62 protein-coding genes (2 of these 62 cut by a window edge) are annotated in these 53487 nt (G+C 65.9%); 35 read left to right on the plus strand and 27 right to left on the minus strand.

The genetic code is table 11. From position 1 onward, the window contains the following. The 11 genes from ACO06X_RS15820 to pyrE form a co-directional block, all read right to left on the minus strand. On the minus strand, positions 1-105 hold the 5' portion of the coding sequence (locus ACO06X_RS15820) for a hypothetical protein (protein ID WP_298166081.1). The gene continues 99 nt to the left of window position 1, outside the view; 105 of the gene's 204 nt are visible here — the first part of the coding sequence; its start codon is at positions 103-105; its stop codon lies beyond the left edge, outside the window. An 82-nt stretch (positions 106-187) separates the two neighbouring features. Next, the gene (locus ACO06X_RS15825; RefSeq protein WP_067907594.1) at positions 188-397 is read right to left on the minus strand and encodes a cold-shock protein; all 210 of its coding nucleotides are present in this window, start codon (positions 395-397) and stop codon (positions 188-190) included. Between the two features lie 363 nt (positions 398-760). Next, positions 761-1165 (minus strand): PaaI family thioesterase, encoded by a 405-nt coding sequence (locus ACO06X_RS15830; protein WP_298166331.1) that lies wholly within the window; start codon positions 1163-1165, stop codon positions 761-763. Further along, positions 1162-1653, minus strand: coding sequence for a PaaI family thioesterase (locus tag ACO06X_RS15835; protein ID WP_421837174.1), 492 nt, complete (start codon positions 1651-1653; stop codon positions 1162-1164). The genes ACO06X_RS15830 and ACO06X_RS15835 overlap by 4 nt, the downstream gene beginning before the upstream one ends. 56 nt (positions 1654-1709) lie before the next feature. Next, positions 1710-2177, minus strand: coding sequence for a Holliday junction resolvase RuvX (gene ruvX, locus ACO06X_RS15840; protein ID WP_421837175.1), 468 nt, complete (start codon positions 2175-2177; stop codon positions 1710-1712). Continuing rightward, positions 2174-3298 (minus strand): DUF3089 domain-containing protein, encoded by a 1125-nt coding sequence (locus ACO06X_RS15845; RefSeq protein WP_421837176.1) that lies wholly within the window; start codon positions 3296-3298, stop codon positions 2174-2176. The genes ruvX and ACO06X_RS15845 overlap by 4 nt, the downstream gene beginning before the upstream one ends. Before the next feature lie 6 nt (positions 3299-3304). Beyond that, positions 3305-4387 carry an AI-2E family transporter gene (locus ACO06X_RS15850; protein ID WP_421837177.1) on the minus strand — a complete coding sequence of 361 codons (1083 nt, stop codon included), beginning with the start codon at positions 4385-4387 and terminating at the stop codon, positions 3305-3307. Next, a complete protein-coding gene (gene lepB, locus ACO06X_RS15855) occupies positions 4384-5295 on the minus strand; it encodes a signal peptidase I (protein ID WP_421837178.1) in 912 nt (303 codons plus the stop codon). The genes ACO06X_RS15850 and lepB overlap by 4 nt, the downstream gene beginning before the upstream one ends. Next, positions 5292-5708: a holo-ACP synthase gene (gene acpS / locus ACO06X_RS15860; protein WP_421837179.1), complete on the minus strand. Its 417-nt coding sequence runs from the start codon at positions 5706-5708 to the stop codon at positions 5292-5294. Before acpS ends, lepB begins: the two co-directional genes overlap by 4 nt. A 24-nt stretch (positions 5709-5732) precedes the next feature. Continuing rightward, on the minus strand, positions 5733-6473 hold the full coding sequence (locus ACO06X_RS15865) for a pyridoxine 5'-phosphate synthase (RefSeq protein WP_421837180.1): 741 nt from the start codon (positions 6471-6473) through the stop codon (positions 5733-5735). Further along, the gene (pyrE, locus tag ACO06X_RS15870; RefSeq protein WP_421837181.1) at positions 6473-7054 is read right to left on the minus strand and encodes an orotate phosphoribosyltransferase; all 582 of its coding nucleotides are present in this window, start codon (positions 7052-7054) and stop codon (positions 6473-6475) included. The genes ACO06X_RS15865 and pyrE overlap by 1 nt, the downstream gene beginning before the upstream one ends. A 281-nt stretch (positions 7055-7335) precedes the next feature. On the opposite strand from pyrE, the gene coxB reads away from it, so the two are divergent. The 15 genes from coxB (at position 7336) to ACO06X_RS15945 (ending at position 19287) form a co-directional block, all read left to right on the plus strand. Further along, positions 7336-8370: a cytochrome c oxidase subunit II gene (coxB, locus tag ACO06X_RS15875; protein WP_421837182.1), complete on the plus strand. Its 1035-nt coding sequence runs from the start codon at positions 7336-7338 to the stop codon at positions 8368-8370. A gap of 28 nt (positions 8371-8398) precedes the next feature. Continuing rightward, positions 8399-10081, plus strand: coding sequence for a cytochrome c oxidase subunit I (ctaD, locus tag ACO06X_RS15880; RefSeq protein WP_421837183.1), 1683 nt, complete (start codon positions 8399-8401; stop codon positions 10079-10081). Positions 10082-10240: 159 nt separating this feature from the next. Then, the gene (locus ACO06X_RS15885; RefSeq protein WP_421837184.1) at positions 10241-11164 is read left to right on the plus strand and encodes a heme o synthase; all 924 of its coding nucleotides are present in this window, start codon (positions 10241-10243) and stop codon (positions 11162-11164) included. Next, positions 11161-11361: a hypothetical protein gene (locus tag ACO06X_RS15890; protein ID WP_298169525.1), complete on the plus strand. Its 201-nt coding sequence runs from the start codon at positions 11161-11163 to the stop codon at positions 11359-11361. The genes ACO06X_RS15885 and ACO06X_RS15890 overlap by 4 nt, the downstream gene beginning before the upstream one ends. Continuing rightward, entirely contained in the window at positions 11361-11954 is a 594-nt protein-coding gene (locus ACO06X_RS15895; protein WP_421837185.1) for a cytochrome c oxidase assembly protein, read from the plus strand. Before ACO06X_RS15890 ends, ACO06X_RS15895 begins: the two co-directional genes overlap by 1 nt. A 116-nt stretch (positions 11955-12070) precedes the next feature. Further along, a complete protein-coding gene (locus ACO06X_RS15900) occupies positions 12071-12892 on the plus strand; it encodes a cytochrome c oxidase subunit 3 (protein ID WP_421839930.1) in 822 nt (273 codons plus the stop codon). Between the two features lie 103 nt (positions 12893-12995). After that, complete coding sequence (locus ACO06X_RS15905; protein ID WP_421837186.1) at positions 12996-13277, plus strand: DUF983 domain-containing protein; 282 nt, start codon at positions 12996-12998, stop codon at positions 13275-13277. Further along, positions 13274-13840: an SURF1 family cytochrome oxidase biogenesis protein gene (locus tag ACO06X_RS15910; RefSeq protein WP_421837187.1), complete on the plus strand. Its 567-nt coding sequence runs from the start codon at positions 13274-13276 to the stop codon at positions 13838-13840. The genes ACO06X_RS15905 and ACO06X_RS15910 overlap by 4 nt, the downstream gene beginning before the upstream one ends. 225 nt (positions 13841-14065) lie before the next feature. Beyond that, positions 14066-15472 (plus strand): threonine synthase, encoded by a 1407-nt coding sequence (gene thrC / locus ACO06X_RS15915; RefSeq protein ID WP_421837188.1) that lies wholly within the window; start codon positions 14066-14068, stop codon positions 15470-15472. Between the two features lie 30 nt (positions 15473-15502). Continuing rightward, positions 15503-16366: a class I SAM-dependent methyltransferase gene (locus ACO06X_RS15920; RefSeq protein ID WP_421839931.1), complete on the plus strand. Its 864-nt coding sequence runs from the start codon at positions 15503-15505 to the stop codon at positions 16364-16366. Between the two features lie 71 nt (positions 16367-16437). Next, entirely contained in the window at positions 16438-16812 is a 375-nt protein-coding gene (locus ACO06X_RS15925) for a dihydroneopterin aldolase (protein ID WP_421837189.1), read from the plus strand. Between the two features lie 2 nt (positions 16813-16814). After that, positions 16815-17576 (plus strand): SDR family oxidoreductase, encoded by a 762-nt coding sequence (locus tag ACO06X_RS15930; RefSeq protein WP_421837190.1) that lies wholly within the window; start codon positions 16815-16817, stop codon positions 17574-17576. Next, entirely contained in the window at positions 17573-18595 is a 1023-nt protein-coding gene (gene moaA / locus ACO06X_RS15935; protein ID WP_421837191.1) for a GTP 3',8-cyclase MoaA, read from the plus strand. Before ACO06X_RS15930 ends, moaA begins: the two co-directional genes overlap by 4 nt. 1 nt (position 18596) lies before the next feature. Then, a complete protein-coding gene (locus tag ACO06X_RS15940) occupies positions 18597-18836 on the plus strand; it encodes a MoaD/ThiS family protein (RefSeq protein WP_421837192.1) in 240 nt (79 codons plus the stop codon). Then, positions 18799-19287, plus strand: a complete 489-nt coding sequence (locus ACO06X_RS15945; RefSeq protein ID WP_421837193.1) for a molybdenum cofactor biosynthesis protein MoaE — start codon at positions 18799-18801, stop codon at positions 19285-19287. The genes ACO06X_RS15940 and ACO06X_RS15945 overlap by 38 nt, the downstream gene beginning before the upstream one ends. A 4-nt stretch (positions 19288-19291) precedes the next feature. Here ACO06X_RS15945 and ACO06X_RS15950 read toward each other — a convergent pair whose 3' ends face one another. Further along, entirely contained in the window at positions 19292-19831 is a 540-nt protein-coding gene (locus ACO06X_RS15950) for a hypothetical protein (RefSeq protein ID WP_421837194.1), read from the minus strand. Between the two features lie 223 nt (positions 19832-20054). Here ACO06X_RS15950 and rplU point away from each other — a divergent pair, with 223 nt between their 5' ends. From rplU to ACO06X_RS15970, 4 genes are all read left to right on the plus strand, one after another. Next, positions 20055-20351: a 50S ribosomal protein L21 gene (rplU, locus tag ACO06X_RS15955; protein ID WP_298164944.1), complete on the plus strand. Its 297-nt coding sequence runs from the start codon at positions 20055-20057 to the stop codon at positions 20349-20351. Between the two features lie 48 nt (positions 20352-20399). Further along, positions 20400-20669 carry a 50S ribosomal protein L27 gene (gene rpmA / locus ACO06X_RS15960; RefSeq protein WP_298164942.1) on the plus strand — a complete coding sequence of 90 codons (270 nt, stop codon included), beginning with the start codon at positions 20400-20402 and terminating at the stop codon, positions 20667-20669. A 224-nt stretch (positions 20670-20893) separates the two neighbouring features. Continuing rightward, the gene (locus tag ACO06X_RS15965; protein ID WP_298164941.1) at positions 20894-21463 is read left to right on the plus strand and encodes a GNAT family N-acetyltransferase; all 570 of its coding nucleotides are present in this window, start codon (positions 20894-20896) and stop codon (positions 21461-21463) included. A 111-nt stretch (positions 21464-21574) separates the two neighbouring features. Then, positions 21575-22165 carry a TetR family transcriptional regulator gene (locus ACO06X_RS15970; RefSeq protein ID WP_421837195.1) on the plus strand — a complete coding sequence of 197 codons (591 nt, stop codon included), beginning with the start codon at positions 21575-21577 and terminating at the stop codon, positions 22163-22165. On the opposite strand, the gene ACO06X_RS15975 is transcribed toward ACO06X_RS15970, so the two are convergent. Further along, complete coding sequence (locus ACO06X_RS15975) at positions 22149-22877, minus strand: folate-binding protein (protein WP_421837196.1); 729 nt, start codon at positions 22875-22877, stop codon at positions 22149-22151. The genes ACO06X_RS15970 and ACO06X_RS15975 overlap by 17 nt on opposite strands. 39 nt (positions 22878-22916) lie before the next feature. Here ACO06X_RS15975 and pyrC point away from each other — a divergent pair, with 39 nt between their 5' ends. Further along, complete coding sequence (gene pyrC / locus ACO06X_RS15980; protein WP_421837197.1) at positions 22917-23960, plus strand: dihydroorotase; 1044 nt, start codon at positions 22917-22919, stop codon at positions 23958-23960. On the opposite strand, the gene rarD is transcribed toward pyrC, so the two are convergent. Then, positions 23937-24869, minus strand: coding sequence for an EamA family transporter RarD (rarD, locus tag ACO06X_RS15985; RefSeq protein WP_421837198.1), 933 nt, complete (start codon positions 24867-24869; stop codon positions 23937-23939). The two genes, pyrC and rarD, sit on opposite strands and share 24 nt — an antisense overlap. A 73-nt stretch (positions 24870-24942) precedes the next feature. On the opposite strand from rarD, the gene ACO06X_RS15990 reads away from it, so the two are divergent. Both ACO06X_RS15990 and ACO06X_RS15995 read left to right on the plus strand, forming a co-directional pair. Further along, on the plus strand, positions 24943-25206 hold the full coding sequence (locus ACO06X_RS15990) for a hypothetical protein (RefSeq protein ID WP_421837199.1): 264 nt from the start codon (positions 24943-24945) through the stop codon (positions 25204-25206). A 150-nt stretch (positions 25207-25356) separates the two neighbouring features. Continuing rightward, positions 25357-25902: a hypothetical protein gene (locus tag ACO06X_RS15995; RefSeq protein WP_421837200.1), complete on the plus strand. Its 546-nt coding sequence runs from the start codon at positions 25357-25359 to the stop codon at positions 25900-25902. Between the two features lie 64 nt (positions 25903-25966). On the opposite strand, the gene ACO06X_RS16000 is transcribed toward ACO06X_RS15995, so the two are convergent. Both ACO06X_RS16000 and ACO06X_RS16005 read right to left on the minus strand, forming a co-directional pair. After that, on the minus strand, positions 25967-27382 hold the full coding sequence (locus ACO06X_RS16000; RefSeq protein ID WP_421837201.1) for a succinylglutamate-semialdehyde dehydrogenase: 1416 nt from the start codon (positions 27380-27382) through the stop codon (positions 25967-25969). Positions 27383-27493: 111 nt separating this feature from the next. Beyond that, a complete protein-coding gene (locus ACO06X_RS16005; protein ID WP_421837202.1) occupies positions 27494-28891 on the minus strand; it encodes a protein adenylyltransferase SelO family protein in 1398 nt (465 codons plus the stop codon). A 79-nt stretch (positions 28892-28970) separates the two neighbouring features. Here ACO06X_RS16005 and ACO06X_RS16010 point away from each other — a divergent pair, with 79 nt between their 5' ends. From ACO06X_RS16010 to ACO06X_RS16030, 5 genes are all read left to right on the plus strand, one after another. Further along, entirely contained in the window at positions 28971-29858 is an 888-nt protein-coding gene (locus ACO06X_RS16010) for an alpha/beta fold hydrolase (protein WP_421837203.1), read from the plus strand. A 22-nt stretch (positions 29859-29880) separates the two neighbouring features. Continuing rightward, entirely contained in the window at positions 29881-31047 is a 1167-nt protein-coding gene (locus ACO06X_RS16015) for a glycosyltransferase family 4 protein (RefSeq protein ID WP_421837204.1), read from the plus strand. A 112-nt stretch (positions 31048-31159) separates the two neighbouring features. Further along, complete coding sequence (locus ACO06X_RS16020) at positions 31160-31915, plus strand: tetratricopeptide repeat protein (RefSeq protein ID WP_298164921.1); 756 nt, start codon at positions 31160-31162, stop codon at positions 31913-31915. Between the two features lie 27 nt (positions 31916-31942). After that, on the plus strand, positions 31943-33295 hold the full coding sequence (locus ACO06X_RS16025) for a PQQ-binding-like beta-propeller repeat protein (protein ID WP_421837205.1): 1353 nt from the start codon (positions 31943-31945) through the stop codon (positions 33293-33295). A gap of 69 nt (positions 33296-33364) precedes the next feature. Further along, positions 33365-34723 carry a methyltransferase family protein gene (locus tag ACO06X_RS16030; protein WP_421837206.1) on the plus strand — a complete coding sequence of 453 codons (1359 nt, stop codon included), beginning with the start codon at positions 33365-33367 and terminating at the stop codon, positions 34721-34723. Between the two features lie 38 nt (positions 34724-34761). Here ACO06X_RS16030 and ACO06X_RS16035 read toward each other — a convergent pair whose 3' ends face one another. The 4 genes from ACO06X_RS16035 to ACO06X_RS16050 form a co-directional block, all read right to left on the minus strand. Beyond that, a complete protein-coding gene (locus ACO06X_RS16035; RefSeq protein WP_421837207.1) occupies positions 34762-35061 on the minus strand; it encodes a putative quinol monooxygenase in 300 nt (99 codons plus the stop codon). Between the two features lie 4 nt (positions 35062-35065). Then, positions 35066-35365 carry a putative quinol monooxygenase gene (locus tag ACO06X_RS16040; protein ID WP_421837208.1) on the minus strand — a complete coding sequence of 100 codons (300 nt, stop codon included), beginning with the start codon at positions 35363-35365 and terminating at the stop codon, positions 35066-35068. Positions 35366-35392: 27 nt separating this feature from the next. Continuing rightward, a complete protein-coding gene (locus ACO06X_RS16045; protein WP_421837209.1) occupies positions 35393-36778 on the minus strand; it encodes a glutamate--cysteine ligase in 1386 nt (461 codons plus the stop codon). A gap of 164 nt (positions 36779-36942) precedes the next feature. Beyond that, positions 36943-37707: a 16S rRNA (uracil(1498)-N(3))-methyltransferase gene (locus tag ACO06X_RS16050; RefSeq protein WP_421837210.1), complete on the minus strand. Its 765-nt coding sequence runs from the start codon at positions 37705-37707 to the stop codon at positions 36943-36945. 46 nt (positions 37708-37753) lie between these two features. Here ACO06X_RS16050 and ubiA point away from each other — a divergent pair, with 46 nt between their 5' ends. Beyond that, a complete protein-coding gene (gene ubiA, locus ACO06X_RS16055) occupies positions 37754-38674 on the plus strand; it encodes a 4-hydroxybenzoate octaprenyltransferase (RefSeq protein ID WP_421837211.1) in 921 nt (306 codons plus the stop codon). Here ubiA and ACO06X_RS16060 read toward each other — a convergent pair. Beyond that, positions 38665-39045, minus strand: a complete 381-nt coding sequence (locus ACO06X_RS16060; RefSeq protein WP_421837212.1) for a VOC family protein — start codon at positions 39043-39045, stop codon at positions 38665-38667. The genes ubiA and ACO06X_RS16060 overlap by 10 nt on opposite strands. Positions 39046-39134: 89 nt before the next feature. Between ACO06X_RS16060 and soxR the strand changes: the two genes are divergently transcribed. Continuing rightward, positions 39135-39593 carry a redox-sensitive transcriptional activator SoxR gene (soxR, locus tag ACO06X_RS16065; protein WP_421837213.1) on the plus strand — a complete coding sequence of 153 codons (459 nt, stop codon included), beginning with the start codon at positions 39135-39137 and terminating at the stop codon, positions 39591-39593. Here the strand turns inward: soxR and ACO06X_RS16070 are convergent. From ACO06X_RS16070 to ACO06X_RS16090, 5 genes are all read right to left on the minus strand, one after another. Next, positions 39590-40405 (minus strand): DNA polymerase beta superfamily protein, encoded by an 816-nt coding sequence (locus ACO06X_RS16070; protein WP_421837214.1) that lies wholly within the window; start codon positions 40403-40405, stop codon positions 39590-39592. The genes soxR and ACO06X_RS16070 overlap by 4 nt on opposite strands. A 30-nt stretch (positions 40406-40435) precedes the next feature. Next, on the minus strand, positions 40436-43915 hold the full coding sequence (locus ACO06X_RS16075; protein WP_421839932.1) for a chromosome segregation SMC family protein: 3480 nt from the start codon (positions 43913-43915) through the stop codon (positions 40436-40438). 80 nt (positions 43916-43995) lie between these two features. Beyond that, positions 43996-44757, minus strand: coding sequence for a thioredoxin domain-containing protein (locus ACO06X_RS16080; RefSeq protein ID WP_421837215.1), 762 nt, complete (start codon positions 44755-44757; stop codon positions 43996-43998). Between the two features lie 109 nt (positions 44758-44866). Next, positions 44867-45595: a thioredoxin domain-containing protein gene (locus ACO06X_RS16085; protein WP_421837216.1), complete on the minus strand. Its 729-nt coding sequence runs from the start codon at positions 45593-45595 to the stop codon at positions 44867-44869. A gap of 19 nt (positions 45596-45614) precedes the next feature. Beyond that, positions 45615-46184 carry a DUF721 domain-containing protein gene (locus tag ACO06X_RS16090; RefSeq protein ID WP_421837217.1) on the minus strand — a complete coding sequence of 190 codons (570 nt, stop codon included), beginning with the start codon at positions 46182-46184 and terminating at the stop codon, positions 45615-45617. A gap of 29 nt (positions 46185-46213) precedes the next feature. Between ACO06X_RS16090 and ACO06X_RS16095 the strand changes: the two genes are divergently transcribed. From ACO06X_RS16095 to ACO06X_RS16120, 6 genes are all read left to right on the plus strand, one after another. Beyond that, complete coding sequence (locus ACO06X_RS16095; RefSeq protein ID WP_421837218.1) at positions 46214-47275, plus strand: A/G-specific adenine glycosylase; 1062 nt, start codon at positions 46214-46216, stop codon at positions 47273-47275. 3 nt (positions 47276-47278) lie between these two features. Further along, positions 47279-48589 (plus strand): serine hydrolase domain-containing protein, encoded by a 1311-nt coding sequence (locus ACO06X_RS16100; RefSeq protein WP_421837219.1) that lies wholly within the window; start codon positions 47279-47281, stop codon positions 48587-48589. A 5-nt stretch (positions 48590-48594) separates the two neighbouring features. Beyond that, on the plus strand, positions 48595-49500 hold the full coding sequence (gene nudC / locus ACO06X_RS16105; protein WP_421837220.1) for an NAD(+) diphosphatase: 906 nt from the start codon (positions 48595-48597) through the stop codon (positions 49498-49500). After that, complete coding sequence (locus tag ACO06X_RS16110) at positions 49497-50195, plus strand: DsbA family oxidoreductase (protein WP_421837221.1); 699 nt, start codon at positions 49497-49499, stop codon at positions 50193-50195. The genes nudC and ACO06X_RS16110 overlap by 4 nt, the downstream gene beginning before the upstream one ends. 151 nt (positions 50196-50346) lie before the next feature. Continuing rightward, positions 50347-51114 carry a pentapeptide repeat-containing protein gene (locus ACO06X_RS16115; RefSeq protein ID WP_421837222.1) on the plus strand — a complete coding sequence of 256 codons (768 nt, stop codon included), beginning with the start codon at positions 50347-50349 and terminating at the stop codon, positions 51112-51114. Then, positions 51111-51656, plus strand: coding sequence for a biosynthetic peptidoglycan transglycosylase (locus ACO06X_RS16120; protein ID WP_421837223.1), 546 nt, complete (start codon positions 51111-51113; stop codon positions 51654-51656). The genes ACO06X_RS16115 and ACO06X_RS16120 overlap by 4 nt, the downstream gene beginning before the upstream one ends. Before the next feature lie 77 nt (positions 51657-51733). Here the strand turns inward: ACO06X_RS16120 and ACO06X_RS16125 are convergent, their stop codons facing one another. After that, positions 51734-53487, minus strand: partial view of a glycoside hydrolase family 35 protein gene (locus ACO06X_RS16125; protein ID WP_421837224.1) — the 3' portion only. The gene runs 106 nt beyond the window's last position; the window shows 1754 of its 1860 coding nt (coding positions 107-1860); the start codon falls outside the window, past its right edge; it ends in the stop codon at positions 51734-51736.

The following is a 53487-nucleotide window of genomic DNA, read 5'->3' on the forward strand; positions in this document are numbered from 1 at the left end:
CTCGGAACGCAGCGCACGATCACGCACGTTGTCGAGCTTGGCACCCGATGCTTCGGTTGCCGCCTGATCGGCGCGTTCGACGAGAAATTCATAGGACAACGCCATCTACGTCGACTCCGCAAAAGAGGCAGGCGGAAGGTAGGCGCCCGCAGCGACCAGCGAACTGGCTGCTGCGGGCTCGCCTCGATCAGTTCGCGCTGGCGAGATTGATCGCCGATTCCTTGCCATTGCGGCCGGTCTCGACGTCATAGCTGACGCGCTGGTCCTTGCTCAGCGTGGCGAGGCCGGCGGCCTGCACGGCGGAGATGTGGACGAAGCTGTCCTTGCCGCCGTCATCCGGCTGGATGAAGCCATAGCCCTTGTCTTCGTTGAAGAATTTTACGGTTCCGATAGTCATGGTCGCTTCCTTTCAAGAAACGGGAGTGACCGCCGGCGCGAATGCCGACGGGGTCGTGCGTCTGGTCGTCACTTGAAAGGAAATCGAGGGAGTCGGAGATGCGGGAACCGGGTTCCTGCAGCTCAAATCAAAACGTCGATGCCCGTCTCACTTCAACGAGAGCAGCATGGAAAAACCGGCGCTTGCCGGTTGAAAAAGCCAGGCATCATGAAAAGGAAAGGACGCTGACAAAGCAGCCGTCAAATTCCGTCGCAATCGACGTGAGGCGAGTTTTCTTTAGAAGCCTGTGTAAAAATTGCAAGACAATTCGGCCAGGAACGCGGCAGGGCGCATCCCAACGGGCCGCAATCATGCCATTTACGGTCAGCTTTCCTTGGGCGCAGCGAGCAGGAAATTCATCCAGCTGCTGGCGACCAGCTTGCTGCGGTCGCCCTGCCAGGCCTCGACCCGGACGTTCGCCACGCGGCGGCCGGCGCGGATGACCTCGCCGCGCGCGAAGGTGCGTTCCTGCACGCCGCCGCGCAGATATTCGATGCTGATGTTGACCGGCTTGATGCGGGATGCGCTGCCCTGCCGGTCGAGCTCTGCGCGGAGGGCAGCGTGGGCGGCCATCTCCAGCAGTCCGCCGATTGCGCCGCCGTGAAGGAAGCCCGGCCGGCCCTGCACACGCTCGGCAAAGTCCATCGCGATGACCGGCGCGCCGTCCTCGATGTGGTCGACTTCCATGCCCATGGTCCGGGCGTAGGGAGGCAGATTGTAACCGCTCATGGCTTCGACCACCCCTCGCTGCTCACCAGCATGAAGATGCCGGCGGTGTGCGCGACCGGATCGGTGATGTCGCCATCGTGGGCGATCCCGCGCACGAAGGCCATCGAGCGGCGCACCTGATAGCATTCGGCGCGCGCGATCACCGTCTTGCCCGGCGTGGCGGCGCGCACATAGTCGATGCGAAGATCGAGCGTGACTTGCGGGTTGAAAGTGCCCTGCCGCGTCCAGACCGACATGGAGGTGGCATTGTCGAGCAGGCTGATGATCGGCCCCGAGGCGAGCACGCCGGTTTCCTCTACGCCGACGAGATCCTCGCGCCAGGGCAGGGCGAGCTCGATCCAGTCCTCGCCGTGATCGTGGTACTCCATGCCGAGGAAGCCGGTGTGGCCAGCGCGGGTGAACCAGCGCGCGCCGCGTTCGGGATCGAACACGAACCCTTCCGGCATGATCGTCTTCATCAGGCCGGCGGCCTTCTCATCCTTGCTCATGGCTGACGTCCTGCCGGGGCGGGGGCGCGGTGACAACCATCAATTGTGGCGCGGAATCAGAACGCGCTCCCCACCATGGCATCGAGCGCGCCTTGCAGGATGAGCGCGGCGGCGTGCGAATCGATGCGTTCCGCCCGCTTTGCGCGGCTGAAATCCTGCTCGATCATCGCGCGTTCGGCGGCCTGCGTGGTCCAGCGTTCGTCCCACAGCAGGATGGGCAGGCCAAGATCGGCAAGGTTGCGCGCCATCGCACGGGCGGCCTGGCTGCGCGGACTTTCGCCGCCGTCCATGTGGAGCGGGAGGCCGATGACGAGGCCTTTCACGCTGCGCGCGGCAATCAGCGCTGCCAGTTCGGCCTTGTCGGCCGCGAACTTGCGGCGGCGGATCGTCTGGCCGGCGGTGGCGAAGCGCCAGTCGCGGTCGCACAGCGCGACACCGATGGTCTTGGTGCCGGGATCGAGGCCCATCAGTGCGCCGCCTTCGGGCAGCGCGCCGCGCAGTTCGGCCGCGCTGGTGGTGATCATCTGGGGGCCGGCTGCTTTGCCAGCCACGCTGCCGTGCGGCGCGCCACATCCGCGCGAACATTGGCCCAGAACAGCGGCACATCATATACGTGATAGTTATTGCCGGGCAGCACATAGGGGCCAAGATCGGGCCCTTCGCCGATCAGCAGGAGGCCGGATCTTGCATCGCAGCGCGCGGGCACGCCAAGCTTGGTGAGTTTGCCGGTGGTCAGATCGTTCGAGGGGACCATCGTGCCGAGATTCGCGGTGCCCGGCGCATCCGGCGCGGCGCCGCCATTCAACGGGTTCGTGCAAAGCACGGGCTCGGCCCCCTTGGCCTTGCCGTCGAGCCCGGGTTCGGCGCGGTAGGTATCGAGCATGAGGCTTGCTTCGGGCGGGTCGGCAAAGCTCATCCAGCTCAGGGCGCAGCCGGTCTGGTCTGCCGCGGAGCAGGCAGGCATGCCGGTCTGCGGCAGATCGTGCGCGGGGGAGACGGGCCAGCCGATCATGTAGGCTGCGGCGATCCGGCTGGCGATCGGAGTGCCCTTCACCTCGTCCTGCAGCAGGTGCATGAGGTGCAGCGCGCCCTGGCTGTGGCCCGCGAGCACGATCGGCGCATTGGCGGGCACGGCGGCGACAAACGCGCGGAAGGCGGCGCGCACATCGCCATAGGCAACCGCGCGGGCCTTCAGTGTCTCGGGCCGGTTGACGAGGAAGCTGCCAAAGGCCGCTTGCCGGTAGTAAGGTACGAAAACGGCCGCTTCGCCATTGAACGCACTCGCCATGCCGCGCACGAACAGGGCCGTGCGATAGCGCGCGTCCTCGTCCTCGATCGGGCCGTTCCAGTGATCGCGGGCGAGGTAGCTCGTCGGGTGGATGAAAAAGACAAAGGCCTTGCCCTGCGGCGCGGCGGGGGTGCCTTCGGGGTGATACTGCGCGGGATCATTAGCGGTGCCGGGGCGTGATACCCACATGGCGGGATCGTCGTAGGTGCCCGCGCGCAAGGGCGCCTGCGCTTCGAAGCTGCCGCGCGGCACGAAGGCGAACCGGGTCAGTTCGACCGACCAGATGCGCAGGGCCAGCAGCGCGGCGATGACCATGACGATCAGCAGCGCGATGAAATAGAGGAACTTGCGGGCCATCGGCGCCTATTCTGTCCGTTCTTCGCGGCGGGTGTTGTGCTCGGCCTGCCGTTCGAGCGCGATTTTCAGCATGACCACCAGCGGATCGGCGAGCGCAAGGCCGAGGATGCCGAACAGCACGCCGAAGATCAGCTGCGCGCCCAGCACCAGCGCCGGGGCCAGATCGGCGGTGCGCTTGGCGACCATCGGCACGATCACATTGCCGTCAACGGTCTGCACCACGACATAGACCACGATACAGTAGATCCCCATCGCCGTGCCGCCCGAGAAGCCGACGAGGATCATCAGAATGCCCGAAATCGGCGCGCCGATATTGGGCAGGAACACGAGTAGGCCCGTGAGCAGGCCAAGCAGCGCGGCCATCGGCACGCCGTAGACGGCGAGTGCAATCCAGGTGGCGACGCCTTCGATCACCATGCCGAGCATGCGCCCCGCAAGCAGCATGCGCAGCGTGCGGCCCATGCGGTGGGTTGTGCCATGGAAGTACTCGCGGCTTCCGGCCGGGAGCATCCACGCCAGGCCGCGCTGGTACAGATCGGGCTCGAGCACGAAATAGATGCCGAGGATGACGATGATCAGCAGCGTGGTGACGCCGCCGAACAAGCCGCCCAGGGCCTGAGTCACCTGACCTACCCCGCCGAGCAGTTGCTGGACCAGACTGCTGACATCGCTGCGACCCATGGTGAGGCCATGCATAGAGGCCCAATCGAGCGCGCGCTGGGCCTGCGCGGTGACCAGCGGCGGCATCTCGGCGGCCTGCGTCATGATCTGGCTGCCGGCAAATTCGACCACCCAGACAAGGAACGCAACCGTCAGCAGCAGGACCACCGCCACGCGCCATGAGCGTCCGATGGGCAGCACGCGGCCGAGCAGGCGCTGGCCGCCATCGATCAGCATGGCGAACACGAAACCGCCGAAGATCACCAGCAGCGGATGCGCCAGATAGACCGCCAACGCGGCCATCCCGGCCATGCCGATCCACACCGCCGCGCGCTTGATTTCCTGCCGTACGAGATCGTCGCGGATATCGGTGGGCCCGGCGCTGTGCTGCGGGGCGGTCTCGGGAACGGTGGTCGGTACGTCGCTCATCGCTTGGTCGGGGCCCTCTGCGGCAGGATCATCGGTCGCAGTTTGAGCGAAGCACGGTTCCCCCGCAAGGCACCGTACCATGTCAAAGGATTCCACGTCTCGGTGCCATTGAGCGAATAGGTGATGAATTCGGCACGCCCGCCGATATCAGCCAGCGGAACCGGCCCACCGAGGCCCTTTTCGATGATCGGCGCGCGGCTGTCGGCTGAATGATCGCGGTTGTCGCCCATCAGGAAGGCGTAGCCAGCCGGGATTTTTGTCTCGGGATAATTGTCGAGCGGCTGCTGGCGGTGATCGATGATCCGGTAGGTCGCGCCGTTGGGCAGGGTTTCGCGGAAGATCGGCAATTCGCAGACCTGTTTGCCGTCTGCCGCGCGGTAACGAAGTCCGGGGAAATCATCGGGATCGCAGGGCTGGTTGGCATCGACCGGCAGCTCGAGCGGCGCTTCGGCGATCTGCGGCACGGGCTTGCCGTTGAGGATGATCTGGCCGTTCACCACGGCAATGCGGTCGCCCGGCAGCGCGACGACGCGCTTGATATAGTCCTCATCGCGATCGGGCGGGACGACGATGACGATATCGCCATAGGCCGGGGTCGCGGGAAGAATGCGCGTCTTCGAGCGCGGCAGGAAGTGCATCGAGGCCGAAACCCACGACCAGCCGTAGGGATACTTCGAGACGACCAGCTGATCGCCGACGAGCAGGTTCGGCATCATTGAAATCGACGGGATGTAGAAGGGCTTGGCCACGAAGCTGTGGAAGCCGATCACCGCCAGCAGCATGAGCAGCAGGCCACGCATCTCGGCGAGCCAGTTGGTGCCCTCGGGTTCGCCAGTTCCACTTTCGGGTGCCGTGTTTTCCGGCTGCTCTGTTTCGGGGACCGGCGCGGTTTCGGTAACGTCGCTCAAGCAGCACCTTCAGAAAGGGGTCGCGCCTCGATCACGACGAAGGCCTGCGCCCATGGGTGATCGTCGGTGAGCGTCAGGTGAACCACCGCCTCATGCCCCGCCGGGGTGATCGCGGCAAGGCGCGCGGCGGCACCGCCCGTCAGCGCCAGTGTCGGCGCACCGGAGGGAGCGTTGACCACGCCGATGTCCTTCATGAACACCCCCGCCTTGAAGCCAGTGCCGACCGCCTTGGAGAACGCCTCCTTGGCAGCGAAGCGCTTCGCCAGCGTGCCCGCCTTGGTATAGGGCCGGCGCGCGGCTTTGGCCTGTTCGAGCGGGGTGAAGACGCGGCTCTCAAAGCGCGCGCCGAAGCGGTCGAGCGAGGCCTGGATGCGCTCTATGTTGCAGAGGTCGGAGCCCATGCCGATGATCACTGCCCGCTCCTCACCGCCCGCTCCTCACCGTGCCGCGTCCATCAGTTCGCGCATCCTGAGTACCGCGTTTTCGAGTCCGGTAAAGATCGCCTCGCCGATCAGGTAGTGGCCGATGTTAAGCTCGGCCAATTGGGGAATCGCGGCGATGGCGCTGACGTTGTCGTAAGTGAGGCCGTGGCCGGCGTGGGGCTCGATGCCGTTCTTGGCAGCGAGCGCGGCCATGTCGGCGATGCGGCGCAGTTCCACCGCGCGGGCCTCACCCTCAGCGTGCGCGTATTCGCCGGTGTGGAGTTCGACGACGGGCGCGCCGAGCTTCATCGCCGCTTCGATCTGGCGCGGATCGGGAGCGATGAACAGGCTGACGCGGATGCCGGCATCCGCGAGTCGGCTGACGATCGGGGCGAGGCGGTTGTGCTGGCCGGCGGCGTCCAGCCCGCCCTCGGTGGTGCGTTCCTCGCGCCGTTCGGGCACGATGCAGGCCGCGTGCGGCTTGTGGCGCAGCGCGATGGCAAGCATTTCCTCCGTCGCGGCCATTTCAAGGTTGAGCGGCAGGTTCGTCGCGGCCTGGATGCGCGCAAGGTCCTCGTCGCGGATGTGGCGGCGGTCTTCGCGCAGGTGCGCCGTAAGGCCATCGCCGCCGACTTCGGCGACGATCTGCGCTGCGCGGACCGGATCGGGATGTTCGCCGCCGCGCGCGTTGCGGATCGTGGCGACGTGGTCGATGTTCACGCCGAGGCGCAGGCGCGTGGGAGCATGAAGGCTCATCAGGCGGCGCGGCTGCCGGGCTTGATTGCCTGAGTCGCGGCGAGTTCCGGTGGAAGCTCGTCGGGCGCGTAAGTCGGGAAGCTGAGGCTGACGAGCGGGTAGAATGGCACGCCGAGGTCTGCCGTGCCGCCCGAGCGATCAACCAGCGCCGCGCCGGCCACCACGATGCCGCCTTCCGCCTCGATCGCGGCGATGGCTTCGCGGCTGGAAAGGCCGGTGGTCACGACGTCCTCGACCATCAGCACCTTCTCGCCGGCCTTGAGCGAAAAGCCGCGGCGCAGTTCAAACGTGCCGGTCGGGCGCTCGACGAACATCGCCTCGACGCCCAGCGCACGGCCCATTTCATGGCCGATGATCACCCCGCCCATCGCGGGCGAAATAACCTTGCCGATCTGCTGGCGCAGTTCGCGCGGCAGAGTCGCGGCGAGCGCGGCGGCAAGGCGAGAGGCTCGCATCGGGTCCATCAGCACGCGGGCGCATTGCAGATAGTGCGCGCTGTGGCGGCCCGAAGAAAGCAGGAAGTGCCCTTCAAGCAGAGCCTCGCTGGCGCGGAATTCGGAGAGGATCTCGTCTTCGAGCATGGTTGTCTCATCATGAGCGGGCGTCGGAGCCCGCAGGAGGTGCTTCAGGGGTGGGTCAATAGCGAAGGGAGGGGCGCGGCGCTATGCCGGACTGCTCGATTCCCGTTATTCGCTTGCGCCTTAGAGCTTTAGGGCAAACCCCATTGCCCCAAAAATATACGTTCAGGCGCTTGAGGCTTGCGGCGAGCGCGCGTATAGGCCCCCTTGAATTAAGGGATTTGGGGTGTGGAGTGTCGGGGCAAAGGCCCGGCGCAGAAGCAAAAAATCGAGAGTTGCACACGATGAGTCTTTCCCATGTTGCCCGCGCCGTGACGGGTGTGATCCGGACAGTCAGCCTGGCGGCCGCGCTCGCATTCGCGCCCCAGGCCATGGCGGCTGCTGCCGCTCCGGCACCCGCGGCTGCTGTGGCTCCAGCGCCCGCCGACCCGGTCGCGGTGACGCCGGCTCCCGCCGCCAGCGCCGCTTCGGCAGATGCTGCCGCGCCGGTGGACAAGGGTTCCTATACCCCGATGAAGCCGACCGATGGCAAGGGCCAGCCGGTCGCCAAGGCCTGGACCTTCCAGGACCAGTATTCGCCGATCGGGCAGGAGGCCCTGGCGATGCACGATTACCTGCTGATGCCGGTGATCGTCGTGATCACGCTCTTTGTCCTGCTGCTCCTGCTTCTGGTCATGGTCCGCTTCCGCCGCGCCGCCAACCCGGTCGCATCGAAGACCAGCCACAACACCACGATCGAGATCATCTGGACGGTTGTTCCGGTGTTGATCCTCGTCGTGATCGCGGTGCCCTCGATCCGCCTGCTGGCGCACCAATATGCGCCCGCGCCCAAGGGTGCGCTCACGGTCAAGGCCACCGGTTACCAGTGGTACTGGGGCTATACTTATCCGGACAACGGCGGCTTCGAGGTGATCTCGAACATCCTGCCCGATGCCGAAGCGCTGAAGCGCGGCGAGCAGCCGCAGCTCGCGGCCGACAACCGCATGGTCGTCCCCGCTGGTGAGCCTATCCGCCTGCAGACCACCGGTTCGGACGTGATCCACGCCTTCGCCGTACCCTCGCTGTGGTTCAAGCTCGACGCTGTGCCGGGCCGCATCAACGAGAAGGTGCTCTTCATCAAGGAGCCGGGCGTTTACTACGGCCAGTGCTCCGAGCTGTGCGGTGCCCGCCACGGCTACATGCCGATCGTGGTCGAGGCGCTGCCCCGGCCCAAGTTCGAAGAGTGGGTGAAAACCCAGGGCGGCACTGTCGGTGCTCCGGCGGCCGGCGCCACCACCACGGCGGCCGCAGCGCCCGCCAAGACCACGCCCGCAGCGTAACAGATTTCGAGGACAAGGTTAGACCACCATGGCCAGCATTCCAGCCCACGAAGGCTTCGACGCCCACCACGAGGCGCACGATCATGACCACAAGCCCGCGTTCTTCGCGCGCTGGTTCATGTCGACCAACCACAAGGACATCGGGACGCTCTACCTGATCTTCGCGATCATCGCGGGCATCATCGGTGGCGCCGTTTCGGGCATCATGCGCGCCGAACTCGCGCACCCGGGCATCCAGTACCTTGGCTGGTGGACGCATTTCCTCGGCGGCAACGACCAGGATTTCAACGCCACGCTCCACCTGTGGAACGTGCTGATCACCGCCCACGGCCTGATCATGGTGTTCTTCATGGTCATGCCCGCGCTGATCGGCGGCTTCGGCAACTGGTTCGTGCCGCTCATGATCGGCGCGCCGGACATGGCCTTCCCGCGGATGAACAACATCTCGTTCTGGCTGACCGTCTCGGGCTTCTGCTCGCTGATGATCTCGGCCTTCATGCCCGGCGGTACCGGAATGGGCGCGGGCACGGGCTGGACGGTCTATGCGCCGCTCTCAACCTCGGGCTCGGTCGGCCCTGCGGTCGACTTCGCGATCTTCTCGCTGCACCTTGCGGGTGCTGGCTCGATCCTCGGCGCGATCAACTTCATCACCACCATCTTCAACATGCGCGCACCGGGCATGACCCTGCACAAGATGCCGCTGTTCGTGTGGTCGATGCTCGTCACCGCGTTCCTGCTGCTGCTTTCGCTGCCGGTTCTCGCCGCGGCGATCACCATGCTGCTGACCGACCGCAACTTCGGCACGACGTTCTTCAACCCGGCCGGCGGCGGTGACCCGATCCTTTACCAGCACCTGTTCTGGTTCTTTGGTCACCCCGAAGTCTACATCATGATCCTGCCGGGCTTCGGCATCATCAGCCAGATCATCTCGACCTTCTCGAAGAAGCCGGTGTTCGGCTACCTCGGCATGGCCTACGCGATGGTCGCGATCGGTGCGGTTGGCTTCATCGTGTGGGCCCACCACATGTATACCACCGGCCTCGACGTGAACACGAAGATGTACTTCACCGCCGCCACCATGGTCATCGCGGTGCCCACCGGCATCAAGATTTTCTCGTGGATCGCGACGATGTGGGGCGGCAGCCTCGAATTCAAGTCGCCGCTCGTTTGGGCGATCGGCTTCATCTTCCTCTTCACCGTCGGCGGCGTGACCGGCGTGGTGCTCGCCAACGGCGGCATCGACGACAACCTCCAGGACACCTACTACGTCGTGGCGCACTTCCACTACGTGCTGTCGCTGGGCGCGGTCACTTCGCTCTTCGCCGGGTTCTACTACTGGTTCCCGAAGATGAGCGGCCGCATGCACAGCGAGTTCCTCAGCCACCTGCACTTCTGGGTGTTCTTCATCGGCGTGAACCTGATCTTCTTCCCGATGCACTTCCTCGGCGTTCAGGGCATGCCGCGTCGCTATCCGGACTACGCCCCGGCGTTCGAGTTCTGGAACACGATCGCAACCAACGGCTACATGGTCATGGCTGCCTCGATGGTGATCTTCTTCGTCAACATCGGCTACTCGCTGGTGGCCGGCAAGAAGGCGGAAGGCAACTACTGGGGTGAAGGCGCCACCACGCTCGAGTGGACGCTCTCCAGCCCGCCGCCGTTCCACCAGTTCGAGACGCTCCCGGTCATCGAGGACGCGCACGCGCACTGATCGGATACCCGGTTTCAACTGGGGGTCTGCACAGACAGAGGGGCTCCGGAGCGATCCGGGGCCCTTTTGCGTTGGTCGTCGCATGAGACAAACTTTGGCACCAAAGCCCGGTGCCGTTTCGCTTTCCCTTCGCGGAATGCAGGCCTATAGGCGCCCATCATGACCACCGCGAACCCTCAGGCCCTGATCATGCCCGCCGACTGGCGCGACTTCTTCGCGCTGACCAAGCCGGGCGTGATGCGGCTCGTCATCTTCACTGCCGTGTGCGGCATGCTGGCGGCGCCCGGCACGATCCACCCCGTGCTCGCCTTCACCGCCATCCTGTGCATTGCGGTTGGTGCAGGCGGCGCGGCTGCGCTCAACCAGTGGTGGGAAGCCGATCTGGACGCCGTGATGAAGCGCACGGCCAAGCGCCCCATTCCCGGCGGCCGCATGGATCGCACCTCCGCGCGCGATTTTGGCTTCGCGCTCTCGGGCATCTCGGTGATGACGATGGGGCTCGCCATCAGCTGGCTTGCGGCGGGGATCCTCGCCTTCTCGATCTTTTACTACGCCTATCTCTACACCGTATGGCTCAAGCCGCGCACGCCGCAGAACATCGTGATCGGCGGCGGTGCGGGCGCGTTTCCGCCGCTGATCGGGTGGATCGCGGTGACCGGACACATCACGTGGATGCCGGTGCTGCTGTTCCTCATCATCTTCATGTGGACGCCGCCGCACTTCTGGGCACTCGCCCTGTTCGTGCAGATCGACTACTCCAAGGCCGGCATCCCGATGATGCCGGTCGTGGCGGGCGAACGCTCCACCCGGTGGCAAATTCTGGCATATGCAGTCGTACTGCTTCCGCTTTCGATGACACCTTGGTTCATCGGCGGAACGGGTTGGGTCTATGGCCTTTCCGCGCTCCTGCTCAGCGGGCTGTTCCTGTGGCTTTCGTTCAAGGTGGGTCTGCGCACCTCGACCCCCGGCGATGGCATGAAGCCGGAGAAGCGCTTGTTCGCCTATTCGATCTTCTACCTGTTCATCCTGTTCGCGATGCTGGTCGCCGACCGTTTCGCGACGATCCTGGGTCTGCAAGCATGAACCAGCCTTTCAATGACCGCCCGCTCACTGCTGCCGAAACCGATGCGCTGCGCGCGCGTCAGCGTGAGCGCAACAAGGTCATGGGCCTGATCCTCGGCTTCCTCGTAGTCCTGTTCTTCGCGATCTCCATCGTGAAGATCACCGCCAAGCCGGAGCATGCGCCGGCAGAGGGCACTGAGCAGGCGGAGCATTCCTGATGGCGTTGGCGCTCGATGTCGCCGGCCGGCGCAACCGCAAGGTGGGGATGATTGCTGCTGGCGGTGCAATCGCCATGCTGGGCCTCGGCTACGCTTCGGTGCCGCTCTACCGCATGTTTTGCCAGGCCACGGGCTTCAATGGCACGACGCAGCGCGCAACAGCGGCGCAGGCGGCGTCGGTGAAGACCACAGCGCGCCCGATCACGATCCGCTTCGATGGCAATGTGACCAAGGGCATGCCGTGGCAGTTCCGGCCGGAGCAGGTGACGCAGGACGGCCATATCGGCGAGCGCAAGATGGCCTTCTTCATCGCGAAGAATACATCGAACCGCCCGATTGTCGGCCGCGCGATCTACAACGTGACGCCCGAGCAGACCGGCGCCTATTTCCACAAGATCCAGTGCTTCTGCTTCAACGAGCAGCGGCTCGAACCCGGTGAGCAAGTGCGCATGCCGGTGATCTACTACGTCGATCCCGAGATGCTGAACGACCCGAACGCGAAGGACGTTCCCGAGATCACGCTTTCGTACACCTTCATAGAAGCAGCGGACAGCGTGGCCGCACCCCCTGAAAAACAGGGTGGCAAGAGGTAGGAAAGCCTCTGGACCGCACCGCAAGGCCTCGATAAAGGCGTTTGCAATCAAGCTGAATCGTGCCTTTGGGCAGCGATCCGGCAAGTCCCAAGATGACGGGGGTTGAAGAGACGAACATGGCCGGCACGAAGAACCACGATTACCACATTCTGCCGCCGGACATCTGGCCCTTCGTCGGCGCGCTTTCCGCGCTCACGATGACGAGCGGCGGCGTGTTTGCGATGCACGGCATGCCCGGCGGCAAGATCGCGCTGATGCTCGGCGTGTTCGGCGTTGCGCTCACCATGTTCTCGTGGTGGGGCAAGGTGATCAAGGAAGCGCATGCCGGTGATCACACCCCGGTCGTGCAGCTGCACCAGCGCTATGGCATGATCCTGTTCATCGCTTCGGAAGTGATGTTCTTCGTCGGCTGGTTCTGGGCCTTCTTCGACTTTTCGCTGTTCCCCAACCAGTTGGTGGAAGTGGTCGGCGGCAAGTGGCCGCCCAAGGGCATCGAAGCGGTGATGAACCCCTTCGATCTCCCGCTGCTCAATACGTTGATCCTGCTCTGCTCGGGCACGACGCTGACCTGGGCGCACCACGAACTGATCCACGGCAACCGCGAAGGCCTCAAGACCGGCCTGTGGGCGACCATCGCGCTCGGCCTGCTGTTCAGCTCGATCCAGGCCTACGAGTACATTCACGCGCCGTTCCCCTTCGGCGAGAACACCTATGGCTCGGCGTTCTATATGGCGACCGGCTTCCACGGCTTCCACGTGATCGTCGGCACCATCTTCCTCGCGGTGTGCCAGGCGCGCGCCTACAAGGGCCACTTCACCCCGCGGCAGCACTTCGGCTTCGAAGCGGCGGCGTGGTACTGGCACTTCGTCGACGTGGTGTGGCTGTTCCTCTTCGTCGCGATCTACGTATGGGGCGGCTGGGGCGCACCGATCGAGTGATCGGTTCCCGGTGACAGACAGCACCGAACAAGCAACGAAAGGGCAGAGCGGGCTTACCCGCGCTGCCCTTTTCGGTTTGTGCCCGCGCTGCGGGGCGCGGAGCTTGTGGGATGCGCCCGCAGCCTTTGCGCCGTCCTGCCGGGCCTGCGGTCTGGTTTTTGCCGATTATGAACCGCGTGGGCGGGGGCTCTATTTCGTGCTGCTGCCGCTGACGTTCCTGCTGATTGCTGGGGCGTTGAAGCTCGATGATCTTGTTCGTCCGCCCTTGTGGCTGATGCTGGCGCTGATCGTGGTGGCGGTGCCGGGCGTGATCTTTGGCGCACTGCGGCTGATGAAGGCGGCCTTGCTGGTGGCACGGCTGCGGGCGGCGGGAGTTGTGGCGTGAAGCGTATTCCGATTGTCCCGACGCTGATCGTGCTGCTGGCGGTGGCTTACATGGTCCACCTCGGTCTCTGGCAGCTTGACCGGCTGGGGCAGAAGGAAGCGATGCTGGCGCGGTATCAGGCGGCGCAGGCTTCTGCCGCCGAAGTGCCGTTCCTCATTCCGCCGATGCTGGCCGAAGTGAACTATTACCATCGCAGCCGTCTTGACTGCGACATCGTGCTCAGCATGACGACGCTCTCTGGTCGCAATGCCAAGGGGGAAGCTGGCCTCGCGCATTCCGCGCAGTGCCAGACGCCGGAAGGTTCGACAGCAACAGTCGTACTAGGCTGGTCGCGCGATCCTTCGACGCCGGTCTGGAAGGGCGGCCGTGTTACGGGCTGGATCGCACCCGGACCGAGGTTGGTGGCCGACCCGCCACTCTCCGGTCTCCAGCCCAACGCCAAGCCCGATCCCAAGGACATTCCCAACAACCACCTCGCTTATGCGGTGCAGTGGTTCCTCTTCGCAGGCGTGGCGCTGGTGATCTATGCGCTCGCTCTGCGCAAGCGGATGCGGGCTGGCTGAACCGGCGCGCTGACGAACACACCCTCGTCATCCCTCGCCCACCTTCGTCATCCCCGCGCAGGCGGGGATCCAGAGCGGGCGCAGCTCTCCATCGCCCTGGATCCCCGCCTGCGCGGGGATGACGAGGGTTTAGGTCGGGGGGCGCAATGCCAAATCCGCAAGCACCCCCCGCCGCTGCCCCCAAATCCTTGCGCCCCGCGCCCCTGCCCGCTAACCGGCAGGCCCATGAAGTACGTCAGCACCCGGGGCCAGGCGCCCTCGCTCGATTTCGAGGGCGTGACCCTCGCCGGCCTCGCCTCCGACGGCGGGCTCTACGTGCCCGAGCGCTGGCCGACCTTCACCCATGACGAGATCGCAGCGATGGCGGGCCTGCCCTACGCAGAGCTCGCCGCCAAGGTCATGCAGCCCTTCGTGGGCGACTGCATCGCGCCCGAGCGGCTGCTGGAGCTGACGCGCGAGGCCTATGGCCGCTTCGCCCATTCCGCCGTCACCCCGCTGGTGCAGCTGGACGAGCGGCAGTGGCTTCTGGAGCTGTTTCACGGCCCCACGCTCGCCTTCAAGGATGTGGCGCTGCAATTGCTCGGCCTGCTGTTCGAGGAGTTCCTCGGCCGCCGCGACGATCACCTGACCATCGTCGGCGCGACATCGGGCGATACCGGCTCGGCGGCGATCGATGCCGTCGCGGGGCGCGCCAAGGTCGATATCTTCATGATCCACCCGCATGGCCGGGTTTCCGATGTGCAGCGGCGGCAGATGACCACGGTGCTTGCGCCCAACGTCCACAACATCGCCATCGACGGCAGCTTCGATGATGCGCAGGCGATGGTGAAGCGCATGTTCAACGACAATGCGATGACCAGCCGCTTCGGCATCGCGGCGGTCAATTCGATCAACTGGGCGCGGCTGATGGCGCAGGTGGTCTACTACTTCGCCGCCGCGCTCCAATTGGGCGCACCGCAGCGCCGCGTCGCATTCTCGGTGCCGACGGGCAACTTCGGCGACGTCTTCGCGGGCTATGTCGCCGCGCAGATGGGGCTGCCGATCGAACGACTGATCGTCGCAACCAACATCAACGATATCCTCCACCGCGCGCTCTCCTCCGGCGATTATTCGGCAGGCACCGTCACGCCGACCGCGGCGCCTTCGATGGACATTCAGGTCTCCTCGAACTTCGAGCGGCTGCTCCATGATGCGGGCGGGCGCGATGGCGCGGCGATCATGGCGCAAATGCGCGAGTTCGAGACGACCAAGGCCATGCAGCTGACCAATGCGCAGCGCGAGAATGCCGCCGCGCTGTTCACCAGTGCGCGCGCCGATGCTTCGGACATGGCCAAGGCGATGCGCTGGGCCTACGAATCCTGCGGCGAGGTGCTCGATCCGCACACCGCCATCGGCCTCCACGCCGCGCGCGTGGCGCAAGGGCTCCCCGCCGATGTGCCGGTGGTGACGCTGGCGACGGCGCATCCTGCCAAGTTCGGCGATGCCGTAGAGCGCGCGACCGGCGTGCGGCCTGCGCTCCCGGCGCGTGTGGGCGATCTGTTCGAGCGCGAGGAGGCCTATACGCGCCTGCCGGGCGACTACGACACCGTCGCCACGTGGATTGCCGAGCGCGCCACACCGCGAGCCGGCTAAGTGGCCAAGCTCGATCTTCAGGCAAAGCTCATGGTCGGGCCGGGCTGGGACCAGTTCGGCCTGATCGACAGCGGCGACGGGCGCAAGCTCGAACGCTACGGCCCCTACCGCTTCATCCGCCCCGAACCGCAGGCGATGTGGGCGCCCCGGCAGGCGGTGTGGGATGCGCACGGCGAATTCGTGCCCGGTTCGGACGAGGACGGCGGAGGGCGCTGGACCTATGCCAAGCCCGTCCCGCGCGAGGGCTGGCCGCTCGATTGGCGCGGAATCGGCTTTACCGCGCAGTGCACGCCGTTTCGCCACCTCGGCTTCTTTCCCGATATGGCCCCGGTGTGGGACTGGATGGGCGAGCAGCTCGATGGCCGGCAGGATGCATCCACGCTCAACATGTTCGGCTATACCGGCGTCGGCACCATGGCGCTCTCGCGCTTCGGGCCGGTGACGCATGTCGATGCCTCGAAGAAGGCGGTGGCGCAGGCGCGGGCCAACGCGGCGGTCGCGGGGCTGGAAGAGAGGCCCGTGCGCTGGATCGTTGATGATGCGGCGAAGTTTGCGGCGCGCGAGGTGCGGCGCGGCAAGCGCTATGACGGGATCATCCTCGATCCGCCCAAGTTCGGGCGCGGGCCGGATGGCGAAGTCTGGCGGTTGGAGGAGAACCTGCCGACCCTGATCGCCGATTGCGCGCGGCTGCTGGATGCGCAGAGCCGGTTCCTGTTCCTCACCGTTTACGCCGTGCGCATGTCCTCGCTTGCCATCGGCGGGCTGCTGGCAGAGGCGCTGGCGGGGCTGCCGGGCACAGTCGAGCACGGCGAACTGGCGCTCGCCGAGGAAGGTGAACGCGGGCGCATCCTGCCCACCGCAATCTTCGCGCGCTGGTCCAATCCTGAAACATAAGAAAATCTGGGGCGGGCATCGCGACCACCGGCACTGGACAAGGCGGCGGCGGGGTGCCAGAGGCGCGGCCCGTGAACGACAGCCTCATCCTTGAAGTCGCCAACATCGAAAGCGATGTGCTCACCGGGATCTATTCCGAGGAGACCGGCAGGCCGCAGCCGCTGCGCATCTCGATTTCGGCCGCGCTCACCGCGCAGGACCACTACACCCCCGATTGCCCGCTGACAGCGAGCAAGAACTACATGGACCTGAAGCACGCGGCGACCGAGGGCCTCCCGCAGGGCGTGCATTTCCAGCTGATCGAATCGGTGGCGGACCACATCTGCGAGACGCTGTTCCTGCAGGACAGCCGCGTCACGCGCGTCACGGTCAAGATCGTCAAGCTTGCGATCAGCGAGCGCGGCGAGGAGATTGGCATGACGCTGACCCGGCACCGGCGCGATTGACGATGGCACAGCCCCGGCCGCTTGCTGTGATCACCGGCGGCTGGCGGCGCATCGGCGCTGCGATTGCACGCCGGCTGGCCGAGGCCGGATGGGATCTCGCGCTCCATGCGCATAGCGCCGCGACGTTCGATCAAGGCTTTGCTGACGAACTCGCGCGGCTGGGCGGGGCCGTTCATCCGCTCGCGGCGGACCTTGCCGATGCCGCAGCGGTAACGCGCCTCCCAGCCGAAGCCATGGCGCTCGCCGGGCGCGCGCCAAGCCTGCTGGTCAACTGCGCGGCCCTGTTTCGCGAGGATACCGCGATGACGGTGACCGCCGCGATGCTCGACGAGCATCTGGCGGTGAACCTCGCCGCGCCGGTGCTGCTCACTCGTGCGCTGGCCGACATGGCTGAGGGCGATGCGGCGGTCGTCCATATCCTCGACCAGCGCGTACTCAATCCGGTGCCCGATCAGCTGAGCTACACGCTATCCAAGCAGGCGCTGCATGCCGCCGTGCGCACCCTGGCGCGCAGCCTTGCGCCGCGCGTGCGGGTCAATGCCGTGGCACCGGGGCTCACCCTGCCGACGCCGGACTACACCGAAGAGCAATGGCTGCGCCTCACCGCGCTGATGCCGCTCGAACGACTCGCCAGCCCGGGCGAGATTGCCGAAGCCGTGCTGTTCCTCGCGCAGGCGCGCGCTGTCACCGGACAGACTATTTTTGTTGATGGGGGCGCGCACCTTGAATCTTTTGCGCGAGACTTCGTATACCTTGAGACATGAGCACCACCGTCGCACCCCTGGTTGACCGCTTCGCGCGCCGCATCACCTATCTGCGGCTCTCGCTGACCGACCGCTGCGACTTGCGCTGTTCCTACTGCATGCCCGAACGCATGACCTTCCTGCCGCGCGCCGAGGTGCTGACGCTGGAAGAGCTGCACGAAGTGGCGCTGGCCTTCATCGCGCGCGGGGTGCGCAAGATCCGCCTGACCGGCGGCGAGCCGCTGGTGCGGCGCGACATGATGCAGCTGGTCCGCGCGCTCGGCCGCAAGATCGGCACCAACGAAGAGGGGGGCAGCCTCGACGAACTGACGCTGACCACCAACGGTACGCGGCTCGCCGAATTTGCTGATGATCTGGCAACGGCAGGCGTGAAGCGCATCAACGTCTCGCTCGATACGCTGGACCGCACGAAGTTTTCCGAGCTGACCCGGCGCGACAGTCTGCCGCAGGTGCTGGAGGGCATTGCCGCAGCCAAGGCTGCCGGGCTCAGGATCAAGCTCAATGCCGTGGCGCTCAAGGGCATCAACGAGCACGATCTGCCCGATCTGATCGCCTGGGCGCACGGTGAAGGCCATTCGGTCACGCTGATCGAGGTCATGCCGCTTGGCGAGGTCGAGGGCGACCGCTTCGATCACTACCTGCCTTTGGATGCGGTGCGCTGCGATCTCGAATCGCGCTGGACGCTGACGGCAAGTGATGCGCGCACCGGCGGGCCGGCGCGCTATGTCGATATTGCCGAGACGGGCGGGCGGCTGGGCTTCATCACGCCGCTCACCGGGAATTTCTGCGAGGGCTGCAACCGCGTGCGCGTGACCGCGACCGGGCAGCTCTTCATGTGCCTCGGCGGCGAAGGCAAAGTGGACTTGCGCGCCGCGCTGCGCTCCGAGCATCCCGAAGCCGCGCTCAATGATGCCTTTGCCCGCGCGATGGGCGAGAAGCCTGAACGCCACGGCTTCGTGATCGATCGCCCCGGCGCTGCGCCCGCGCTGGCGCGCCACATGTCGATGACCGGCGGCTGACATGTCTGCGAAACTGGTGTTCCTGGGCCGGCTGGAGGACATCGCCGGCATGGGTGAGCTTGCGGTGAACCCCGGTCCGCTCGAGCAAGTGCTCGCCGCGCTCGATCCCGCGCTTGCGATCGAATTGCTGGGCGAACGGGTGCGCATGGCCTTGAACGGCGCGCTGCTCGGCGATGGCGGCGGCGTGATTTTGGCCGAAGGCGATGAGCTCGCCTTCCTGCCGCCCGTCAGCGGGGGTTGAGGTGGCCGAAGTCCGCCTTCTGGGCGAAAGCTTCTCGCCGACGGACGAGCTTGCCGCATTTACCGCCGCGCACCCTGAGGCGGGCGGCGTCGTCAGCTTCCTGGGTCAGGTCCGCCGTGAAGGCGGCCCCAATGCGGTCGAGGCGCTGGAGCTCAAGCACTACGCCGCGATGACGCTACCCGGCATGGAAGCGCTCGCTACCGCCACCCGCGCGCGCTGGGCGCTCGATGGGCTGCTCGTCATCCACCGCTACGGAGTGATGCACCCCGGCGATCCGATCGTGCTGGTTGCCGCCGCCGCGCGCCATCGCCGCGATGCCTTTGCCGCCGCCGACTTCGCGATGGACCACCTCAAGAGCCAGAGCTGGTTCTGGAAGCGCGAGAAAACCGCGCGCGGCTGGCGCTGGATCGAGCCCCGGCCCGACGACCACCGCGATCTGGCGCGCTGGTAGGAAGCTAACCGCCGAGCGCGCCGCCCAGCGCGGCAACCGCGCGGTCTTCCTCGGCGAGGAGGCCTGCGACTTCGCGGTGGGCGGGATTGACGATCTTCAGATCGGCATCAGGGCCGGTGGCCGCCTTTTCGGTCGCGGCGATCAGCAGCCGGTCGAGATCGGCGAGCGCGACCATGCCCTCGCCGCGCGCTGAGGTGAGGCTGGCGAGGGCGATGGCGGCGCTGCTCCAGGCTTCGGTGCCGGGGACGGCGCCCTTGGCCGCCGCGATCAGGCGGCTGGCGGCGCCCTGCCGTTCGAGGAAGCGGCTGTGAGCGGCGCGGGCCGCATCGCGCAGCGCGGCGACGCGGGCGGAGAGGTCGGTGCCGGCGGGAAGCTGGGTGGTCAGCGGCAGGCTTGCGGCGGGCTCCACCGGCTGCCCGGTGCCATAGGCGCGCTCCGCCGCGCGAATCGCCAGCGAGGGAAAGCGGGAGCGGTCCGCATTGCAGGCGCTGAGCGCGAGAAGGGCGAAGGCCGGCGCGGCAAGACGGATGGACAGGAATGCCATACCGGGGCCATAGAAGCTTTTGCCGGGGCGGGGAAGCAGGGCCTGCAGCGTGTCCGACGCGCAATTCGCCTCCCTGCAGCGTTGACATGGGGCCCTCGTTCGATTAACCGCGCCACTCTTTCCGGGCCTCCGCAATCGTGCGGAGATTCGGCCATGCCGGTTGATGGTGCGCATTTCGCGGGTCCATCGGGCGGCCAGACACTTGAAACGGATAGCAGGAACCATGTTCGCAATCGTGCGCACGGGCGGCAAGCAGTATCGGGTTGCCGCCGGAGACAAGATCGCGGTCGAAAAACTGGCGGGTGAAGCCGGTGAAACGATCACGTTGACCGACGTCCTTCTCGCGGGGAACGAAGGCGTGCTCGCGGATGCCAAGGGCGTGACCGTTTCGGCCGAGATCATCGCGCAGGCGAAGTCCGAGAAGGTGGTCGTGTTCAAGAAGCGCCGCCGGCACAACTATCGCCGGAAGAACGGCCACCGCCAGCAGCTGACCCTGCTGCGTATCCTCAGCGTCGCCTGATCGCGACACCAGAGTCCAGCGACTCGCAAGATTCCGGAGTAAGCTCAGATGGCACATAAGAAAGCAGGCGGCTCTTCGCGCAACGGTCGCGATTCGGCAGGCCGCCGCCTCGGCGTCAAGAAGTTCGGCGATCAGCACGTGATCGGCGGCAACATCATTATCCGCCAGCGCGGCACGAAGGTGTACCCGGGCGCCAATGTCGGCATTGGCAAGGATCACACCCTCTTCGCGCTCGCCGAAGGCCGCGTACGTTTCCACTCGGGCAAGCTTGGTCGTAAGTACGTCTCGGTGGACATGATGGCCGAGGCCGCAGAATAACCGGATGGTCAGATCGGGCCATCCGCTACGGATGGCCCCCGCCGGCTCGGTAGAGCTGGCTTGACGAGGGAGAGGGGCCAACCCGTCTCCCTTTTTCTTTGTCTCCCTCACCCAAGCCACAATCTGGCGCATTAACCGCGCGAGACCTGGCTTATCGCAATATGCCTGTCATTTCCTTTGGTTAGCAGCCGAGGGAAATCGAGGGGCGGATGAGGAGACAAGGCATGTTCATTCGCAGTGAAAGACTGTTCCTGCGCCCCGCATGGCCCGAAGACTGGGCCGAATTGCACGCCGCGATCGACGATGCGGCGGTGGTGCGCAATCTCGCCCGCGCGCCCTGGCCCTATCGGGCGGACGACGCGCGCTGGTTCGTGAGTCGGCAGCAGGACCCGCGCCATCCCGATTTTCTGGTGACCATGCCCAGCGCCGATGGCGCGCGGATCATCGGCTGTGCCGGGATCGCGCCGGGTGAGCAAGGCGCGGTCGAGCTCGGCTACTGGATCGCGCGCGACCAGTGGGGCCATGGCTATGCCACCGAAGCCGCACGCGCGGTGCTCAGTATCGCGCGGGCACTGGGGCACGACCGGATCGAGGCGAGCCACTTCCTCGACAATCCGGCATCGGGCCGGGTGCTGCGCAAGCTCGGCTTCGTGCCCACCGGCGAACATCGCCCCCGCCGCAGCGAAGGGCGCGGCTCGGTGGTGACGAGCGTGGTCTACCAGATCCACCTCGGCGAAGCTGGCAACGGTGACGGCGGGGGTGACGATCAGGAGTCGATGCGACGCGCGGCCTGACCCCGTGCTTCTCCTGCACTACTCTTGCTCTCGGCGCGCCGGAGTTCTAGGCATTGGACCTCCGGCGCGCGGGGGTAAATGCGCGCCGCAAGGGGGAAATCGGCTCGCACAATGTCAGTTCGCAAGCGTCTCAGTCCTGAAGAAAGCCGTATTGCCGCCCTCGAAGCTGCACGGGCCCTGTTGATCGAAGCAGGACCGCAGGCGGTAACGCTGAAAGCCGTCGCTGGGCGGATCGGGCGCACCCATGCCAATTTGCTGCACCACTTCGGCTCGGCCTCGGGCCTCCAGAAGGAACTCGCGCGCCATCTCGCCGAGACGATCTGCGTGGGCATCCGCGAGGCGGTGATTGCCAGTCGCTCCGGCATCGGAAGCCCGCGCGATGTGGTCGAACTCACGTTCGACGCGTTTGACCGCGAGGGCGCAGGCGCGCTCGCTTCATGGATGTTGCTCACCGGCAATGAGGATGCGCTCGATCCGATCGTCGATGTGATCCACGATCTGGTGATCGAACTGAACGAGTTCGGCTCGGACACCATGCGCGGCACCACGCTGACGCTTGTGCTCATGGCGCTTGGGGACGCGCAGATGGGCGGGCCGCTGAGCCAGGCGCTCGAACTGCCGCGCACCGCCGCGCGCGACTATGCCGCAACAATGCTCGAGAAGGCGACCGCCGAAAACGGCCAGATCATGCAGGCGGGCTGAGGTCCATCCACCGGGGGGCGGCTTCAGGAACGATATCCTCCACGCGCCGATGATCGACCGCGAGGCCGAGCTCTGGATAGGCAGCGCGCTGGCGGGCGGGATCTGACTGATCGAGCGGCACGACAACCAGCCGCCGGTTCACCTTCTGCCGCCAGTTCATCCGCGCGGTGTTTTCCTGACCCACGTAGCAGCCCTTGGTGAAGCTGACGCCAGCGAGGTCTGCGGCATTGGTTTCGAGCCAGAGCGTCTGCTCGCTGCCGAGTTCGGCGATACCCTCGGTCACCCCCAGCGCGAGTCGGTGGGCAAGCCAGGCTGCGTCCGCGGCGGTATCGTCGGCGCTCACCGGAGCGATCCAGCGGTGGCCGAGTTCGGGCAAGCGCGGATCGGTCGGTTCGCCAGCGGCCTGCCAGTAGACGCCGAGCGTGGTATCCTCGGCAATCGCGATGCGCCGGCGCAGGCGGTAGAGCGCGAGGCGCTTGGCGAGCGCAGGCGCGGCGGCAGCCTCGCAATCGAGCAGGAGGTCAGCTCCATCGCCCCAGACGATGAAGTCGAACAGCGCCTTGCCCTGCGCACTCAGCAGGCCGGCCCAGACGGGAAGGGGGCCCTTCACGTCATTGGTCACGAGGCCCTGAAGGAAGGCGGCAACGTCCTCGCTCTCGTCCAGCGGGGAAAGGCGCACCAAGGTGCGTGTTGTCAGTCTGGGTGCGCTCATAGGTGACAGATAGGCATGCCCCGGCTTAAGGGGAAGGGCATGACTGAACCTCGCTCGATCACGATCCGCCGCCCCGATGACTGGCATGTCCACTTGCGCGATGGCGCGCTGCTGGCGGGCGTCGCCCCGCACACCGCGCGCCAGTTCGCCCGCGCCATCGTGATGCCCAACCTCTCGCCGCCCATGACCGATGTGGCGGGCGTTGCGGCTTATCGGGACCGGATCATGGCCGCGCTGCCGGCGGGCACGGATTTCACGCCGTTGATGACGCTGTACCTCACCGACCACACCGATCCCGACGAAGTCGAGCGCGGGCACGCGGCGGGCGTGTTCGTGGCGGCCAAGCTCTATCCGGCGCATGCCACCACGGGTTCGGCGCAGGGCGTGACCGATGTGGCCAACATCATGGGTGTGCTGGCGCGGATGGAAAAGATCGGCATGCCGCTGCTGATCCACGGCGAGGTGACCGATCACCATGTCGACATCTTCGACCGCGAGGCGGTGTTCATCGAGCGGACGCTGATTCCGCTGGTGAAGGCGCTGCCCGGCCTTCGCGTTGTGTTCGAGCATGTGACGACGAGCGAAGCGGTGCAGTTCGTCGAGAGCGCGGGCGCAAACCTTGCCGCGACGATTACCCCGCAGCACCTCCACATCAACCGCAATGCCATGCTGGTGGGCGGCATTCGCCCGCATGCCTATTGCCTGCCCGTTGCCAAGCGCGAGCATCACCGGCTGGCGCTGCGCAAGGCGGCAACCTCGGGCAGCCCGCAGTTCTTCCTCGGCACCGACAGCGCGCCGCATGCCAAGCACCTCAAGGAAGCGGCCTGCGGCTGCGCGGGGATATTCAACGCGCCCTACGCGCTCGAAAGCTACATCAAGGTGTTCGAGGAAGAAGGCGCGCTGGACAAGTTCGAGGGCTTTGCCAGCGAGCACGGCCCGCGATTCTACCGCCTGCCACTGAACGAAGGCACGGTGACGCTGGAGCGGGCGCCGGTAACCGTGCCGGACGAGATCGATGTGGGCGAGACGATGGTCGTGCCCTTCCACGCTGGAGAGACGCTAGGCTGGCGCTTTCGTGTGTGAATTGAGCCGCGCCTGATGGATCATGTCCCAGGTGAACAGGCCGAGCGCGATCCAGATCAGGATGAAGCACCCCGCGCGTGAGGTATCGAGCGGCTCGCCATAGAGGAAATGGCCGAGCAGGAAGCCGATGCTTGGCGTGATGAACTGCGCAAAGCCCATGGCCGAAAGCGTCAGCCGCCGCGCGGCATAGCCGAACAGCAGCAGCGGAATTGCCGTGAACAGGCCGCCGATCATCAGGAGGACTGCCATCTCCCAACTCGCGGTCATGCTCGATCCGCCGCCGATTCCACTGCCGGTCCAGGCGTACCAGCCGACGACAGCGAGCGCGGGGAGCAGGCTCACGCCTGTCTCGATTGTCACTGCTTCGACTGCGCCGGCGGGGACGATCTTGCGGACAAGGCCATAGAGCGCGTAGCTCACCCCCAGCGCCAGGGAGACGGTGAGCATATCCAGCTCACCGAAGGCGAGGAGGCCGATGCCGGTGGCGGCGATCACCACTGCGGCCCATTGCACCCGGCTCAGCTTCTCGTGCAGGAAAACCGTGCCGATGAGCACGTTGATCAGCGGCATGATGTAGTAGCCGAGGCTGGTCGCGAGAACGTGGCCGGTGACGACGGCAATGAAGAAGATCAGCGAATTGGTCGCGGTGAGCGCCGCGCTGGTGGCGAGCCTGAGCACCACCGTCCGGTTGCGCAGCGAGGCGAGGAGCGAGCGACCTTGCTGTTGCAGCGCGATGATCGCGAGGCAGATGGGCATGCTGCACACGATCCGCCATGCGAGCAGTTCTGGTGCGGGCACTTCGCCCAGCAGCTTGAAGTAGATCGGCATGACGCCCCAGAAAGTGTAGGTCGCAATCGCGGCGACAGCACCGTTGTGGCGGGAGGATGAGGCGGTCATGGCGCGCGCCATGGCAGGCCCGGCGCGCACGACCAAGCATCAAAATGGCATGGCCTGAACAGGCACTGGTGACGCGGAGTTAACCATGGCCGGTGCAAGAGACGCGTGGATGCGCCTTCGTCACCCCTTGCCCGCGATCCTCATCGCCGCGCTGGCCGCCTGTTCGGCCGACGCACCGCGCACGCGCGGCGGCGAGGAAGGCCCCGCGCACGATCCGGTAATGACGGCAGCGATCGAGGGCCAGCTGATGGTCGATCCCGATCTTTCGCAGGCCAACAGCCGCAATCTGGCGATTATTCCGGCTGGCCCTGCCGATCCGGCCCTGCCGCTGCCAGATCCGAAGAGCTAGCGCACGGCGGCATAAATGGGCAGCTTACGCCCAGTTGCGGACGTTACCTGAACATCCGGAAGGTCGGATTTCTGGCACCGCCGCAAAATAGGTGCCGTTCAGGAAGCGACTCCATTGCGGACGTTTGGCGGCCGGTGCAGTCTTGCCAAGATGAAGAAGCTGACCATTGCAATTGCGGTTTTACTCGTGGGTTGCGACGGCTCGTCACCGTCCAACCTGCGTGAAGCAATGGGAAACGGACACGCTCGGCTGGTGCCACTCGGTACCAATGAGTCCGTTACAATTGCTATACCGAGCAATGCGAAGGGTGCGTCCTCCTTATCGCTTGAGTTCCGACCAGATGGGATCATTTTAGCGGAAGCGCGCGACGCTATCGGGCGACTTGTCAAAGCCGAGAGATTTAGATCGGCTAGCAGCCAAACAAGTGCGCTTCGGGCGCGCTTTGCGGTATTCCGCCCCCCGTCTGGGAAAGAGGATTTTCTGCCTCGCGGCTGCAGTTACACTTACGATGCGTCGGATACGGTAACGTTGGTTTTTGCCAACATCGCGATTGATAGGAAGGGCGCCGATCAGATCAAATTCGTCCACTTTCAAACGACGTGCCAAAATCGGTGGGCGGAGTTGGGTCTGATGGAAATTAGGGCCATCATCGCCTCGCTGCCGCAGACTGCGCTTATTCGCAGCCGTGTTCTCTAGGTCCGTTTCCCACCAATCCCAGCCGTTCGCCCATCGCCGCAAGCGCACGCCCAGCCGGCAGCCCTCAGGTATCCCGCAGCCCCACGCCAATCGTCGCGCGAGGCTGTTCCATTTCGGCGGACGAGACCGGATAGGCGCACGAATCGGCCATGTAGTAGCCGCCCGGGCGGTTGTTGCCGGAAAGGCCGGTGCCCCCGAAAGGAGCGGCGGCGTTTTCGCCGATGGTCGGGCGGTTCCAGTTGACCACGCCGGCGCGGATGTTGGCCCAGAAGCGGTTGTAATCCTGCGGCGATCCGCCGACCAGCGAAGCGACGAGGCCGAAGCGCGTGTTGTTCGCCTCGGCAATCGCTTCGTCGAAATCATCCACGCCGATGACCTGCAGCAGCGGGCCGAACAGCTCCACATCGGGCCGTTCGTCGATCTTGGTCACGTCGATGATCGCGGGGCTGACGAAAGGCATATCCTCGCGCAGGCGGGCCATGTGCTTGATCGCGCGGCCGCCGTTGGAAAGGAGATAGACGAAGCTTTCAGTGAGGCCATCGGCAGCGGCATTGTCGATCACCGGGCCCATGAAGGGCGTGGGCGTATCGAAAGGTGCGCCCACGATCAGGCGTTCGGTGAGGCGGCGGACTTCGGTGACCACCGCGTCGTACATGGTCGATTTGACGATCAGTCGCCGCGCCGAGGAACAGCGCTGACCCGCGCTGGTGAAGGCCGATTGCACCACGATCGCGGCGGCATCGGCGATCTTGGGCGTGTCCCACACGACGATCGGATTGTTGCCGCCCAGTTCGAGCGCGACGACCTTGCCCGGATTGGACGCGAGCTTGCGATTGATCGAGACCCCGGCATGGGCGGAGCCGGTGAACAGCACGCCGTCCACCCCGTCGTGCATCGCCAGCGCCTGGCCTTGCTCTGGCCCGCCGAACAGCACCTGTACCACGGCGGCGGAAATGCCGGCGCGGTGGTAGCAGCGGGTGAGCAGATCCCCGGTGGCGGGCGCCTTCTCCGATGGTTTGAACACCACGACATTGCCGGCAATCAGCGCGGGGATGATCTGCGCGGCGGGAAGCAGCGCGGGCATGTTGTAGGGGCTGATCACCGCGACCACGCCGTGCGGCTTGTGGCGCACGGCGGACGTACCGTTGAGCGCGCCATCGAGCTTTCGCTGCGACGTGCGCTCGGCATAGGCGCGCACCGAGACTTCGACCTTGTCGACCACTCCATCAACTTCGCCGCGCGCTTCCCACAGCGGCTTGCCGGTTTCGCGGGCGATCAGATCGGCGAGCTTGTCCGATTCCTTGCGCACTTCGTTGGCGAAGCGGCGCAGCAGTTCGATGCGGGTGGAAAGCGGCTGCGCGGCCCAGAGCGGCCAGGCACGGCGCGCGCGTGCGATCACGTCATCGACGTCGCCGATCCGGCCACGCCACAGTTCCGAACCGGTCGCGGGTTCGAAAGAGACGAGTTCGCCGGTGGACACGGGTGCGCGGGGCCTTCCTCTGCCTTGCCTCTGGAGCGGCTTGGAGCCGCTTGCGTGTGCGGCCTATGGCATGGGAGTCGTAACCAAACAAGAAACCCCCGCCGCGGGAAATCAGGGTTGCCCCTTGTGCCCGGCGGGAGCTGGCGCCGCGCCATGCGCCTCGCCCATGCGGCGCAAGGCGGCGATCTTGGCCTCGAGCAGGGACCAGTCGTCGCTTTCGGCAATCGGTGCCCAGATTGCCTCGACCTCGTCGATCAGCATGGATTGCGGGGCGGGATCGTCCCAATAGGGATGGGTGTCGGCGCCGGGTTCGTAAGCGGCGAGGGCTTCGCCGAGCGCGCCACCGGCCTCTCCCCGCCCGCCCCGATGGCGGAAGAAGAAAGCATCCGGCCCTTCGCCGCTTTCGCTCATCGCCTGTTCGCACAGGCCAATCAGCGCGGTATCCTCCTCGATCCCGCGCGGCACCAGGCCGAGCCGCCAGCACCAGCGGCGGGCCATGGCGGCGCGGTAGTGATCCTCGAAGGTATTGAGCGCGGCAATCAGCGGCGGGGCTTCCTCCAGCGTGCGCAGCGCGACCGCGAGCTGCCCGCAGTTCCAGTGGATCGCCTGCACCTGCCGCCCGAAGGCATAGAGCCCGCTGCTGTCGAAATAGGCGGCGGTGAAGGCGGGGTCCCAGCGGGGCAGCCAGCGCCACGGGCCGTAGTCGAAGCTCTCACCCGTCACGTTCATGTTGTCGGTGTTGAGCACGCCGTGAACAAAGCCGGCGACGATGTAGCTCGCGGCCATATCGGCCATGCGTTCGACAACCTGATGCAGCAGGCGCGCGGCGGGGCTCGCGCCTTCCGGCCCGCTCGGTCCGGGGAAATTGCCGAGGCAATAGCCGACGAGCGCGGCCATGTTGTCCGCCTCGCCCAGCGCGGCCAGCCGCTGGAACGTGCCCATGCGGATGTGGCCGTGGCTAAGCCGCACCATCACGGCCGAGCGCGTGGGGGAGGGCTCATCGCCGCGCCACAGCGCTTCGCCGGTTTCGATCACCGAGAACGTGCGGCTGGTGTTGACGCCAAGCGCGCCGAGCATCTCGGTCGCGAGGATTTCGCGCATCGCGCCCTTCAGGGTGAGGCGGCCGTCGCCCTGTCGGCTCCACGGCGTCTGGCCGGAACCCTTGGTGCCGAGGTCCATCAGGCGGCCCTGCCCATCGAGCATCTGCGCATAGAGGAAGCCGCGCCCGTCGCCGAGATCGGGATTGTACACCTGGAACTGGTGGCCGTGATACCGCAGCGCGAGCGGGTGGGGGAGGTTGCCCTCCAGCGGGGTGAAGCGGCCCATGTGGCTGATCCATTCCGCGTCGGTCAGCCCGGCAAGGCCAACTTCGGCCGCCGCGCGCTGGTTGCGGAAGCGCAGCCTGGTTTCGGGAAAGTCTGCCGGGGCGACGGGATCGCCGATCCATGCGGCGAGATCCAGAATGCGGGGAGCGGGGCGGTAGATCGCGTCTTGCGGGCTTGGCTGCATCGCGCGATAGTGGGGGTGAAGCGGGCAGCGTGCAAGCGCGCCCCTTTTGTTTATGCGCGGGGCTCAGGCAGTAGAGACAATGGCAGAGGCGCTGAAAGCCGGCGAAAAGCGCTGGGAAGATCGCAGCTGGTCAAGCAGCGACGGCCTCAGGCTGCATTTCCGCGATTATCCGGGCAGCACGGATCGCCCCCCTGTGCTGTGCCTGCCGGGCCTGACCCGCAACGCCCGCGATTTCGAGGCGCTGGCCGAGCGCCTGGCCGGGGAATGGCGCGTGATCTGCCCGGACATGCGCGGGCGCGGCGACAGCGATTATGCGCGCGATCCGATGACTTACACTCCGGTGCACTATGTCGCCGATGTCGAGGCGCTGCTGGCGGCGGAAGGGATCGAGCGCTTCGTTGCCATCGGCACATCGCTGGGCGGGCTGATGACGATGCTGCTCTGCGCCGCCAATCCGGGGCGCATCGCGGCGGCGGTGATCAACGACGTTGGCCCGGAGATCGAACCCGCCGGCCTTGCACGCATCCGCGAATATGTCGGGCAGGGGCGCAGCTACGAGACCTGGGTCCATGCCGCGCGGGCGCTGCAGGAAGCCAATCGCGACATCTATCCCGCGTGGGAACTGCCCGACTGGCTGCGCCTTGCCAAGCGCTGCATGGTGATCGGCACCGGTGGTCGCATCGTATTCGATTACGACATGAACATCTCCGAGGCGTTCGAAGCGGAGCAAGGGCCAGCCCCCGCGCCCGAGACGATGTGGGCGCTCTACGATGCGCTGGCGACGCGCCCGCTGCTGGTGCTGCGGGGCGCGCATTCGGATATTCTATCCGCCGATGTTGCCGCGCGGATGGCTGCAAGGGCGCCTGCGGCCGAGCTCGTCACCATCGCGGGCGTGGGCCACGCGCCGACACTGGACGAGGACGAATCCATCGCCGCGATCGCGCGGCTGCTGGCGCGCGCAGGGTGATCGGCAGAGTGATCGAAAGGGCATGAGCAAACCGGCGCCCGGCAAGCGGCTCCACTTTCTCCACCTGCATTCGACCTTCGACGCGGGGGGCAAGGAGCGGCGCAGCACCAGCCTGATCAACTGGTTCGGCAAGGCGGTCGATCACAGCATCGTCTCCGCCCAGCCGGGGGCGCTGGGTGCGCGGGCGCAGATCGATGCGGGGCTTCCGGTGCATTTCCCGTTCGGTTTTCCGCCGCTGCAAGGCCGCTTCGGGGTGCGCCGGTTGCAGACGCTGGCGCGCGCGATGCAGGGCTTCGACCTGATCCTTACCTACAACTGGGGCGCGATGGATGCGGCGATGGCGCATGCGATGTTTGCGCCGACGCTGGGCCTCGCCCCGCTGATCCACCATGAAGACGGGTTCAACGCCGACGAGGCGCAGAAGCTGAAAGCCACGCGCAACTGGTATCGCCGCGTGGCGCTGGCCCGTGCAAGCGCGCTGATCGTGCCTTCGCGCCAGCTGGAGCGCGTGGCGCTCGACGTGTGGCACCAGCCCGCCGCGCGGGTGCACCGCATCGGCAACGGCATACCGGTCAAGGACTACGACCCCGCCAAGGCAAAGCGCGTGCGCCCCGATGCCCTGCCCCGCGTGGTCAAGCGACCGGGGGAGAAATGGCTGGGGACGCTTGCCGGCCTGCGCCCGGTCAAGGCGCTGCCCCGGCTGGTGCGCGCCTTCCGTGCGCTGCCGGAGGAATGGCAGCTGGTGATCGTGGGCGAGGGGCCCGAGCGCGAGGCGATCATGGCCGAAGCGCTGCGGCTCGAGATCGGGCACCGTGTTCATCTGCCGGGCTTCGTGGCGAAACCGGCCGAAGCGACCGCACTGTTCGATCTTTTCGCGCTCTCTTCCGACAGCGAGCAGTTCCCGCTTTCGGTGGTCGAGGCGATGGCGGCTGGCCTCGCCGTGGCAAGCCCGGCGGTGGGCGATGTGGCGGATATCGTTTCGGCGCAAAACGCACCCTTCATCACCGCGCCGGGCGACGAGGCCGCGCTGGCGGCGGCACTGGCGCAGCTGGCTCAGGACGAGACGCTGCGCCGCCGGGTGGGCGCCGCCAATCAGCTGCGCGCGCGCGAGCAGTTCGACGAGGGCGTGATGGCACGCCAGCACGCGGCCATTTATGCCGCCGCTTTGGGGCTGCCATCATTTCCGTAAAGCTGCCGGACAGTATCCCCATGTCAGAGCGGCCCATGTCAAAGCGGTTGAATTGGCAGGCCCCCCTGCTAAACAGCCGCATTCGTTAACCCAACGACCTGAAAGCGCAGTCTTGGCTCTCACTCCGAACACTCCATCTGCCCCCTCCCCCGCGAACAGCAAGGACGCTGCCGCACAGGAAACCTTCCTGCGTGAGGTCGATGATGCACTGCGCGAAGATCAGCTGTTCACTTTGCTGCGCACGCGCGGTCGGCCGATCATGGCGCTGGTCGTCGGCGGCCTCATCGGGCTCGGCGGCTGGTTGTGGTACACCGAGCATGCAGCAAGCGTGCGTGACAAGCAGAGCGAAGCTTTCGTGACCGCGCTCGACGCGCTGGAGGCCAGCCGCAACCAGACCGCGAAGCAGGGCATGGATCCGCTCGCCAAGACCGGCACTCCGGGTTACCGCGCGGCGGTGCAGATCACCGACGCCGGGATTGCCGAGCAGGCCGGCAAGGCCGATGACGCTGCAAAGATGTTTGCTGCGGTTTCTGCCGATGGCTCGCTGCCTGGCCCTTACCGCGATCTCGCCACGGTGCGCGAGGTGGCGACCAATTTCGACAAGCTGCCGCCGCAGACCGTGATCGACCGGCTGAAACCGCTTGCGGTGCCGGGCAAGCCCTGGTTCGGCAGCGCCGGTGAACTTGTCGCACTCGCCTACCTCAAGCAGAACAAGACCGAGGCGGCGGGCGCGCTGCTGGCCTCGATCGCCAAGGACAAGGCCGTGCCCGATACGCTGCGCCGGCGCACCCGGCAGCTTGCCGGGCAGCTCGGCGTGGACGCCGTGGACAATCCGGCCGCCGCCGCGAATGGCGGTCAGGGACAATAATGGATTTTCGTGATGGGATTTGAGGACATGACCGCAGCACGTCGCAGCCGACCTTTGGCGATCCGACGCTATGCCGTTTCCGCGGCGGTGGTGCTTGCGCTGGCGCTCAGCGGCTGCGGGATCACCAAGGGCAAGACCAAGTCGACGCCGACCGTGGGTGTGCGCATCCCGATCCTTTCGAAGATCGAGGCCGGCACCAAGGTCGATGAGGGCATGTCGGTGCTCGATGTGGTGCTGCCGGTGGCCGAACCCAATCCCGATTGGGCGCAGGCGGGCGGCACGGCGTCCAAGTCCTACGGCCACCTCGCGCTGGCACAGCAGCCGCGCAAGCTGTGGGTTACCCGCATCGCCGGATCGAGCCCCAAGCAGCGCCTCGCGGCAGCGCCGGTGATTGGCGGCGGCAAGCTCTATGTGATGGACACCGAAGGCATGGTCCGCGCCTTCGATGCGGCCAGCGGGCACGAGGAGTGGAAGACGGAATTCCGCCTGCCATCATCAAACGCCTCGGTGTTCGGCGGCGGCGCGGCCTACAACGATGGCAAGGTCTTCATCACCACCGGGCTTGGCGAAGTGGCGGCGATCGAGGCGGCGAGCGGCAAGGTGCTGTGGCGCGTGAAGCCCGCAGGTCCGCTGCGCGGCAGCCCGACGATCGCGTTCGGCGGCGTCTATGTGATGACGCAGGACAACCAGATCGTCGCGCTCAACGTGGCGGACGGCACGCAGCTGTGGAGCGAGTCCGGCTCGGTCGCGCAGACGGGCGTGTTCGGCGTGGCAGCGGCAGCGGCCGGGCAGGGCACGATCGTCGCGGGCTACAGCTCGGGCGAACTCGTCGCCTACCGCTACGAAAACGGGCGCCAGCTGTGGTCAGACGCCCTTGCGCGCACCAGCATCGCGACTTCGGTTTCGACGCTGACCGACATCGACGCCGATCCGATCATCGAGAGCGGCCGCGTCTATGCGCTCGGCCAGGGCGGGCGCATGGCCGCCTACGAACTCGTGACCGGCCAGCGCGTGTGGGAACTCAACCTCGCCGGCATTTCAACGCCGGCGGTGGCGGGCGACTGGATCTTCACGCTGACCGACGAAGACAAGCTCCTGTGCATCGCCAAGGCGACCGGCAAGGTGCGCTGGATCGCGCAGCTGAAGGCCTATCGCAGCGTCAAGAAAAAGAAGGGCCCGATCTTCTTCACCGGCCCTGTGCTTGCGGGCGACCGGCTGTGGATGGCCAACTCGGAAGGCGAATTGCTTGCCGCGTCGGTCACCGATGGGGCGGTCAAGCGCTACGCCAAGCTCGGCGCGCCGGTCACGCTGGCACCGGTTGTCGCGGGCGGAGTGCTCTACGTCCTTGATGACAGCGGGCACATCACCGCGTTCCGTTGATCGGCGGCATTCTCAATTCTTGCCGGCGCATAAACGATTTTCTCATAGGTCCTCGTTAACAGCGGGGCCATGAACGCTCCTGCATCCAGGCCTGCCAGCGATGTCTCGGCGGGAGTCGGCCTGTCCGGTCTGGTCGGCCTTGCGCTGTGGGTCGTGCTGTGCCGCAACTGGGCGGGCATTGCCGAGGCGCTGGCCCTGCCGGGGCCGCATGAACCGCTCGCCGGGCCCAGTGCGGCTCTGGCGGCGATGCTTTTCTCCGGCCTGCCGATGGTCGCCTGGTCGCTCATGGTGGACAAAGTCCACCTGCGCGCATCCACCGGTATCGACTGGGCCAATCCGCGCCCCTTGCGCGATGTGGTCGATATCTCGATCACCAAGGTGGCGGGCCTGTGGGCGACATGGTCGCTGCTGGGCTTCGTCTATTGCCTGTGCCGCTGGTACTGGCGCGGCCAGTATCTGTTCGCGATGGACGTGATCTCGGGCCTCGCCCCGCTGCTGTTCATCGGCACGATCCCCTATGTGCTCTGGCTCGACCGCGTGCTGGTCAATCCGCGCGATGCCTCATGGCATTTCGGCGCGATGCTGATCGGGCGCGAGACGTACGAAAAGGCGGAGGTCGCCCATCATCTGCGCGCCTGGGCGGTGAAGGGCTTCTTCTGCGCCTTCATGTTTTCGATCATCCCCGGCGGCTTCGGCAACGTCGTGCAGATGAACTACGCTGCGGTGCTCGGCGATCCGCTTGCGCTGGGCAATGCGCTGATCGAGACGATGTTCCTGGTCGACGTGCAGATCGCCATGGTCGGCTATCTCCTCACGATGAAGCCGCTCGATGCGCAGATCCGCAGCGCCAATCCGTTCCTCGGCGGCTGGGTCGCGGCGCTGATCTGCTATCCGCCGTTCATCCTGATGGGCGGGGGCGGCGTGCTCGATTATCGCACCAACGGCGCGGAATGGACCTTCTGGCTGCAGGGCATGCCCGCGCTGGAATGGATCTGGGTGGTGGCCATGGTGGTGCTGACGGGCATCTACGCCTGGGCCACGGTCGCCTTCGGCCTGCGCTTTTCCAACCTCACCTACCGCGGCGTGCTGACGAACGGGCCCTATGCCTTCACCCGGCACCCGGCCTACCTGTCGAAGAACGCGTTCTGGTGGATTTCAACGCTGCCGTTCCTCACCACCACGCATTCGATGGTCGATGCGATCCGCAACACGGTGATTCTCGGCCTTGTCAGCGCGGTCTATTTCTGGCGCGCGAAGACCGAGGAAGCGCACCTGCTCGCCGAAGACGCCAAGTACCGCGATTACCATGCCTGGATGGCTGAACATGGGCTGGTCACGGGCAGGCTGAACCGCATCGGGCGGCTGCTGATGCGCGGGCGCCCTCGGGTGGAGCCGCCGGCAATCGGGGCGGTGCATCCGGCGGAGTGAGTATGATGCTCTCTCCCCCTAAGGGGAGGGGCTACTGCCTAGATCGCCACGCCCTCATCCGTCTCGTAAAGCCGGATCACGCGGTCATGGAAGCCCAGCCCGGCGCGTGCCGCAACCCATTCGGCCATGTGCGCCGACTTGGCATGCGCCATCAACGCATCGCGGTCCGTCCAGCGCTCGGCCACATGGAACAGCGCCGGATCATCGATATCCTGCGCATAGCCGTACTGAATGCAGCCCTGCTCGGCGCGCGTCGCCGCGGCCACCTTGCGGGCCAGCGGCAGCAGCGCCCCGATATGCTCTTGCGCCACCCGGAACGTGCCCATCACGACGATCATCGCGTTACAGGTCCTCGCCTTCGTCGGTGTCGTAGAGCTTGATATGCCGCTCCTTCATCGTCAGGCCCGAGAGGATCCCGATCCATTCGGCGACATGCGGGGTCTTGAGATGGGCGCCCAGCGCTTCGCGGCTCGTCCAGCGCTCGGTGATGTGGAAGATCTCGGGATCGGTGATGTCACGCGAATAATCGTACTGCAGGCAGCCCTCTTCCGCTTGCGTCGCGGCGACGACTTTGCGCGCGGCTGGCAGGGCAGCTTCGATGGCGTCCGCATCAATGCGCAGCTTGCCCATCACGATGATCATTGTCTCTCTCCCGCTGATGTTCTGGCCTTAAAAGCTCTTCGCCTCGTAGATCGGATCGACCTTGCCGCCCCAGGCCCCGTGGTAGAGCTCCAGCAGACGCTCCGCCGGGGTCTTGCCGGTGCTGACAATCTCGTCGAGCGGGTGGAGATAGCCGGTCTCGTTGTCGCCCGCGTCGTTGAGCTTGCCGCGCGCAGCCAGCCCGCCGCGCGCGATGGCGAGCACTTCCGCCGCGATATCGCGCAGCTTGCCGCCACCGGGAAGGGGCGCATCAAGACCCAGCTTGGGCACGCTGGCGCGCAGCTTTTCGCGCCCGTCCATGTCCCAGTCCTTGACGAGATCCCACGCCGCATCGAGCGCGGTCTGGTCATAGAGCAGGCCGACCCACAGCGCCGGAAGCGCGCAGATGCGGCTCCATGGCCCGCCATCGGCGCCGCGCATTTCGAGGAAGCTCTTGAGGCGCACTTCGGGAAACGCAGTGGAAAGGTGGTCGATCCAGTCCGAACGCGTCGGCTTCTCGCCGGGCAGCGCGGGCAGCTTGCCGTCCAGAAAATCACGGAACGACTGGCCCGCCGCATCGATGTAGCGCCCATTTCGGAACACGAAGTACATCGGCACATCGAGCATGTAATCAACATAGCGCTCGTAACCGAAGCCCTCGTCGAACACGAACGAGAGCATGCCCGTCCGCGCCGGATCGGTATCGGTCCAGATGTGGCTGCGATAGGAGAGGAACCCGTTGGGCTTGCCTTCGAGGAACGGCGAATTGGCGAACAGCGCAGTCGCCAGCGGCTGCAGCGCCAGCGAAACGCGGAACTTCTGCACCATGTCCGCCTCGCTCGAATAATCGAGGTTGGTCTGGATCGTGCAAGTGCGCAGCATCATGTCGAGGCCCATGGTGCCCACGCGCGGCATGTGCCGCAGCATGATGTCATACCGGCCCTTGGGCATGATCGGCAGCTCTTCGCGCGTCTTGTCGGGCCACAGCCCCATGCCGAGGTAGGCGAGGCCGAGCTTGTCACCGATGGTCTTGACCTGCGCGAGGTGGCGGCCGGTTTCGGCGCAAGTCTGGTGCAGGTTTTCGAGCGGCGCGCCGGAAAGTTCGAGCTGGCCCGCAGGCTCCAGGCTCACTGCGCCGTCCGGCCCGCCCATCGCGATTACGTTGGGGCCGGTGTCGCTGTCCTCCTCGATGGTCGTCCAGCCATAGTCCTGCAGCGCGAGCAGCAGATCGCGGATCCCACCCGGCTCGCTGTAGGACGGCGCGGCGCGATCCTTCGTGCGATAGACGAACTTCTCGTGCTCGGTGCCGATCCGCCAGGCATCACGCGGCTTTTCGCCCTTGGCCATCGGTTCGACGAGCTGGTCGCGGCTCTCGATGATGGGATCGTTGCGATTCGAAACTTGTCTCGTGCTCATCCGCGTTTCGTTAGTGCGCCGCGAGGGCGCGCGCCAGCCGAAAACAGACATGCCAACTGCGCGGGACCGGTTGCCCCCTCCCCCGGCGGGGAGGGGGCCCGGCCTCTCAGGCAAGCGCGGGTCACCCCCACCCAGCCTCACCCGACTTCCTCGGATGGAGAATCCTATTCCTCCATCACCGGTGCCCGCCAATCTCCGCGCGTTCCCATCCAGAGCGCCGAAGCGCCAATCGCCGCCGTTTCAGCCCGCAGGATTCGCGGGCCAAGCGTGATCGCCACAGCGGCGGGGTGTGCTCTGATCGCAGCACGCTCGGCATCGTCGAAGCCGCCCTCGGGGCCGACGAGGAGCGCGGCAGGTCCGTCATGCCCGGCGAAAGCGGCGGCAGCCGGCACGCCGCCTTCCTCATCGGCAAAGAACAACCGCCGCCCCTCCGGCCAATCCCGCAGCAGCGCTTCCAGCTTCACCGGCTCCGCCAGCGCGGGCAACGCCGTGCGCGCGCATTGCTCGGCTGCTTCGGTAACGATGGTTCGCGCCCGCTCCGGATTGAGCTTGTCCGCCACGCAGCGCCGCGTCAGCACCGGACGGATCGCGCCGACGCCCAGTTCAGTCGCCTTCTCCAGCACGAGATCGAACCGATCCTTCTTGATCAGCGCCGCGCAAAGCCAGAAATCGGGCACGGCCTCGCGCTCGCGCAGTCGGCGCACCACGGTGAGCGTCACATCACGCTTGCCCACGCCGCTCACGTGGGCAAGCCACTCGCCGGTCTGATCGTCACACAGCACGACCGCGTCGCCCGCGGCCACCCGCATCACCTTGGCAAGGTAGTGTGCCTGCCCGCCTTCGATGGGAACGGATGTGCCCTCGGCCAGCGGGTCGGGGACAAACAGGCGGGGCGCGGACTTCGGGGGCCATGCGGGGGTTGCAACCATGTCTCGGGCTCTAGCCGATTGCGGGCGCGGGGGCTATGCAGCGGACATGACCGCCGCACCGGAAATCGTCCCTGACACCCAGTATCGCGGCGTGCTCACCGTGCTCCCGCCCACCTTGCGCGATCTGGCGCTGCTCGCGCGGTTCGATCGGCCGATCGGCTGGTGGCTGTTGTTCTGGCCTTGCGCCTGGGGGCTGTTCCTCGCGGGCGGTACGGGCCGCTGGGCCATGATCTTCTGGCTCCTCCTCGGTTCCATCGCGATGCGCGGGGCGGGCTGCGTCTACAACGATATCGTCGATGCCGATCTCGATGCGCGCGTAGCGCGCACGGCGGCGCGGCCGATTGCGAGCGGGGCGATTTCGAAGAAGACGGCGTGGATCTGGCTCTTTGCGCTGTGCGGCGTGGGGCTTGTCGTCCTGCTGCAACTGCGCTGGGAGGCGCAGCTTGTGGCGCTGGGCAGTCTGGGGCTGGTCGCCGCCTATCCCTTCATGAAGCGAATCACCGGCTGGCCGCAGGCGTGGCTCGGCCTCGTCTTCACCTGGGGCGCGCCGGTGGGGTGGATCGAGGTGACGGGCTTCGAGCGGTTCGCCCCGCTGGCGGCGCTCTATGCCGGGTGCTGGGCCTGGTGCATGGCCTATGACACGATCTACGCGCTGCAGGACCGCGAGGACGATGCGATGGTCGGGATCGGCTCATCGGCGCTCTCTTTCGGGCAGTATGTCCGCGCCGGGGTGATCGGGCTCTATGCCATGGCAGCGGCCTGCTGGGCAGGCGCGGTATGGCTGGTGCGGCCCGATCCGGTGGCGCTGCTGGCGCTGCTGCCGGTGGCGCTCCATTTCGCGTGGCAGGCGCTGACGCTGGATACCGCCCATGGAGACAGCGCGCTCGCGCGGTTCCGTTCGAACCGATTCGCGGGCGCGCTGATGGCCGCGGCCTGCTTCGTCGTGGGGGCCGCCGGTCAGCTGTAGCTGACGATCTCCCACTCGATCCCGTCCCAATCGAAGACATAGAACCGGCGGCCCGGTTCGTAGTCGCCATGGTTGAACGGTTCGAGTCCCTCGGCGATCACGACTTGTTCGGCTGCATCCGGATCATCAACCAGAAGGCCGATGTGGTTGAGTGGCTGGCCCTTGGAAAACGAGCCGGAAAGTGGCTCATCCCCTTGATAGAGAGCGATATAATCGGTCTCCGCTCCGAGGTGGATCGTCCATCCGCCCAGTGCTGAAGGCCCGCGCCAACGCTCGTGCCAGCCGCACAGGCGGGTGAGGAAAGCGGCGGTACGATCGGGATCGCTGACGCGGATATTGACGTGTTCGAGGCGGGCGACGGGGGTGGTCATGGCAAAACTCCGTTGTGGACCTTCTTCGCGCCAAGCTTTATGCAACCTCAAGCTGACTTGAGGTCAAGATATTTTTCCGGGGATTTGCGATGCTTGCCAAACCGGCCAAGGGCCGCAACGATCTGGTGCCCATCGGGGTTCTCGCGCAGCGCACGGGGCTCGCCGTTTCCGCCATCCGCTACTACGAGGATCGCGGCCTCATCGCCTCCATCCGCACCGGCGGAAATCAGCGCCGCTTCCTGCGCTCGGACATCCGCCGCCTGAGCTTCATCCTGATTGCGCAGCGGCTCGGCCTCGGCCTCGCGGAGATCGAGCGCGAGATGGCCTCACTGCCGCACGGCCGCACGCCGACCGTGCTCGATTGGCAGCGCATCAGCCGCTCGCTGCGCAGCGAGATCGATGCGCGCATTCAGTTGCTCACCCGCACCCGCAACAAACTCGATGAATGCATCGGCTGCGGATGCCTCAGCCTCGATCGCTGCCAGCTCTACAACAAGGAAGACCGCGCCGGGGCAGCCGGCCCGGGGCCACGGTTCGTGCTGGATTAAGGGGCAGGGGGAACCGCAGCTACAATCCGGCGGAACAAGTTGTCAGCCTCGACGAGAAAGCTCGGGGAATCTGGCTTTTCTGGAATGTCCTCTGATTTGCTCAGTTCAGCCAGAATGAGCGCTTCGATCCGTTTGGATCTCCGTGCCGGTGCCCGCTCACGGCTCTGCGCCTTGAGTGCGACCAAGTCGCTTATTTCGTCCGCAATCGCGGGCGGCAAATCCGTCAGGGCCATCAAATCTTGAAGGCGCATTGGCGGACGGCGCTCAGGAAACATGCGCAATGACCGGATACTCAAAGCTGGACGCAGCGCATAGAAGTAGCGCTTGACCTGAAGCGTCTCGGTGGATGCAGGCCATCGCGCGACGTTGTTGTTGCCAAGGCTCGCATAATGCCTCGCGTAGCCAGCTGGGTTGAAATGCTTGTCGGCCAGCGCGGCCAGTTCAGCAACGTAAGGATCGTCTGCAATATAGCGGATCGGAGAATCAAGCCATTCCGCAACTACTGCATTGTGCTTCAAGAGAAGCCCGAGTGTCTTGCGAATATCCCAGCCGTTGACATCGTAGTCGTCGACTATTGGCCGCTCCACCACATCGCGTACCGGCCGAAGCGTTACATAGTCCTGCGGGGGCCGCAAATAGATGAAGCGGACATCATAATCGCTGTCAGGCGATGGAAACCCCCATGCGCGGGAGCCGGATTCCACAGCCATCAGACAGCGAATGCCTTCTTCCCGGATCAAGCTGGAAAGGCGGGCTTCGATTTCGCTTCGGGCGCTTGGTTCGATCATGTCCACATATTCGATGTCGTCCATGAAGAGGCCAATGGCAACTCCGGCTCGATGCTACTGGGCACTCGCCAGCAAACTCTCCGCCCCGCCCAGATCGACACTCACCAGCCGCGAAATGCCGCGTTCCACCATCGTCACGCCGAACAGGCGGTGCATGCGGCTCATCGTGACGGCATTGTGCGTCACGATGAGGTAGCGCGTGGTGGTCTCGGCGGCCATGGCATCGAGCAGGTCGCAGAAGCGCTCGATATTGGCATCGTCGAGCGGGGCGTCGACTTCGTCAAGCACGCAGATCGGCGCGGGATTGGTGAGAAACAGGCCGAAGATCAGCGCGACGGCGGTGAGCGCCTGTTCGCCGCCTGACAGCAGGGTGAGCGATTGCAGGCGCTTGCCCGGCGGCTGGGCGAAGATCTCGAGCCCGGCTTCGAGCGGATCGTCACTGTCGACAAGCGCGAGATGCGCCTCGCCGCCCCCGAACAGGCGCGCGAAGAGGCGGCGGAAATGCGCGTCCACAGCCTCGAAGGCAGCACGCAGGCGTTCGCGTCCCTCGCGGTTGAGCGCGCCGATCGAGCCGCGCAGGCGGTTGACCGCCTCGGTCAGTTCGGCCTGTTCGGTCACGACGGCGAGGTGCTGGGCTTCGGCTTCGGTCAGTTCGGTCGCGGCGACGAGGTTGACCGGCCCGAGCCGCTCGCGGTCTGCGAGCAGGCGATCATGGGTGGCTGATTCCTCGGGCGCGGCGGAAACATCGCTGCCGGGAAACCCGATGCGTTCGGGCAGCAGCGGGGGCGGGCACTGGAAGCGTTCACCCGCGATCCCGGCCATCTCCTGCCGGCGCAGGTCCTCATTCTCGGCCTTGGCAGCGAGCGCGGCGCGCGCTTCGCGCGCGGTGGCGAGCGCTTCATTGGCGGCGGCGAGCGCCGTTTCGGCGGCGCGCGCTTCCGTCTCGCTGCGCGCGAGCGTGGTCTCGGCCTCGGCCAGCGCAGCGGCATAGCGCACGCGCAATCCCTCGGCTTCCTCCAGCTCGCGCGCGAGGGCGGGCGGCTTGGCGGCGACGATGGCGCGCTCCTCGGCAAGGTCTTCCGCCTGCCCGGCCATGGCGGCGAGCCTCCGGGCCGCGTCCCCGGCGCGGGCCTGCCAGCCGCGGATATCGCTGCGCAGGGCGGTGAGCCGCTCCTTGCCGACCGCGAGCGCCTGCCCGTGCGCTGCGACGGCTGCCATCGCCGATTGGTAGGCGGCGCGGGCATTGCCATTGCGCTGGCGCTCGGCCTCCACCGCGGCGCGGCCAGTGGCGGGATTGGGCAGGGCTGTACGGCGGGCTTCGGCGTCCGCCAGTTCGGCTTCGGCAGACTGGCGCTGGGTGGCAAGTTCGGCAGCAGCGCGGTCGATTTCCGCGCGGCGGGCGGCGATGCGGGCGCGCGCCGCCTCGGCCTGATCGAGCGCCCGCAATGCGCTGCGCTCGGCATCGGCGGCGGCGGCAAGAGCGCGTTCGCTGGCGGCGAGCTCGGTCTGCACCCGGGCGAGTTCGGCCTGCGCCCGCGCCAGTTCGGCTTGCGCGGCGCTGCTGGCGGCTTCAGCGGCTTCGGCGGCTGTGCGGTGTTGGGGAAGCGCGGATTCCAGTTCGGCAAGGCGGTTCTCGGCAGCGAGGATGGCCGCCTCTGCGCCGCCCTCGCCGCGTGCGATGAAGCCGTCCCAGCGGCGCAAGTGGCCTTCGCGGGTCACCAGCCATTCGCCGGGGGCAAGCGCTTCACCGCCATCCGCATCGGCGACGCGCACGAGCGCGAGGCGGGCAGCGAGTTCGGGCGGGCACTTCGTCACGTGATGGAGCAGCGCATCGGCGCGCGGGGCGGGAGCATCGGCGCCGGTCCAGAAGCGGCCATCGCCAGCAGGTGCCGCGCCCAGCGGAGCAGCGGCATCGCGGCCCAGCACGGCGGCCAGCGCGCGCTCATAGCCCGGGGCGGCACGCGCGGCGCCAAGCGCGCTGGGGCCCTTGCCGGTGCGCGCTGCAGCAGCCTCGCGCGCGGCCTTGTCGCGGGCGAGCGCGGCGGATTCGCGTTCGAGCCCGACAAGATCGGCGCGTGCTGCGGCAAGCGCGGATGATGCGGCTTCGCGCGCGGCGGCGAGGCTTTCGCGGGCCGCATTCAAACGCTCGCGTTCGCTGGTCAAGCCTTCGCGGGCCGCGCCGACTTCGGCAAGGGCAGCAGCAGCTTCAGCGCGGCGCGCTTCGGCGGCGGCCATGGCCTCGGCCGGATCGGGCTCAGCTTCCAGCGCGCGAAGGGTGGCCGCAAGCCTCGCGTCTTCGCCGTCGAGCCGGGTCAGGCGCTGGCGCGCTGCCGCGAGCGCAGCCTCTGCAACGCGCCATTCGGCCTCGATCCCGGCCTGCTCGGCGACCATGGCGGCGAGTGCCAGTTCGGCGGCGCGCGCGGCCTGCTCTGCCGCAGCTTCAGCGGACTTGAGCGCGGGGCCCTCGGCGCTCTGCGCGGCGAGCGTGGCTTCGGCAGCGGTGAGATCGGCTTCGAGGCGCGTCAACGCTTCCGCAGCGTCGCGGGTCAGGCGGTCGGCCTCGCCGCGCTCGCCCTCGATGCGGCGGATCTGGCGGTCTATATCGGCGAGGCGCTGGGCGGCGGCTTCGGCCTGCGCAGTGAGCGCGGCGATGCGCTGGCCTTGGGCTGCGGCGTCCTGTCGGCGGTCGAACAGGGCATCGCGCGCGGCGCTTTGGGCGGCGGCGGCGGCGTGCTGGGTTTCCTGCGCGGTGCGGGCGGTGCCTTGCGCGGCGGTGACCGCTTCCTCGGCGCGGGCCGCAGCGGCGCGGGCGGCTTCGGCGGCGGCGGCGGCATCACGCCAGCGCGCAAAGATCAGCCGCGCTTCGGCGACCCGGATGCGTTCGGAAAGCTGCTTGTAGCGCTCTGCCGCGCGCGCCTGTCGCCGCAGTGCTCCAACTTGCGCTTCCAGCGTGACGATCAGATCGTCGAGCCGGGCGAGGTTGGTCTCGGTCGCGCGCAGCTTCGTTTCGGCGTCCTTGCGGCGCACGTGAAGACCGGCGATCCCCGCCGCTTCCTCCAGCATCGCGCGGCGTTCGGCCGGGCGCGCGGCGATGACGGCGGCGATCCGCCCCTGGCTGACGAGCGCCGGGCTGTGCGCGCCGGTCGCGGCGTCGGCGAAGACGAGCGCGACATCCTTGGCGCGCACGTCGCGCCCGTTGACGCGGTAGGCGCTGCCCGCGCCGCGCTCGATCCGGCGCACGACCTCAAGCTCGCCCCCGAAGGGACCGGCAGGATCCGTCTCCGCATTGAGCATGACTTCGGCAAAATCGCGCGCGGGGCGGCTGGCGGTGCCGGCGAAGATCACGTCTTCCATGCCGCCGCCGCGCATGCTGCGGGCCGAGCCTTCGCCCATGACCCAGCGAATCGCTTCGAGCAGATTGGATTTGCCGCAGCCGTTGGGGCCGACGACACCGGTCAGGCCGGGTTCGATGCGCAGTTCGGCGGGTTCGACAAAGCTTTTGAAGCCCGAGAGTTTCAGGCGCGTGAACTGCATGGGAACGCGGCTGGTCGCGCTTCCACTCTCAGCCATGCGATCCGCCCCCGTACCGCATGGCCCCGATCAGTCCTTGCCGATCAACGCGCGCCGGCCTGCTTGAGGATCGGTTCGAGCGCATCCCAGGTCGCCACTTCCACATTGCGGCCGTTGACGATGAAGGTCGGCGTGCCGGTCACGTTGAACGTGTCGGTGGCCTTCTGCGTGTCGTTCGCCAGCTTGGTCGCAGAGTCCGCCTTGGCCAGGCACTGCGTGGCCTGATCCTTGGCAATGCCGCGCGCGGCAAAGAAATCGATCAGCCCACCGCGCTCGCCGATGGCCTTGAAGATCTGGTTCGCCGGCAAATTGGCCGCCTGCAGCTGCGCGCCAATCGGCTGGAGCTGGTCGAAGATCGCCTTCTGGTTGCTGTAGACCTGCTCGGTCAGCGCGAAGAAGCTGTCCGGCGTGCCGCAGCGAGTCAGCATCGCCATCGAGGTATCATAGGGATCGCGCACAAAGTTGCGGAACTCGAGGCTGACCGTTCCCCTGGCGACATACTCGTCGCGCAGGTGCGGGAAGCCCTTTTCCTCAAACTCGGCGCAGTGCGGGCAGGTGAGCGAGGCAAATTCGATCACCTTGATCGGTGCATTGGGATTGCCCATCACATAGCCGCCTTCGGGCGTCACCGCGACCACCTCGGTCCAGGCCTTGCCCGCTGGCGGCGGCACGGCATTGAGCGGCGCCCCCACCGGAGCGGCACCGGTTGCATCATCCTTCTTCCCGCAGGCAGCGAGGCCGAGCGCGAGCGGCAGCGCGATCAGCGCGAGGAGAAGGCGGCCGGGAGTGAACAGCTTGGTCTGCATGGGATGGGGGTTCGCTTCGCTCGTGAAAGACAACAAACGGCATTGTGCTAGCCGATTGACCGGCTCGATTGAAGGGCCGCGGGGCAGCGGCCCGGGGATTATCGCGGTATCAGCGCAGGCGCGCCTCGATCTGCGGCTTGAGCGCGGCCCACGAATAGGTCCCGCTCAGCGGCACGCCATCGAGCAGGAAGCTGGGCGTGCCGTTCACGAAGTCCTTCTCGCCGGCTTCCTTGGTGCGCTGGGCGAGGCGTTCGGCCAGCGCCTTGTCGGCAAGGCAGCGATCGATTTCGGGGCGGCCATAGCCGCGGGCCTCCATCAGTGAGTAGAACCCGAGGTCGCTGGCAATGGCGCGGGTGCGCGCGGCGAAATCGTTGTTCGACCAGCGCGCTTTCTGCCCATCGGTCAGCCTCGCCAGCGGGGCCATCCATGTCATCTGGTGACGCAGGAAGGTGCTGTGGTTCGCAAAGAACTTGGCAGGGGGGCCGCAGTGGGTGAGCAGCGCGACGGTGAGGTCCACCGGATCGCGCACGAAGCTGCGCACCTCGATCGAGCCCTTGCCGCTGGAGATGAAGCCGATGCGCAGCTGGGCATCGGATTCCTGCTCGAAATGGGCGCAGTGCGGGCAGGTGTAGCTGATGTATTCGACCAGCTTCACCGCTGCGGCGGGATTGCCGAGCAGATGGCTGTCGAGCGGGGTGCGGGCGACGACGGTGTTCCAGTTGACCTTGGCCGCAGGCGGCGCAGGTTTGCTCGCGGCAGTCAGCAGCGCCGCGCCGCAGAGCGCGGCAAGGAGGAGGCCCAGAGTCCGGAACAACCGTGTCTTGATCATCTTGCGCATCGTCAGTCTTGCTTCCCGCCTAATCCGTTCCATTCCCCTCGCCCAGGCTGCGCGCCAGCGATTCCAGCACCGTGCGCAGTTCCGGGTCGCCGATATCGCGCAGGCTGTCGCCGAGTTCCACAGGAATCGGCTTGAGCGACGGCGGCGCGGCGCGGAGCGGACGCTGTCCGTCAGTGGAGGCGGGCGGCTGAACGGCACCTTGCCGCAGCTTGATCCGCGCGACGGCGCGATAGCCGAAGAACTGGTTCACCCGGTCGATGATCTCGGGGATCACGTGCTGGACGAGCGGAGCGTGTGCGGGCGTCACCACCAGCTGGAGGATGCCGTCGGCCTTCTCGCCGGGCGGAAAGCGGATCGATTCGGGCGCGCAGTGGCGGGCGTGCGCGGGGCCGACGATCTCCCCCCAGCGCGAGACGACCGAGCTCTGCACAAAGCCGAAGCGGCGGAAGGCAGTGCGCCCGATCGTGGGCATGAGGTCTGCGATCGCGCGCGCCTCGCCGCCGCGTGGGCGCTCGTAAGTGCGCGGCGCTGCCGGTGATGTCGCCGCCTTCTTGGCGCTTTTGGGAGGAGTGGGTTGATCGCGTTCCATTGTCGCCGCCGCCATGCCATAGCCGCGCCATGCAAACCAGTGGCGAGAGCGTCGGGATCGGTGATGGGGACGCTGTCGCGGCGTCCCTGCTCGCATGGTACGATGTGAATGCGCGGCGCCTGCCGTGGCGGGTGCTGCCGAACGAGCCTGTACCGGATCCCTACCGGGTGTGGCTTTCGGAAGTCATGCTCCAGCAGACGACCGTCGCGGCGGTGCGGGCCTACTACGCGAAGTTCCTCGAACTCTGGCCCACCGTGGAGGCGCTGGCGGCGGCTGAAGATGCCGATGTCATGGCTGCGTGGGCAGGGCTGGGCTACTATGCCCGCGCGCGCAATCTGCTGGCCTGCGCGCGCGAAGTGGCGCGGCGGGGCGGCTTTCCCCGCACGGAGGAGGGGCTAAGGGCGCTTCCCGGGCTCGGTGCTTATACCGCCGCCGCCGTGGCAGCGATTGCCTTCGGGGAGCGCGCCGTGGTGGTCGATGCCAATGTCGAGCGGGTGGTTTCGCGTCTCTTCGCGATTGCCGAGCCGCTACCCGGCGGGCGCACCGCGATCCGCGCCGCGACAGATACGATCACGCCGGACACCCGCGCGGGCGATTTTGCGCAGGCGATGATGGACCTCGGCTCCTCGATCTGCACGGTGCGCGCGCCCCGCTGCCTGCTCTGTCCGCTTTCCGGGCCTTGCGCCGCGCGCGCGGCTGGCACGGCGGAGGCCTATCCGGTCAAGGCGGCGAAGAAAGCCAAGCCGACGCGGACGGGCACGGCCTTCTGGATCGAGCGGGACGGCGCCGTGCTCTTGGTCCAGCGCGAAGGGAAGGGCATGTTGGGAGGGATGCGGGCCTTGCCGGACGACGGCTGGTCGGCCCGCACCGACGGCCATGGCACGCCGCCGATCGCCGGGGACTGGCGCACTGCGGGCATGATCCGCCATGGTTTCACGCATTTCGATCTCGAACTGCAATTGATGCTTTGCGGCTGCGCCGATTGCGCTAGTCTGCCGCCGGGAGAGTTCTGGCCGGTCGACGCTGTCGAAGCCGCAGGGCTGCCCACGGTTTTTGCCAAGGCCGCCCGCCTGGCGCTCGCAAACAGGTAGTTCATGCAAGATCAGACGCTTCTGCTTTCCCGCCGCTCCCTGCTGCGGTCTGCGGGCTGGCTCGGTGCGGGCCTCGCCGGATCGGCGCTCGTGCCGTCGCGGCTCCTCGCCCAGCCTTCGCCGGAAGAGATGTATCCGGCGGTCACCAACCTCGTATACGATTACGTGGCTTCGGGCCGCCTGCCCGGCGCGGTCGCGGCACTGGGCTGGGGCAACGGCGCGCCGATGCAGATCGCACGCGGCACGCTGGCGTTCGATTCGGCCGTGCCGGTCGATCTCGATAGCCTTTACCGCATCTATTCGATGACCAAGCCGGTCACCGGCATGGCAGCGATGATCCTGGTGGACGAAGGCAAGATCGATCTCGACCAGCCGATCAGCGATTTCCTGCCCCGGTTCGCCAAGATGCAGGTGCAGGTGACGCCGGACGGCTCGATCACCGATCTGAAGCCGGCGCAGACGGCGATCACGCTGCGCCACTTGCTGACGCACACCGCAGGCCTTGGCTATTCGATCATCCAGAAGGGGCCGCTCAAGGAGGCCTATGAAGCCGCCGGGCTTGTGCCGGGACAGGCCTCGCGGCTCGCCATTCCGCCGTTCAGCGGGGTGAAGACGGTGCCCAGCCTGGCCCAGTTCGCCGACAAGCTGGCCGATATGCCGCTGGTCTACGAACCGGGGACGCGGTGGAGCTATTCGGTCGGGCTCGATCTGGTCGGGCGGATCATCGAGGTGGTTTCGGGGCAGGATTTCGACGCATTCCTTGCCGAGCGCATCTTTGGCCCCTGCGGCATGGCGAGCACCGGCTTCCGGGTCAGCGCCGCCATGGCCCCGCGCCTCACCAGCAACTACTTCGTCCACGACGGCAAGGCCGATCCGATCGATCCGGGCGCGACTTCGGTCTATCTCGATCCGCCCGCCTTTCCGTTCGGCGGCGCAGGCCTTGTCAGCAGCCCGCGCGATTATGACCGCTTCCTGATGATGCTGGCGGGTGGCGGCCAGATCGGCAGCGCGCGCGTCATGAGCGAGGCGGCAGTGCGCCTCGGCACCAGCAACCTTTTGCCCGCAAGCGTCGATCTTTCGGGGACGTGGGTCGCAGGCGCTGGCTTTGGCGCAGGCGGCCGGGTCGGCCTCGGCGCGGACGCGGGAACCTACGGCTGGTCGGGCGCGGCCGGCACCGTGGGCTTCGTCAACACCCGCGTCGGCCTGCGCGCGGGCCTGTTCGTGCAGTTCATGCCCTCGTCCGCGCTGCCGATTCCTGAGGAATTCCCCAAGTCGGTGCTCACCGATATCTCGGTCATGAAGAAGGCGGCGTGACAGGCATGCTCTATCGTCCCAATCCCCCGATTTCCTTCACCGGCGCCGTGCTCGACCGCGCCGACCACATCCGCGCCGATGCCGACAAGCTCGCCGAGCTGATGAACTGGCGCGCGCGCCTGCTCCGGCTCGACGGGCTCGATCCGGTGATCGGCGACGATGGCACGCTCGTCTGGGGCACGCTGGCCGATGCGGGAGAGCAGGACGAACTCGTCTTCCTCGGCCTCGACGACGCGGGGCGCGCCTGCTTCGCGCCGGTTGCGCCCGCCAACAAGGGCAATCCCGGCCCCGCCAACCCGCGCCTCTGGGGCGCGATGGCCTCGCTCCCGGCCGGCGATCTCGCGACCTACGGCGGCGCCCGCGCGCTGGTCGATTGGCACGCCCGCCACCGTTTCTGCGCGCGCTGCGGCTATGCCACCAAGCTCGGCAAGGGCGGCTGGCAGCGCAAGTGCGTCAACATGGAGTGCAAGGCGGAGCATTTCCCCCGCGTCGATCCCGTCACCATCATGTCGGTCGAATGGGAAGGCCAGCTCCTCCTCGGCCGCCAGCCCCGCTTCCCGCCCCGGCGCTATTCGGCGCTCGCCGGCTTCGTCGAGCCCGGTGAATCGATCGAGGAAGCCGTCGCCCGCGAAGTGTTCGAGGAAGCCGGCGTGCGCGTCCGCGATGTGCAATATGTCGCCTGCCAGCCATGGCCGTTCCCGTCCTCGCTGATGATCGGCTGCCACGCCCATGCCGATGATCCCGCCATCACCATCGACAAGACCGAGCTCGACGACGCGCGCTGGTTCACGCGCGACGAGGTGGTCTATGCGATGGAAGCCCTCAAGACCGGCGCCGAAGACGGCGCCTTCATCGCCCCGCCGCCTTTCGCGGTGGCCCATCACCTCCTCAAATGGTGGATCGAGCAATGAGCAAACCGGCAAGCGTCACCGTCGATATCTGGTCCGATGTCATGTGCCCATGGTGCGTGATCGGCCACAACCAGCTCGAAACCGCGCTGAAGGGCATGGCAGGCGAAGTGGAAGCCACCATCCGCTTCCACCCCTTCGAGCTCAATCCCGACATGCCCGAACAGGGCGAGGAAAGCGCCGCCCACATCCAGCGCAAATACGGCCGCACCCCCGATCAGGCGGCGGACGCACGCGGCCGCATGTCACAAGCCGCCGAAGCCGCCGGCTATTCCTTCGCCTACACGGGAGCAGGCGATCCGCCCCCCGCGATGATGTGGAACACGCGCCTCGCCCACCGCGTGCTTGTCCACACCCTGCGCGAACACGGCGCCGAAATGCAGGTGAAACTCAAGCGCGCCCTGTTCGACGCCCACTTCCAGCAGCGCCGCCGCATGAACGACCCCGCCGTCCTGACCGACATCGCCGCCTCCGTCGGCCTCTCCCGCACCGAAGCCGCCGCCGCCCTCACCGACCCCGAAATCGACGCCATCGTCGAAGCCGGCGAACAGCAAGCCTGGGACTGGAACATCAGCGGCGTCCCCGCGATGATCATCAACGGCAAATACATGATCCCCGGCGCGCAGGACCCGGCGACGTACGCCAACATGCTGCGGCGGGTTGTGGCGAAAGAGGCTGCGCTGGCGGCGGCGGAGTAGCGGGAAGAAGAAGCCTCCGGCAGGCAAGGGCCATTGCCCTTGCATCCCAGGAATTTAGGGATTTAGTATAGCGTTACTCACATCCCGCCCCAGAACCATATGGATCAGGGCCCGTCTATTTCTCTCAGTTTTTCAAGGTGTCTCACAGGCTATGAAGAATCAGTGGCAAGAGGAATGCACGAAAAAGCTAGAAGAGTGTATTTTGTCTGGGCCGGATGGGGCTAGCAAATGGCAGAAATTTAAATCGAGTAAGTGGCCTAAGAGAATAATAATTGCAGATGTCAATTTGAGTAGTCGGAGAATTTCCGGATACGATTTATCCTATTGCTATTTAGTAAGAGTAATTCTTGATAACTCAAATATTTCAGATTGTAATTTTTCTTATTCTATTTTTAGAAATTGCACAGCAAACGGTGCAAATGTTGAGGGAGCAAATTTTCGATCCGTTGATATGAAGGAGGATGGGTTAGAGTTAAAAACCCACAAGTTCGACGATAGCACAAGATTTTTGGTCGAGCCCAATAACCTCCCTTACGCTCTGCACCCTGGGCTTCGAAGTATGGCGGCTCAAGCTTGTGCAGCCCGAGATTGGCGGTACAAGAGATCGCGGTCGTTGCTTGCAAGATTTTTCTTATATATAACAGGAAATGGATATTCTTTAAAAAGAATGCCTTTTGTTGGCGGCGTAATTTTGGTTTTATTCACAGTAATATTTACGCTTGTTCAAGATTGTAAAATCGCATTAAATGATAGATTCATAATTGGGATTAGATATTCAATTGGGTACTTTCTTAATATAAATTCTTTCGAAGCTGATAAGACGGTGTTTTTTATTGGATCCTTTGAGTCTTTCCTCGGAATTATGTTTTTCTCGATATTAACGGCTGTGCTTGTGACAATGTTGTTTGGAAAGGCTTGAGAGTTTTAAAGTTGGGATTCGGATGGTATATAAAAATTGCCGAATTTGCGGAGCTAGACGCTGATTTGAAGAAGCTCGTCCTCTCGCTAGAAGACAGGAGATTCTATCGACATTCAGGGGTTGATTGTGTTTCGTTGCTCAGAGCCGTGCTTTGGCGCGTAGCAGGGCAAAAACGCGGTGGCGCATCAACAATACACATGCAGATGGTAAGAACAATAACAAATGATAGGGAGATGACATACGCAAGAAAGGTAAGAGAGATATTCAGATCCATGCTAATGGATAAGAGGTATCAGAAAGAAGTTATTTTAAATTCATATCTGAGCATTGCATATTTTGGTGAGGGAAATATTGGCGCGGAGCAAGCCGCCGAGACGCTCTTTGGCGGTAGGCTTTCGGATTGTTCATATTCGCAGAAGGCGCTAGTTGCAGCGATACTTCTCTATCCTATCCCGGAGTTTCGATCGCTAGAATGGTGGTCAAAAGTGCATTGGAGGGCGCTTCTGGCAAAAAAAGTTGCAAATAAGATCAAGGTAAATTAAAATTTTTATTTTCTTACAACAATGGGTATGAATCTTATTCGGGTTGGAATCTTGGTAAATTAATGGTCTATTTGCACTCATTCCTCCCCTAACACCGCCACCCGATCCCAAATCATCTCCCCCCGCCCGGAAAGCACCGTCTCGGTCGGCCCGAACAGGTCCAGCACCACCACCTCGTTCGCGCCCACTTTCAGCCACGGCGCGGGGACGAACACCCCCCGCTGCGGCCCGGCGGACCAATACCGCCCCAAATTGCGGCCGTTCACCCACACATAGCCTTTGCCCCAGCCGCGCAGGTCGAGGAAGGTGAAGCCCGCCTCGCTTGTGGTAAACGAGCCGCGATAGAACGCCGGCCCCGTCTCCCCGCCGCGCCGCGCGGTGAAGGTCAGTTTGGCCACGTCCTCCAGCAGCACCGGGCGGTGTTCCCAGCCCTTCAGGGCTGCGCCGTCCACGGCAACCGGGCCGATCAGCCCCTTCTGATCCTTGCCGAGCCCCATGCCGTAGTTGGCATGGCCCATCGCATCGACCAGCACTTCGATCACCGCCCCCGCGGGCGCGTCGATGGTGAAGCCCTTGTCCCCCCGGCGGCGGTCGAGCGTCGCGGCGGGCTTGCCGTCCACCGTCACCAGCGCCAGATCGCGCACTTCGGTCAGGCTCAGCTGGCCCTTCGCGGCCTGCGCCAGCCGGTGCCGATAAAGCAGCATGCCCGCCGCGCGCCCGCAGCCTTCCAGCGTCTGCGGATCATCGGCCACTTGCGCCGCGCCCAGCAGCGGCGTCAGCGGTGCCACCTCGCCCAGCGCAAACGGCGCCACGGTCAGCGCCTTCTCCGGCGCGGGCAGATCGCGGAAGCTGTCTGCGGGCAGGTAGTCCGCCAGCAACCCCCGCACCGCCGCATACTTCGCCGTCGGCCGACCCGCCTCATCCAGCAGCGCATCGTAATCGTAGCTCGAGATATCAGGCTCGTAGACATTCTTCTCCACATCGAGATTGGCGCCCGCCCAGGTCCCGAACGAAGTGCCGCCGTGGAACATGTAGAAGCTCACCGACATCTTGCGGTCCAGCATCCACTTGAGGTTGGCGATCACGTTCTCTGTGCTCGTCGTCGCCTGAGTCTCGTGCCAGTGATTGAACCAGCCCGCCCAGAACTCCGAGCAAAACGCCGGTCCGCCAAAGCCCTTGTCCGCCCGCTCCTTGAACGCCTTCTCGGCCTCGCCCGCCGTGAACGTGCCGAAGTTGATCCCTGATGGAATGCCCGGGATCGATCCCTTCTCCATCACCGAAGCGCCATCCACGGTATAAAGCTGGCCGCCAAACCCGGCGGCCCGCGTGGCGTCCACCAGCGCCCGCAGATAGCGCTGGTCGCTGCCGAACGCGCCGTACTCGTTCTCGATCTGCGTCATGATGATCGGCCCGCCCCGGTCGATCTGGAGCGGCGCCAGTTCCTCGCCCAGCCGCTTCAGCCAGCGCGCGGTGGGCTTCATGAAGCGCGGATCGGCGGAGCGCACTGGCGCCCCGGCATCGGGCAGCAGCCACGCCGGCAGCCCGCCACCATCCCATTCCGCGCAGACATAGGGTCCGGGCCGCAGCAGCACATGCAGCCCTTCCTCCTGCGCCATGCGCACCCACGCCGCGACATCGAGATTGTCCGCAAAATCGAACACGCCCGGCGTCTGTTCGTGGATGTTCCAGAACATGTAGGCGCTCAGTGTATTAAGCCCCAGCGCGCGCATCTTGCGCAGCCGGTCCCGCCACAGCGCGCGGGGAATGCGCGGATAGTGCATCTCGCCCGCAAGGATCTGCAGCGGCATGCCGTCCAGCAGGAAGTCGTTGC

The organism is Novosphingobium sp. (genome assembly GCF_965229225.1).
Taxonomy (GTDB): domain Bacteria; phylum Pseudomonadota; class Alphaproteobacteria; order Sphingomonadales; family Sphingomonadaceae; genus Novosphingobium.

Bases quoted from the DNA above. Each gene is read 5' to 3' on its own strand.
- rplU (WP_298164944.1), top strand. From the start codon at position 20,055: ATGTTCGCAATCGTGCGCACGGGCGGCAAGCAGTATCGGGTTGCCGCC.
- ubiA (WP_421837211.1), top strand. From the start codon at position 37,754: ATGACCGCCGCACCGGAAATCGTCCCTGACACCCAGTATCGCGGCGTG.
- rarD (WP_421837198.1), bottom strand. From the start codon at position 24,869: ATGGCGCGCGCCATGACCGCCTCATCCTCCCGCCACAACGGTGCTGTC.
- moaA (WP_421837191.1), top strand. From the start codon at position 17,573: ATGAGCACCACCGTCGCACCCCTGGTTGACCGCTTCGCGCGCCGCATC.
- ACO06X_RS15885 (WP_421837184.1), top strand. From the start codon at position 10,241: ATGACCACCGCGAACCCTCAGGCCCTGATCATGCCCGCCGACTGGCGC.
- nudC (WP_421837220.1), top strand. From the start codon at position 48,595: ATGCTCTATCGTCCCAATCCCCCGATTTCCTTCACCGGCGCCGTGCTC.
- ACO06X_RS16100 (WP_421837219.1), top strand. From the start codon at position 47,279: ATGCAAGATCAGACGCTTCTGCTTTCCCGCCGCTCCCTGCTGCGGTCT.
- ACO06X_RS16115 (WP_421837222.1), top strand. From the start codon at position 50,347: ATGAAGAATCAGTGGCAAGAGGAATGCACGAAAAAGCTAGAAGAGTGT.
- ACO06X_RS16095 (WP_421837218.1), top strand. From the start codon at position 46,214: ATGCAAACCAGTGGCGAGAGCGTCGGGATCGGTGATGGGGACGCTGTC.
- ACO06X_RS16035 (WP_421837207.1), bottom strand. From the start codon at position 35,061: ATGATCGTCGTGATGGGCACGTTCCGGGTGGCGCAAGAGCATATCGGG.
- ACO06X_RS15830 (WP_298166331.1), bottom strand. From the start codon at position 1,165: ATGAGCGGTTACAATCTGCCTCCCTACGCCCGGACCATGGGCATGGAA.
- ACO06X_RS15845 (WP_421837176.1), bottom strand. From the start codon at position 3,298: ATGGCCCGCAAGTTCCTCTATTTCATCGCGCTGCTGATCGTCATGGTC.
- ACO06X_RS15995 (WP_421837200.1), top strand. From the start codon at position 25,357: ATGAAGAAGCTGACCATTGCAATTGCGGTTTTACTCGTGGGTTGCGAC.
- ACO06X_RS16005 (WP_421837202.1), bottom strand. From the start codon at position 28,891: ATGCAGCCAAGCCCGCAAGACGCGATCTACCGCCCCGCTCCCCGCATT.
- coxB (WP_421837182.1), top strand. From the start codon at position 7,336: ATGAGTCTTTCCCATGTTGCCCGCGCCGTGACGGGTGTGATCCGGACA.
- ACO06X_RS15890 (WP_298169525.1), top strand. From the start codon at position 11,161: ATGAACCAGCCTTTCAATGACCGCCCGCTCACTGCTGCCGAAACCGAT.
- ACO06X_RS16110 (WP_421837221.1), top strand. From the start codon at position 49,497: ATGAGCAAACCGGCAAGCGTCACCGTCGATATCTGGTCCGATGTCATG.
- ACO06X_RS15965 (WP_298164941.1), top strand. From the start codon at position 20,894: ATGTTCATTCGCAGTGAAAGACTGTTCCTGCGCCCCGCATGGCCCGAA.
- ACO06X_RS15895 (WP_421837185.1), top strand. From the start codon at position 11,361: ATGGCGTTGGCGCTCGATGTCGCCGGCCGGCGCAACCGCAAGGTGGGG.
- ACO06X_RS16060 (WP_421837212.1), bottom strand. From the start codon at position 39,045: ATGACCACCCCCGTCGCCCGCCTCGAACACGTCAATATCCGCGTCAGC.
- ACO06X_RS16080 (WP_421837215.1), bottom strand. From the start codon at position 44,757: ATGCAGACCAAGCTGTTCACTCCCGGCCGCCTTCTCCTCGCGCTGATC.
- ACO06X_RS16075 (WP_421839932.1), bottom strand. From the start codon at position 43,915: ATGCAGTTCACGCGCCTGAAACTCTCGGGCTTCAAAAGCTTTGTCGAA.
- ACO06X_RS16050 (WP_421837210.1), bottom strand. From the start codon at position 37,707: ATGGTTGCAACCCCCGCATGGCCCCCGAAGTCCGCGCCCCGCCTGTTT.
- ctaD (WP_421837183.1), top strand. From the start codon at position 8,399: ATGGCCAGCATTCCAGCCCACGAAGGCTTCGACGCCCACCACGAGGCG.
- ACO06X_RS15970 (WP_421837195.1), top strand. From the start codon at position 21,575: ATGTCAGTTCGCAAGCGTCTCAGTCCTGAAGAAAGCCGTATTGCCGCC.
- ACO06X_RS15990 (WP_421837199.1), top strand. From the start codon at position 24,943: ATGGCCGGTGCAAGAGACGCGTGGATGCGCCTTCGTCACCCCTTGCCC.
- ACO06X_RS16040 (WP_421837208.1), bottom strand. From the start codon at position 35,365: ATGATCATCGTGATGGGCAAGCTGCGCATTGATGCGGACGCCATCGAA.
- rpmA (WP_298164942.1), top strand. From the start codon at position 20,400: ATGGCACATAAGAAAGCAGGCGGCTCTTCGCGCAACGGTCGCGATTCG.
- ACO06X_RS15945 (WP_421837193.1), top strand. From the start codon at position 18,799: ATGAGCTCGCCTTCCTGCCGCCCGTCAGCGGGGGTTGAGGTGGCCGAA.
- soxR (WP_421837213.1), top strand. From the start codon at position 39,135: ATGCTTGCCAAACCGGCCAAGGGCCGCAACGATCTGGTGCCCATCGGG.
- ACO06X_RS15850 (WP_421837177.1), bottom strand. From the start codon at position 4,387: ATGAGCGACGTACCGACCACCGTTCCCGAGACCGCCCCGCAGCACAGC.
- ACO06X_RS16025 (WP_421837205.1), top strand. From the start codon at position 31,943: ATGACCGCAGCACGTCGCAGCCGACCTTTGGCGATCCGACGCTATGCC.
- ruvX (WP_421837175.1), bottom strand. From the start codon at position 2,177: ATGATCACCACCAGCGCGGCCGAACTGCGCGGCGCGCTGCCCGAAGGC.
- ACO06X_RS15825 (WP_067907594.1), bottom strand. From the start codon at position 397: ATGACTATCGGAACCGTAAAATTCTTCAACGAAGACAAGGGCTATGGC.
- ACO06X_RS16030 (WP_421837206.1), top strand. From the start codon at position 33,365: ATGAACGCTCCTGCATCCAGGCCTGCCAGCGATGTCTCGGCGGGAGTC.
- ACO06X_RS16015 (WP_421837204.1), top strand. From the start codon at position 29,881: ATGAGCAAACCGGCGCCCGGCAAGCGGCTCCACTTTCTCCACCTGCAT.
- ACO06X_RS15835 (WP_421837174.1), bottom strand. From the start codon at position 1,653: ATGAGCAAGGATGAGAAGGCCGCCGGCCTGATGAAGACGATCATGCCG.
- ACO06X_RS15930 (WP_421837190.1), top strand. From the start codon at position 16,815: ATGGCACAGCCCCGGCCGCTTGCTGTGATCACCGGCGGCTGGCGGCGC.
- ACO06X_RS16045 (WP_421837209.1), bottom strand. From the start codon at position 36,778: ATGAGCACGAGACAAGTTTCGAATCGCAACGATCCCATCATCGAGAGC.
- ACO06X_RS16085 (WP_421837216.1), bottom strand. From the start codon at position 45,595: ATGCGCAAGATGATCAAGACACGGTTGTTCCGGACTCTGGGCCTCCTC.
- ACO06X_RS15975 (WP_421837196.1), bottom strand. From the start codon at position 22,877: ATGAGCGCACCCAGACTGACAACACGCACCTTGGTGCGCCTTTCCCCG.
- ACO06X_RS15865 (WP_421837180.1), bottom strand. From the start codon at position 6,473: ATGAGCCTTCATGCTCCCACGCGCCTGCGCCTCGGCGTGAACATCGAC.
- ACO06X_RS15900 (WP_421839930.1), top strand. From the start codon at position 12,071: ATGGCCGGCACGAAGAACCACGATTACCACATTCTGCCGCCGGACATC.
- ACO06X_RS15950 (WP_421837194.1), bottom strand. From the start codon at position 19,831: ATGGCATTCCTGTCCATCCGTCTTGCCGCGCCGGCCTTCGCCCTTCTC.
- ACO06X_RS16090 (WP_421837217.1), bottom strand. From the start codon at position 46,184: ATGGAACGCGATCAACCCACTCCTCCCAAAAGCGCCAAGAAGGCGGCG.
- ACO06X_RS15940 (WP_421837192.1), top strand. From the start codon at position 18,597: ATGTCTGCGAAACTGGTGTTCCTGGGCCGGCTGGAGGACATCGCCGGC.
- ACO06X_RS16010 (WP_421837203.1), top strand. From the start codon at position 28,971: ATGGCAGAGGCGCTGAAAGCCGGCGAAAAGCGCTGGGAAGATCGCAGC.
- thrC (WP_421837188.1), top strand. From the start codon at position 14,066: ATGAAGTACGTCAGCACCCGGGGCCAGGCGCCCTCGCTCGATTTCGAG.
- pyrE (WP_421837181.1), bottom strand. From the start codon at position 7,054: ATGCTCGAAGACGAGATCCTCTCCGAATTCCGCGCCAGCGAGGCTCTG.
- pyrC (WP_421837197.1), top strand. From the start codon at position 22,917: ATGACTGAACCTCGCTCGATCACGATCCGCCGCCCCGATGACTGGCAT.
- ACO06X_RS15920 (WP_421839931.1), top strand. From the start codon at position 15,503: ATGGTCGGGCCGGGCTGGGACCAGTTCGGCCTGATCGACAGCGGCGAC.
- ACO06X_RS16070 (WP_421837214.1), bottom strand. From the start codon at position 40,405: ATGGACGACATCGAATATGTGGACATGATCGAACCAAGCGCCCGAAGC.